The sequence below is a fragment of the Pseudonocardia sediminis genome (assembly GCF_004217185.1).
GTDB lineage: Bacteria > Actinomycetota > Actinomycetes > Mycobacteriales > Pseudonocardiaceae > Pseudonocardia > Pseudonocardia sediminis.
This window is the reverse complement of sequence record NZ_SHKL01000001.1, coordinates 2,482,207-2,535,000: the sequence shown is the minus strand read 5'-3', so window position 1 is coordinate 2,535,000 and position 52,794 is coordinate 2,482,207. Positions and strand designations below refer to the sequence as shown.

The 52,794-nt window shown below is 73.4% G+C and carries 52 protein-coding genes (2 of these 52 cut by a window edge); 20 read left to right on the top strand and 32 right to left on the bottom strand.

The annotated features are described in order from the left end of the window. The 12 genes from tyrS to argC form a co-directional block, all read right to left on the bottom strand. Positions 1–676, bottom strand: the 5' portion of a protein-coding gene (gene tyrS, locus EV383_RS11820) for a tyrosine--tRNA ligase (protein ID WP_130289961.1). The gene continues 602 nt to the left of window position 1, outside the view; the window shows 676 of its 1,278 coding nt (coding positions 1–676); the start codon lies at positions 674–676; the stop codon falls past the left edge of the window. A 68-nt stretch (positions 677–744) separates the two neighbouring features. Further along, complete coding sequence (locus tag EV383_RS11815) at positions 745–1,770, bottom strand: iron-siderophore ABC transporter substrate-binding protein (protein ID WP_130289960.1); 1,026 nt, start codon at positions 1,768–1,770, stop codon at positions 745–747. A gap of 26 nt (positions 1,771–1,796) precedes the next feature. After that, the gene (locus EV383_RS11810) at positions 1,797–2,429 is read right to left on the bottom strand and encodes a DNA-3-methyladenine glycosylase (protein WP_242623037.1); all 633 of its coding nucleotides are present in this window, start codon (positions 2,427–2,429) and stop codon (positions 1,797–1,799) included. 75 nt (positions 2,430–2,504) lie between these two features. Then, complete coding sequence (locus EV383_RS11805; RefSeq protein WP_130289959.1) at positions 2,505–3,728, bottom strand: aspartate aminotransferase type Ic; 1,224 nt, start codon at positions 3,726–3,728, stop codon at positions 2,505–2,507. Then, a complete protein-coding gene (gene argH, locus EV383_RS11800) occupies positions 3,725–5,137 on the bottom strand; it encodes an argininosuccinate lyase (protein WP_130289958.1) in 1,413 nt (470 codons plus the stop codon). The genes EV383_RS11805 and argH overlap by 4 nt, the downstream gene beginning before the upstream one ends. Then, a complete protein-coding gene (argG, locus tag EV383_RS11795; RefSeq protein WP_130289957.1) occupies positions 5,137–6,579 on the bottom strand; it encodes an argininosuccinate synthase in 1,443 nt (480 codons plus the stop codon). The genes argH and argG overlap by 1 nt, the downstream gene beginning before the upstream one ends. A 21-nt stretch (positions 6,580–6,600) precedes the next feature. Continuing rightward, on the bottom strand, positions 6,601–7,170 hold the full coding sequence (locus EV383_RS11790; RefSeq protein WP_130289956.1) for an arginine repressor: 570 nt from the start codon (positions 7,168–7,170) through the stop codon (positions 6,601–6,603). A gap of 30 nt (positions 7,171–7,200) precedes the next feature. After that, a complete protein-coding gene (argF, locus tag EV383_RS11785; RefSeq protein ID WP_130289955.1) occupies positions 7,201–8,121 on the bottom strand; it encodes an ornithine carbamoyltransferase in 921 nt (306 codons plus the stop codon). After that, a complete protein-coding gene (locus tag EV383_RS11780; protein ID WP_130289954.1) occupies positions 8,121–9,347 on the bottom strand; it encodes an acetylornithine transaminase in 1,227 nt (408 codons plus the stop codon). The genes argF and EV383_RS11780 overlap by 1 nt, the downstream gene beginning before the upstream one ends. Further along, positions 9,344–10,270, bottom strand: coding sequence for an acetylglutamate kinase (gene argB / locus EV383_RS11775; protein WP_423213642.1), 927 nt, complete (start codon positions 10,268–10,270; stop codon positions 9,344–9,346). The genes EV383_RS11780 and argB overlap by 4 nt, the downstream gene beginning before the upstream one ends. Then, positions 10,254–11,441, bottom strand: a complete 1,188-nt coding sequence (gene argJ, locus EV383_RS11770; RefSeq protein WP_130289953.1) for a bifunctional glutamate N-acetyltransferase/amino-acid acetyltransferase ArgJ — start codon at positions 11,439–11,441, stop codon at positions 10,254–10,256. Before argJ ends, argB begins: the two co-directional genes overlap by 17 nt. Then, complete coding sequence (argC, locus tag EV383_RS11765) at positions 11,438–12,472, bottom strand: N-acetyl-gamma-glutamyl-phosphate reductase (protein WP_165438579.1); 1,035 nt, start codon at positions 12,470–12,472, stop codon at positions 11,438–11,440. The genes argJ and argC overlap by 4 nt, the downstream gene beginning before the upstream one ends. Before the next feature lie 107 nt (positions 12,473–12,579). Here argC and EV383_RS11760 point away from each other — a divergent pair, with 107 nt between their 5' ends. Continuing rightward, positions 12,580–13,653 carry a hypothetical protein gene (locus tag EV383_RS11760; RefSeq protein ID WP_130289951.1) on the top strand — a complete coding sequence of 358 codons (1,074 nt, stop codon included), beginning with the start codon at positions 12,580–12,582 and terminating at the stop codon, positions 13,651–13,653. A gap of 72 nt (positions 13,654–13,725) precedes the next feature. Here the strand turns inward: EV383_RS11760 and pheT are convergent, their stop codons facing one another. From pheT to infC, 6 genes are all read right to left on the bottom strand, one after another. Further along, positions 13,726–16,227 carry a phenylalanine--tRNA ligase subunit beta gene (pheT, locus tag EV383_RS11755; RefSeq protein ID WP_130289950.1) on the bottom strand — a complete coding sequence of 834 codons (2,502 nt, stop codon included), beginning with the start codon at positions 16,225–16,227 and terminating at the stop codon, positions 13,726–13,728. Positions 16,228–16,270: 43 nt separating this feature from the next. Then, positions 16,271–17,332: a phenylalanine--tRNA ligase subunit alpha gene (pheS, locus tag EV383_RS11750; protein WP_130289949.1), complete on the bottom strand. Its 1,062-nt coding sequence runs from the start codon at positions 17,330–17,332 to the stop codon at positions 16,271–16,273. A gap of 68 nt (positions 17,333–17,400) precedes the next feature. Continuing rightward, a complete protein-coding gene (locus EV383_RS11745) occupies positions 17,401–18,228 on the bottom strand; it encodes a TrmH family RNA methyltransferase (protein ID WP_130289948.1) in 828 nt (275 codons plus the stop codon). Positions 18,229–18,266: 38 nt separating this feature from the next. Then, positions 18,267–18,653 carry a 50S ribosomal protein L20 gene (gene rplT, locus EV383_RS11740; protein WP_130289947.1) on the bottom strand — a complete coding sequence of 129 codons (387 nt, stop codon included), beginning with the start codon at positions 18,651–18,653 and terminating at the stop codon, positions 18,267–18,269. Positions 18,654–18,755: 102 nt separating this feature from the next. Then, the gene (gene rpmI / locus EV383_RS11735; protein WP_130289946.1) at positions 18,756–18,950 is read right to left on the bottom strand and encodes a 50S ribosomal protein L35; all 195 of its coding nucleotides are present in this window, start codon (positions 18,948–18,950) and stop codon (positions 18,756–18,758) included. An 88-nt stretch (positions 18,951–19,038) separates the two neighbouring features. Further along, positions 19,039–19,659, bottom strand: coding sequence for a translation initiation factor IF-3 (infC, locus tag EV383_RS11730; RefSeq protein WP_130289945.1), 621 nt, complete (start codon positions 19,657–19,659; stop codon positions 19,039–19,041). A 296-nt stretch (positions 19,660–19,955) separates the two neighbouring features. Here infC and EV383_RS11725 point away from each other — a divergent pair, with 296 nt between their 5' ends. Both EV383_RS11725 and EV383_RS11720 read left to right on the top strand, forming a co-directional pair. Then, on the top strand, positions 19,956–20,186 hold the full coding sequence (locus tag EV383_RS11725) for a hypothetical protein (RefSeq protein WP_130289944.1): 231 nt from the start codon (positions 19,956–19,958) through the stop codon (positions 20,184–20,186). Next, entirely contained in the window at positions 20,183–21,160 is a 978-nt protein-coding gene (locus EV383_RS11720) for a glycosyltransferase family 2 protein (protein WP_130289943.1), read from the top strand. Before EV383_RS11725 ends, EV383_RS11720 begins: the two co-directional genes overlap by 4 nt. On the opposite strand, the gene uvrA is transcribed toward EV383_RS11720, so the two are convergent. Continuing rightward, positions 21,096–24,017 carry an excinuclease ABC subunit UvrA gene (gene uvrA, locus EV383_RS11715; protein WP_130294285.1) on the bottom strand — a complete coding sequence of 974 codons (2,922 nt, stop codon included), beginning with the start codon at positions 24,015–24,017 and terminating at the stop codon, positions 21,096–21,098. The genes EV383_RS11720 and uvrA overlap by 65 nt on opposite strands. 426 nt (positions 24,018–24,443) lie before the next feature. On the opposite strand from uvrA, the gene EV383_RS11710 reads away from it, so the two are divergent. Continuing rightward, positions 24,444–25,118, top strand: coding sequence for an MBL fold metallo-hydrolase (locus EV383_RS11710; RefSeq protein ID WP_130289942.1), 675 nt, complete (start codon positions 24,444–24,446; stop codon positions 25,116–25,118). A 148-nt stretch (positions 25,119–25,266) separates the two neighbouring features. Here the strand turns inward: EV383_RS11710 and EV383_RS11705 are convergent, their stop codons facing one another. The 4 genes from EV383_RS11705 to EV383_RS11690 all read right to left on the bottom strand — a co-directional run bounded on the left by EV383_RS11705 (position 25,267) and on the right by EV383_RS11690 (position 28,423). Further along, positions 25,267–25,584, bottom strand: a complete 318-nt coding sequence (locus EV383_RS11705; protein WP_130289941.1) for a hypothetical protein — start codon at positions 25,582–25,584, stop codon at positions 25,267–25,269. A gap of 162 nt (positions 25,585–25,746) precedes the next feature. Next, positions 25,747–26,400 (bottom strand): response regulator transcription factor, encoded by a 654-nt coding sequence (locus tag EV383_RS11700; RefSeq protein WP_207223494.1) that lies wholly within the window; start codon positions 26,398–26,400, stop codon positions 25,747–25,749. Beyond that, positions 26,397–27,971, bottom strand: a complete 1,575-nt coding sequence (locus tag EV383_RS11695; protein WP_130289940.1) for a sensor histidine kinase — start codon at positions 27,969–27,971, stop codon at positions 26,397–26,399. The genes EV383_RS11700 and EV383_RS11695 overlap by 4 nt, the downstream gene beginning before the upstream one ends. Beyond that, positions 27,920–28,423 carry a hypothetical protein gene (locus tag EV383_RS11690; protein WP_130289939.1) on the bottom strand — a complete coding sequence of 168 codons (504 nt, stop codon included), beginning with the start codon at positions 28,421–28,423 and terminating at the stop codon, positions 27,920–27,922. The genes EV383_RS11695 and EV383_RS11690 overlap by 52 nt, the downstream gene beginning before the upstream one ends. Before the next feature lie 139 nt (positions 28,424–28,562). Here EV383_RS11690 and EV383_RS11685 point away from each other — a divergent pair, with 139 nt between their 5' ends. Further along, complete coding sequence (locus EV383_RS11685; protein WP_130289938.1) at positions 28,563–28,979, top strand: hypothetical protein; 417 nt, start codon at positions 28,563–28,565, stop codon at positions 28,977–28,979. Positions 28,980–29,178: 199 nt separating this feature from the next. Here EV383_RS11685 and EV383_RS32625 read toward each other — a convergent pair whose 3' ends face one another. The 3 genes from EV383_RS32625 to EV383_RS11665 all read right to left on the bottom strand — a co-directional run bounded on the left by EV383_RS32625 (position 29,179) and on the right by EV383_RS11665 (position 30,495). Beyond that, the gene (locus tag EV383_RS32625) at positions 29,179–29,301 is read right to left on the bottom strand and encodes a hypothetical protein (protein ID WP_278044828.1); all 123 of its coding nucleotides are present in this window, start codon (positions 29,299–29,301) and stop codon (positions 29,179–29,181) included. A 101-nt stretch (positions 29,302–29,402) separates the two neighbouring features. After that, positions 29,403–29,786 (bottom strand): PASTA domain-containing protein, encoded by a 384-nt coding sequence (locus EV383_RS11670; protein WP_130289937.1) that lies wholly within the window; start codon positions 29,784–29,786, stop codon positions 29,403–29,405. A 115-nt stretch (positions 29,787–29,901) separates the two neighbouring features. Then, on the bottom strand, positions 29,902–30,495 hold the full coding sequence (locus tag EV383_RS11665; protein WP_130289936.1) for a TIGR03086 family metal-binding protein: 594 nt from the start codon (positions 30,493–30,495) through the stop codon (positions 29,902–29,904). A gap of 86 nt (positions 30,496–30,581) precedes the next feature. Between EV383_RS11665 and EV383_RS11660 the strand changes: the two genes are divergently transcribed. The 4 genes from EV383_RS11660 (at position 30,582) to EV383_RS11645 (ending at position 34,772) form a co-directional block, all read left to right on the top strand. After that, a complete protein-coding gene (locus tag EV383_RS11660; protein WP_130289935.1) occupies positions 30,582–31,349 on the top strand; it encodes an AraC family transcriptional regulator in 768 nt (255 codons plus the stop codon). A 47-nt stretch (positions 31,350–31,396) separates the two neighbouring features. After that, positions 31,397–31,867 (top strand): ribonuclease HI, encoded by a 471-nt coding sequence (rnhA, locus tag EV383_RS11655; protein ID WP_242623036.1) that lies wholly within the window; start codon positions 31,397–31,399, stop codon positions 31,865–31,867. Positions 31,868–32,241: 374 nt separating this feature from the next. Continuing rightward, entirely contained in the window at positions 32,242–33,129 is an 888-nt protein-coding gene (locus EV383_RS11650; protein WP_130289934.1) for a DUF6636 domain-containing protein, read from the top strand. A gap of 92 nt (positions 33,130–33,221) precedes the next feature. After that, the gene (locus tag EV383_RS11645; protein ID WP_130289933.1) at positions 33,222–34,772 is read left to right on the top strand and encodes a serine/threonine-protein kinase; all 1,551 of its coding nucleotides are present in this window, start codon (positions 33,222–33,224) and stop codon (positions 34,770–34,772) included. Between the two features lie 9 nt (positions 34,773–34,781). Here EV383_RS11645 and EV383_RS11640 read toward each other — a convergent pair whose 3' ends face one another. From EV383_RS11640 to EV383_RS11625, 4 genes are all read right to left on the bottom strand, one after another. Beyond that, positions 34,782–36,707: a serine/threonine-protein kinase gene (locus tag EV383_RS11640; protein WP_130289932.1), complete on the bottom strand. Its 1,926-nt coding sequence runs from the start codon at positions 36,705–36,707 to the stop codon at positions 34,782–34,784. A gap of 7 nt (positions 36,708–36,714) precedes the next feature. Then, positions 36,715–37,368 carry an SMI1/KNR4 family protein gene (locus EV383_RS11635; protein WP_130289931.1) on the bottom strand — a complete coding sequence of 218 codons (654 nt, stop codon included), beginning with the start codon at positions 37,366–37,368 and terminating at the stop codon, positions 36,715–36,717. Between the two features lie 83 nt (positions 37,369–37,451). Further along, positions 37,452–38,210 carry an enoyl-CoA hydratase/isomerase family protein gene (locus tag EV383_RS11630; RefSeq protein ID WP_130289930.1) on the bottom strand — a complete coding sequence of 253 codons (759 nt, stop codon included), beginning with the start codon at positions 38,208–38,210 and terminating at the stop codon, positions 37,452–37,454. Beyond that, positions 38,203–39,756, bottom strand: a complete 1,554-nt coding sequence (locus EV383_RS11625; RefSeq protein WP_130289929.1) for an AMP-binding protein — start codon at positions 39,754–39,756, stop codon at positions 38,203–38,205. The genes EV383_RS11630 and EV383_RS11625 overlap by 8 nt, the downstream gene beginning before the upstream one ends. Positions 39,757–39,850: 94 nt before the next feature. On the opposite strand from EV383_RS11625, the gene EV383_RS11620 reads away from it, so the two are divergent. The 10 genes from EV383_RS11620 to pqqE all read left to right on the top strand — a co-directional run bounded on the left by EV383_RS11620 (position 39,851) and on the right by pqqE (position 49,329). Continuing rightward, the gene (locus EV383_RS11620; RefSeq protein ID WP_242623035.1) at positions 39,851–41,989 is read left to right on the top strand and encodes a S9 family peptidase; all 2,139 of its coding nucleotides are present in this window, start codon (positions 39,851–39,853) and stop codon (positions 41,987–41,989) included. Between the two features lie 208 nt (positions 41,990–42,197). Further along, entirely contained in the window at positions 42,198–42,410 is a 213-nt protein-coding gene (rd, locus tag EV383_RS11615) for a rubredoxin (protein ID WP_130289928.1), read from the top strand. A 26-nt stretch (positions 42,411–42,436) separates the two neighbouring features. After that, positions 42,437–43,216, top strand: a complete 780-nt coding sequence (locus EV383_RS11610) for a ribonucleotide-diphosphate reductase subunit beta (protein WP_130289927.1) — start codon at positions 42,437–42,439, stop codon at positions 43,214–43,216. A gap of 576 nt (positions 43,217–43,792) precedes the next feature. Continuing rightward, the gene (locus tag EV383_RS11605; RefSeq protein ID WP_130289926.1) at positions 43,793–44,257 is read left to right on the top strand and encodes an MSMEG_3727 family PQQ-associated protein; all 465 of its coding nucleotides are present in this window, start codon (positions 43,793–43,795) and stop codon (positions 44,255–44,257) included. Between the two features lie 28 nt (positions 44,258–44,285). Beyond that, positions 44,286–45,974 carry a pyrroloquinoline quinone-dependent dehydrogenase gene (locus EV383_RS11600; protein WP_130289925.1) on the top strand — a complete coding sequence of 563 codons (1,689 nt, stop codon included), beginning with the start codon at positions 44,286–44,288 and terminating at the stop codon, positions 45,972–45,974. Positions 45,975–46,025: 51 nt separating this feature from the next. Then, positions 46,026–46,118, top strand: coding sequence for a pyrroloquinoline quinone precursor peptide PqqA (gene pqqA / locus EV383_RS11595; protein ID WP_130289924.1), 93 nt, complete (start codon positions 46,026–46,028; stop codon positions 46,116–46,118). 135 nt (positions 46,119–46,253) lie between these two features. After that, entirely contained in the window at positions 46,254–47,144 is an 891-nt protein-coding gene (gene pqqB, locus EV383_RS11590) for a pyrroloquinoline quinone biosynthesis protein PqqB (RefSeq protein WP_130289923.1), read from the top strand. A 5-nt stretch (positions 47,145–47,149) separates the two neighbouring features. Next, complete coding sequence (gene pqqC / locus EV383_RS11585) at positions 47,150–47,890, top strand: pyrroloquinoline-quinone synthase PqqC (RefSeq protein WP_130289922.1); 741 nt, start codon at positions 47,150–47,152, stop codon at positions 47,888–47,890. After that, positions 47,880–48,233: a pyrroloquinoline quinone biosynthesis peptide chaperone PqqD gene (gene pqqD / locus EV383_RS11580; protein WP_341273719.1), complete on the top strand. Its 354-nt coding sequence runs from the start codon at positions 47,880–47,882 to the stop codon at positions 48,231–48,233. Before pqqC ends, pqqD begins: the two co-directional genes overlap by 11 nt. Further along, positions 48,223–49,329, top strand: a complete 1,107-nt coding sequence (gene pqqE, locus EV383_RS11575; RefSeq protein WP_130289921.1) for a pyrroloquinoline quinone biosynthesis protein PqqE — start codon at positions 48,223–48,225, stop codon at positions 49,327–49,329. Before pqqD ends, pqqE begins: the two co-directional genes overlap by 11 nt. 49 nt (positions 49,330–49,378) lie before the next feature. Here the strand turns inward: pqqE and EV383_RS11570 are convergent, their stop codons facing one another. Further along, positions 49,379–50,599, bottom strand: coding sequence for a sodium:calcium antiporter (locus EV383_RS11570; protein WP_130289920.1), 1,221 nt, complete (start codon positions 50,597–50,599; stop codon positions 49,379–49,381). A 252-nt stretch (positions 50,600–50,851) separates the two neighbouring features. Further along, positions 50,852–52,258, bottom strand: a complete 1,407-nt coding sequence (locus tag EV383_RS11565) for an MFS transporter (protein ID WP_130294270.1) — start codon at positions 52,256–52,258, stop codon at positions 50,852–50,854. A gap of 343 nt (positions 52,259–52,601) precedes the next feature. Here EV383_RS11565 and EV383_RS11560 point away from each other — a divergent pair, with 343 nt between their 5' ends. Next, a protein-coding gene (locus tag EV383_RS11560) for an FKBP-type peptidyl-prolyl cis-trans isomerase (protein WP_130289919.1) crosses the window boundary here: on the top strand, positions 52,602–52,794 show its 5' portion. 182 nt of this gene lie beyond the right edge of the window; only the first 193 of its 375 coding nucleotides appear in the window; it begins with the start codon at positions 52,602–52,604; the stop codon falls past the right edge of the window.

The following is a 52,794-nucleotide window of genomic DNA, read 5'->3' as shown; positions in this document are numbered from 1 at the left end:
TGACCAGGGGCGTCGTCAGCGCGTGGACGTGTCCGGACTCCACACGCCGGACAAGCTCCACTCCCCCGACGATGTTGCCCCACTGGTCCGAGCCACCGATCTGGAGCCGGCAACCGTGGCGCCGGTAGAGCTGCAGGTAGTCCTGCGACTGCAGCAGCAGGTAGCTGAACTCGGTGTAGGACATCCCGTCGGCGGCGAGCCGTCGCTTGACCGTCTCCCGCGCGAGCATCGTGTTGACCGGGAAGTGCTTGCCCAGGTCGCGCAGGAACTCGAGCACCGTCTGCTGCCCGGTCCAGTCCAGGTTGTTGACGGTCAGTGCGCCGGTCGGTGAGTCGTCGAACTCGACGAAGCGCTCCAGCTGCCCCCTGATGAGGCCCGTCCACTGCTCGACGGTCTGCTGGTCGTGCAGGTTGCGCTCCCCCACGTCACGCGGGTCACCGATCAGCCCGGTCGCGCCGCCGGCCAGCACGATCGGCCGGTGCCCGGCCTCCTGGAAACGGCGCAGCGTCAGCATCTGCACCAGGTGCCCGGCGTGCAGGCTCGGCGCCGTCGGGTCGAACCCGGCGTACAACGTGACCGGGTCCGGCCCGGCCAGCTCGCGGGCCAGCGCGTCGCGGTCGGTGCTCTGCGCGATCAGGCCGCGCCACTCCAGCTCGTCCAGGATGTCCGTACTCACGAGGCCAATCATGGTCCCCGGTGCGTCCCCGACGCGCGCGGGTTCCGACCTGTCAGCACGGCGCGTCCCTACTGCACGGCGGTGGCGAGCTTCTGCGGCACCGTGTCGAGCACCGACGGCAGGCTGAGCACGCTGGAGAACGTCAGCGCGGCGGCCTCTTTCTCGTCGAAGGTCACGACGCGGTTCTCGCGCACCGCCTGCAGCGCCGCGTAACCGGGCTGGGCCTGGAACGTCGTCCGCTGCTCGTCGGTGTTCGTGATCAGCGCGACGACGTCGGCCTCGTCGAGCCGGCCCAGCTGCTCGGAGCTGAAGGTGCCGTAGAACTTGTCGCCGGCGTTCTGGTCGAACGCGGGCACCCCCCGCATCCCGAGCCCGGCGAAGAACCGGGCGCGCAGGTCCTGCGGCCCCCACACGAAGAACTCGGCCTGGCTGGCCGTGCTCGGCAGCACCCCGGCGACGGTCTTGCCGTTCAGCTGCGGGAACTGCGCCTTCGTCGCGGCGATGCGCGTCTCCAGGTCCGTCACCAGCGTGTCGGCCTCGGCCGCCTTGCCCACGGCCTGACCGGTGAGACGCGTGGCGTCCTGCCACGGCGTCCCGTAGTCGACGAAACCGTTCGGGGCGGCGACGGTGGGCGCGATCCGGGAGTAGGTGTCGTACTGCGCCTGGGTGAGGCCGGCCGAGATCCCGACGATCAGGTCCGGGCGCAGCGCGGCGAGCTGCTCGACGCTGACCTCCCCCACCGGGAGCACCTGCGGCTGCGCGCCGCCGAGACGGTTCTGCGCCCACGGCCAGGTCGCCGACGGCTGCTCGCCGGTGAACTCGCGGATCGCCACCGGCACCACGCCGAGCGCGAGGAGCGCGTCCTGGTCGGTGTAGCCCAGGGACACCACCCGCTGCGGGGCGGCCGGGACCTGCGTCTGCCCGTACTTGTGGGCGACGGTGACCGGCGCCCCACCGGCGGCGCCCCCTCCGGCGGCCGGGTCGGAGCCGCTCCCGCACGCCGCGAGCACACCGCCGCCCAGGACGAGGACGGCGAGAGCGAGGACGAGCCGGACGGGGAGCGAGCGGGTCCGGTTTGCGTAGTTGTCGTGCACGGGCTGAGGCTAGGCTGCCCTGTCCGTCACGTCGAGGGTCTGCGCTCCCGGACCTTGCCCGGCCGGTACCGGCTCACCGCGGGCGAGCCGTCGACCCAGTACCGCCACGGCAGTTCCCGTGCGGCGGCGACGCCCACGCGGGGCCCGGTGCGGATCGACGACGACGCCAGCGCGGGCTCGGCGTACAGCCGGACGCGGGAGGCCGGGTCCGTCACGTCCACGCCGTCGTCCTCGCGGGTGAGGCCGAGCAGCGAGGCCATCCGGGCCGGTCCGCTCGCCAGGTCGGCGTCCTTGCGCGCGGTCGGCCGCCGGGCGCGGGCCAGGGCCGGGTCGGACAGCACCTCACCGGCGCGCAGCAACACGGCCCCGGCCACCCCGTCGACCAGGCAGGTGACGTTCGCGCAGAAGTGCATGCCGTAGACGAAGTAGACGTACAGGTGCCCGGCCGGGCCGAACATCACGGCGTTGCGCGGGGTCTTCCCGCGGTAGCAGTGCGACGCCGGGTCGTCGGCGCCGCGGTAGGCCTCGACCTCGACCAGGCGCACCGCGACCGGCCCCTCCTCGGTGTCGGCCTCGAGCGTGCACCCGAGCAGCCGCTCCGCGGCCGGGAGGACGTCCGTCGCCAGCTCAGAACGGTCCAGCAGCGGTGCCCCGCTCACGGGCGAGCCCGGCCGGTGCGACGACCGGCCGGGCTCCCCCGCCACGGGATCATGGCCCGGGTTCGTGCGTGCCACCTAGCGGCGCGCCAGCGCCAGCTTCAGGCAGACGACGACGCCGGCCATCGCGTTCTCGATCTCGTCGAGCGGCGGCAGGGTCGGGGCCAGACGGATGATCGCGTCCTGCGGGTCCTTGCCGTAGGGGTGCGTCGCGCCGGCCGGGGTCAGCGCGATCCCGGCCTCCTTGGCCAGGCGCACGACCTCGGAGGCGAGCCCGTCGGGCACCACCAGGTTGACGAAGTAGCCGCCCTTGGGATGCGTCCAGGTCACCCCCGGGGTGTCGGAGAACGACTCGGCAAGCAGACGCTCGACCATCGCGAACTTCGGCGCGATCAGCTCCCTGTGCGCGGCCATGTGCGCGCGCAGCCCCTCGCCGTCCTCGAGGAACAGCGCGTGCCGCAGCTGGTTGACCTTGTCCGGGCCGATCGTCCGCTTGGACGCCAGCTTCAGCCACCAGTCGACGTTGGCCTGCGACGCCCCGAAGAACGCCACCCCCGCGCCGGCGAGCGTGATCTTCGACGTGGAGCCGAAGACGAACGGGCGGTCCGGGTTACCGGCCTCGGCGGCCAGCGCCAGGACGTCCGCGACCTCGATCTCGTCGGTGGTCAGGTGGTGCACCGCGTAGGCGTTGTCCCACATGATCCGGAAGTCCGGGGCGGCGGTCGGCATGGCGGCGAGCCGACGGACGGTCTCGTCGGAGTAGACGGCGCCGTCCGGGTTCGAGTACTTCGGCACGCACCAGATGCCCTTGATCGACGGGTCGTCGGCGACGAGCCGCTCGACCTCGTCCATGTCCGGGCCGTCGGCCGTCATCGGCACGGTGACCAGGTCGATGCCGAGGCGCTCGCAGACGCCGTAGTGGCGGTCGTAGCCGGGCACCGGGGCCAGGAACGCGACGCGGCCGGCGTCCACCCAGCGCGTGGGGGCGCCGGGCAGCGCGTTGAGCAGCGCGTTGACGAGCGTGTCGTGCATCAGCTCGAGGCTGCCGTTGTTCCCGGCGATCAGCTGCCCGGCCGGGACCTGCAGGAACGGCGCGAAGATCTCGCGCAGCTCGGGAAGCCCCTGCCCGCCGCCGTAGTTGCGGGTGTCCGTGCCGTCGGCGGCCTTGTGGTTCCCGGCGCCGGGAAGGTCCAGCAGCGGCGCGGCCAGGTCGAGCTGCTCGGCCGAGGGCTTGCCGCGGGTCAGGTCGAGCTTGAGACCCTGCGCCTTCAGCTCCTCGTAAGCGGCTGCGGCGTCGGTCATACGGTTCCTCCGATGAACTCTCGGGCCCCTGCGGCGGTGCGGCGCAGGGTGTCCAGCTGCTCGGCGACGCGGTCGCCCGCGGTGCCGCCGCGCGCGTTCCGCGACGCGATGGAGCCTTCCACGGTCAGTACGTCGCGCACACTCGGGTTCAGGGCCGGGTGCACGCCGGCGAGCTCGTCGTCGGTCAGGTCGGCCAGACCCACGCCGCGCGCCTCGGCGGCGCGGACGCATCCGCCGGCGGCCTCGTGCGCGACCCGGAACGGGACGCCCTGGCGGACGAGCCACTCCGCGACGTCGGTGGCCAGGGTGAACCCGGCCGGGGCCAGCTCGGCGAGCCGCTCGGTGTGGAACTGCAGCGTCGCGACCATCCCGGCGACGGCGGGCAGGAGGAGGTCGAGCTGCTCGACGGAGTCGAACAGCGGCTCCTTGTCCTCCTGCAGGTCCCGGTTGTAGGCCAGCGGCAGACCCTTGAGCGTGGCCATCAGACCGGTCAGGTTCCCGATCAGGCGCCCGGACTTGCCGCGCGCGAGCTCGGCGACGTCCGGGTTCTTCTTCTGCGGCATGATCGAGCTGCCGGTGGAGAACGCGTCGTCGAGCGTGACGTAGGAGAACTCCGCGGTCGCCCAGACGATGACCTCCTCGGCCAGCCGCGACAGGTCCACGCCGATCATGGCCAGCACGAACGCGGCCTCGGCGGCGAAGTCCCGCGACGCCGTCCCGTCGATCGAGTTCTCCGACGAGGAGTCGAAGCCCAGCTCGGCGGCGACCGCCTCCGGGTCCAGCCCGAGCGAGGACCCGGCCAGCGCGCCGGACCCGTACGGCGACACCGCGGCCCGGGAGTCCCAGTCACGCAGGCGGTCCACATCGCGCAGCAGCGCCTGCGCGTGCGCGCCGAGGTGATGGCCCAGCAGGACCGGCTGGGCGTGCTGCAGGTGCGTCCGGCCGGGCATCGCCGCGCCGGGGTGCGCCTGCGCCTGCGCGACGAGCGCGTCGACGACGTCGAGGACCCCGGCCGCGACCCGGCGGGTGGCGTCGCGCAGCCACATCCGGAACTGGGTGGCGACCTGGTCGTTGCGCGAGCGCCCGGCGCGGAGCTTGCCGCCCAGGTCCGGCCCGGCCCGCTCGATCAGCCCGCGCTCGAGGGCGGAGTGCACGTCCTCGTCGTCCGGCGCGGGCCCGAAGGCCCCGCTCTCGACGTCGGCGCCCAGCTCGGCCAGTGCGTCGAGCATGCCGGTCAGCTCGTCGTCGCTGAGCAGCCCGGCCTTCGCCAGCACCCGGGCGTGCGCCTGCGAGCCGCGGACGTCGTACGGGGCCAGGCGCCAGTCGAAGTGCGTGGACTTGCTCAGTGCGGCCAGCGCGTCGGCCGGGCCGGACGCGAACCGCCCGCCCCAGAGCTGGGAGCCCGCCATCAGTCGGTACCCGACTCGAGCGCGGCGTCGTCGAGGGACGTCCCGTGCTCGCGCGCGTCGGTCCCGGCGCCGTCGCGGGCGGCCGCGATCCGGTCGAAGCCGCCCGAGGGCAGCTCGCCGAACAGGGTGCCGTTCTCGACGAGGACCGTCCCCTGGTCCTGCGGCTGCCCGGCGTAGGCCTCCAGCTTGGCGCGGGAGTCGGCGATGTCGAGGTTGCGCATGGTCAGCTGGCCGATCCGGTCCGTCGGGCCGAACGCGGGGTTCTCGACGCGCTCCATCGACAGCCGGTCCGGGTGGTAGGAGAAGCCGGTGCCCTGCGTGTCGAGGATCGAGTAGTCGTCACCGCGGCGCAGGCGGAGCGTGACCGTGCCGGTCACCAGCGAGGCGATCCAGCGCTGCGTCGCCTCGCGCACCATCAGTGCCTGCGGGTCGAGCCAGCGTCCCTCGTAGAGCAGACGGCCGAGCTTGCGGCCCTCGTTGTGGTAGTTGGCGACGGTGTCCTCGTTGTGGATCGCGTTGAGCAGCCGCTCGTAGGCGATGAACAGCAGCGCCATCCCGGGCGCCTCGTAGATGCCGCGCGACTTCGCCTCGATGATCCGGTTCTCGATCTGGTCGGACATGCCCAGACCGTGCCGCCCGCCGACGGCGTTGGCCTCCAGCACCAGGGCGACCTGGTCGTCGAAGCGCTTCCCGTTGATCGCCACCGGGTAACCGGCCTCGAACGTGACGGTGACGTCCTCGGTCTCGATCGCGACCGAGGGGTCCCAGAACTTCACGCCCATGATCGGCTCGACGGTCTCCAGGGACACGTCGAGGTGCTCGAGGGTCTTGGCCTCGTGCGTGGCGCCCCAGATGTTGGCGTCGGTGGAGTACGCCTTCTCCGCCGAGTCGCGGTAGGGCAGGTCGTGCGCGGTGAGCCACCGGCTCATCTCGTCGCGCCCGCCCAGCTCGGAGACGAAGTCGGCGTCGAGCCACGGCTTGTAGATGCGCAGCTCGGGGTTGGCCAGCAGGCCGTAGCGGTAGAACCGCTCGATGTCGTTGCCCTTGAACGTCGACCCGTCGCCCCAGATGTTGACGCCGTCGGCCTGCATCGCGCGCACCAGCAGCGTCCCGGTGACGGCGCGGCCCAGCGGCGTGGTGTTGAAGTACGTGCGGCCCCCGGAGCGCAGGTGGAACGCGCCGCACGCGAGCGCGGCCAGTCCCTCCTCGACCAGCTGCGGGCGGATGTCGACCGCGCGGGCGATCTCCGCCCCGTACTCCTCGGCCCGCGTGGGCACCCCGGAGATGTCCGACTCGTCGTACTGGCCGAGGTCGGCGGTGTAGGTGCACGGGATCCCGCCCTTGTCGCGCATCCAGGCGACCGCCACGGAGGTGTCGAGACCTCCGGAGAAGGCGATGCCGATGCGCTCGCCCTTGGGCAGGGAGCTCAGGACCTTGCTCACGGGATGGATGCTCCTTCTTCTCTACAGCTCGCGCAGGAGCGCGACGAGTTGGTCACCGGTGAGGGGCTCGCGGGCCACCACCATGAGGGTGTCGTCGCCGGCGATGGTGCCGACGACGTCGTGCAGGGCCGCCCGGTCGAGCGCGCTGGCCAGGTAGTGCGCGGCACCGGGCGGGGTGCGCAGTACGGCAAGGTTCCCACTCGCGTCCGCGGAGACGAGCAGCTCCCCCAGCAACCGGGACAACCGGGTGGTGCCGCCCTGGGGCGGGTGGGCGACACCGAAGCCGGGGTTGCCGTCCTCCGGGATCCGGTAGACCGGTGTGCCCCCGTCGGCGCCGCGCAGCTTGACCGCACCCAGCTCGTCCAGGTCCCGCGACAGCGTGGCCTGGGTGGTCTCGATGCCGTGGTGCTCGAGCAGGACGAGCAGCTCGCCCTGGCTGTGCACCGCCCGCTGCCAGATCAGGTCGACGATCGCGGCCTGCCGCGCGACGCGGGTCGCGGCACCGGGGCGGGCCGCCGCCCGTCCGGGCCGGTCGTCGCCGCCCCGCTCGGGTTCCTCGGGGTCGGCCTGGTTCCGCGGGGCCGCCGTCATCGCCGGACCGCCGTCATCGCCGGACCGCCGTCATCGCCGGAGCAGCCACGTCAGCAGCGCCTTCTGCGCGTGCAACCGGTTCTCCGCCTCGTCCCACACCACGCTGGCCGGGCCGTCGAGCACCTCGTCGGTGATCTCGTGGCCGCGGTGCGCGGGCAGGCAGTGCAGCACGATCGCCCCGGGAGCGGCACGCCCGAGCAGCTCGGCGTTGACCTGGTAGGGCCGGAACGGCGCGGTCCGGTCCATGCCGTCGTCCTCCTGGCCCATCGAGACCCAGGTGTCGGCGACGAGCACGTCCGCCCCGGCCACCGCGGCGTGCGGGTCAGCGATCAGCGTGACCGAGCCGCCGGTGGCCTCGGCGCGGGCCTTCGCGTCGCGCAGCACGTCGGAGTCGGGGGTGAACCCGACCGGGGCGGCGATCCGCACGTGCAGGCCCGCCGTGACCCCGCCCAGCAGCAACGAGTGCGCCATGTTGTTGGCACCGTCGCCGAGGTAGGTCAGCGTCAGCCCGGCCAGGCGGCCGAAGCGCTCGCGGATCGTCTGCAGGTCGGCCAGCACCTGGCACGGGTGGAACATGTCCGTGAGCGCGTTGACGACCGGGACCCGCGACACCGATGCCATGGCCTCGATCCGCTCCTGACCGGACGTGCGCCACACGATCGCGTCCACGTAGCGCGACAGGACCCGCGAGGTGTCCTCGATCGACTCGCCGCGGCCGAGCTGGCTCGTCGTGCCGTCGAGGATCACCGGCGTCCCGCCGAGCTCGGCGATGCCGACCTCGAACGAGACCCGGGTGCGGGTCGAGGACTTGTCGAACACGACCGCGACCGACCGCGGGCCCGCCAGCGGGCGGTGCTCGAACCGGTCGGCCTTCATCGTGACGGCCAGGTCCAGCACCTCGAGCTGCTCCTGCGGCGACAGGTCGTCGTCGCGCAGGAAGTGCCGGACCATCACGCCCGCCCGTCGTCCGATGGCCGCGACCGGTCCAGGATCCCGGGCAGCGCACCCAGGAACTCAGCGGCCTCCTCGTCGGAGAACGTCAGGGCCGGGGCCAGGCGGATGCGGTCCGGGACCGCGTTGTTCACCAGGTAGCCGGCCTCCCGCGCGGACGCCGCGACCTGGGCCGACACCGGCTCGGCCAGGCCGACGCCGATGTGCAGCCCGGCGCCGCTGACGTCGGTGACCAGCGGGTGCCCGAGGGCCTCGATGCCGGTGGCGATCTCCTTGCCGAGCCGGTCGACGTGCGCGAGCAGGCCGTCGTCGGCGATCGTCTCCAGGACGGCGAGCGCCGCGGCGCACGCCACCGGGTTCCCGCCGAACGTGGTGCCGTGCTGGCCGGGCTCGAGCAGCGCGGCGGCGTCGCCGATCCCGACGCAGGCGCCGATCGGCAGGCCCCCGCCCAGGCCCTTGGCCAGCGTGATCACGTCCGGGACGATGCCCAGCGGCTGGTGGGCGAACCAGGCCCCGGTGCGCCCGATCCCGGTCTGCACCTCGTCGAGCACCAGCAGCGCGCCGCGCTCGGCGGTGATCCGCCGCGCCTCGGCGAGATAGCCCTCGGGCGGGACGATGACGCCGGCCTCGCCGAGGATCGGCTCCAGGAACACCGCGGCGGTGTCGGAGGTGACGGCGGCGTCGAGCGCGTCGACGTCACCGAACGGGATGTGCGAGACCCCGCCCGGCATCGGCTCGAACGGCGCCCGCTTGGCCGGCTGCCCGGTGAGCGCCAGCGCGCCCATCGTGCGTCCGTGGAACGCGCCCTCGCAGGCGATGATCTCCGGGCGGCCGGTGCGCCGCGCGATCTTGAACGCGGCCTCGTTGGCCTCGGCGCCGGAGTTGCCGAACAGCACGCGCGCGTCGCTGCGGCCGAGCAGACCGAGCAGGCGCTCTGCGAGCTGCAGCGGCGGCTCGGTGATGAAGAAGTTCGACGTGTGGCCCAGCGTGGAGATCTGGTGGGTCACCGCCTCGACGATCGCCGGATGGGCGTGGCCCAGGGCGTTCACCGCGATGCCGGAGTAGAGGTCGAGGTAGCGGCGGCCCTCGGCGTCCCACACCTCGGACCCGGAGCCGCGGACCAGCGTCAGCGGCGGGGTGCCGTAGTTGTTCATCAGCGCGGACTGCCAGCGCTGTGCGTTCGTGGCCGGGGCATCGGTCGGCTGTGTGTCCGTGGGCTGGGTCATGACGGGACCACCATGGTTCCGACTCCTTCGGTGGTGAAGACCTCGAGCAGGACCGAGTGCGGCACCCGCCCGTCGATCACGTGGGCTTGTGCGACCCCGCCGCGCACCGCGCGCAGGCAGGCCTCCATCTTCGGCGCCATCCCGCTCTCCAGCCGGGGCAGCATCGGCTCCAGCTCGTCCGCGGTCAGCGACGCGATGATCGACTCGGGGTCGGGGTAGTTGCGGTAGAGGCCCTGGACGTCGGTGAGCACGACGAGCTTCGCCGCGCCCAGAGCGCTCGCCAGTGCCGCGGCGGCGCTGTCGGCGTTGATGTTGTGCACCTGGCCGTCGACGTCCGGGGCGACGCCGGCGACGACCGGGATCCGCCCGGCGGCGACAATGTCGAGCACCGCGTCCGGGTTCACCGTCGTCACGTCGCCGACCAGGCCGATGTCGACCGGCTCGCCGCCGACCAGCGCGGTGCGCTTCTCCGCGGTGAACAGGTTCGCGTCCTCGCCGGACATGCCGACCGCCAGCGGACCGTGCTGGTTGATCAGGCCGACGAGCTCGCGCCCGACCTGCCCGACCATGACCATCCGGACCACGTCCATCGTCTCCGGCGTGGTGACCCGCAGCCCGCCGCGGAACTCCCCGGACAGGCCCAGGCGCGCGAGCATCGCGGTGATCTGCGGGCCGCCGCCGTGCACGACGACCGGGTGGATCCCCGCCAGGCGCAGGAACACCATGTCCCGGGCGAAGGCCTGCTTGAGCTCCTCGTCGATCATCGCGTTGCCGCCGTACTTCACGACGACGACGCGGCCGTGGAAGCGTTGCAGCCAGGGCATCGCCTCGGCCAGGACGCCCGCCTTCTCCTGCGCCCGCTTGATCCGGGTCGGAGTCTCGGGAGCGGGCGTCCCGGGCGTGGGGTCAGGAGGAGTAGGCACTGTTCTCCTCCACGTAGGCGTGCGACAGGTCGGTGGTGCGGATCTCCGCGGTCCCGTCTCCCAGCCCGAGTGCGACCTCGACGAGGACGTCTTTGCCGGACAGGTCGCAGTCGTTGCGGTCCCCCGCCACGACGGCGCCGCGGCAGAGCAGCACGCCGTTGATCGTCACGTCGAGGGTCTCCGGCTCGACCGCCGCGTCGGCGTACCCGGCGGCGGCCGCGACCCGGCCCCAGTTCGGGTCCGATCCGAACATCGCGGTCTTGACCAGCGCGTCCCGGGCGACGGTGCGGGCGACGATCACGGCGTCGTCCTCGGTGGCGGCGCCGGTGACGCGGACGGTGATGCGCTTGGTGACGCCCTCGGCGTCGGCCTGCATCTGCGCGGCGAGGTCCTTGCACACCACCGTCAGCGCCGCGGTGAACGCCGCCGGGTCGGCCTCGACGCCGGACGCACCGGAGGCCAGGAGCAGCACCGTGTCGTTGGTCGACATGGACCCGTCGACGTCGAGGCGGTCGAAGCTGAGCCGGACGGCCTCGTGCAGTGCCGCGTCGAGCTGCGGCTGGTCCAGCGCGGCGTCGGTGGTGATCACCGACAGCATGGTGGCCATCGACGGGGCGATCATCCCGGCGCCCTTGGTGGTGCCACCGATGCTCCAGCCCGCCGGGTCGGTGGCGCCGGCCTGCTTCGGCACGGTGTCGGTGGTCATGATCGCCGCGGCGACGCCGGAGCCGCCCTCGGCCGCGTCGGTCAGCTCGGCGGCGACCTTGTCCACCCCGGCCAGCACGGTGTCGCGCGGCAGCTGGGCGCCGATCAGGCCGGTGGAGCAGACCGCGACCTCGACCGCGCCGCAGCCGAGCACCTCGCCGACCCGCTCGGCCGTGGCGTGCGCGGTCTGGAAACCCTCCGGGCCGGTGCAGGCGTTGGCGCCGCCGGAGTTCAGGACGACCGCGCGCAGCGCGCCGGTGGTGAGGACCTGCTGGGTCCAGAGCACCGGGGCGGCCTTGACCTTGTTGCGGGTGACGACACCCGCGGCGTCGAACCGTGGCCCGTCGTTGACGACGAGGGCCAGGTCGGCGCGGCCGGAGGCCTTGATCCCGGCGGCGATGCCCGCCGCGCGGAAGCCCTTCGGCGACGTGACACCGGTGGGGGCCCCGTCGGTGTTCTCGCTCATGGCGCCACTCCCGTCGTCGGCAGGCCGGAGGTCTCGGGCAGGCCCAGGGCCAGGTTCATGCACTGGATCGCGCCGCCCGCGGTGCCCTTGGTGAGGTTGTCGATCGCGGCGACGACGATCAGCCGGCGCGCGTCCGGGTCGACCGTGACCTGCAGCGCCGCGACGTTGGAGCCCAGCGTCGACGACGTCGCCGGCCAGCTGCCCTCCGGCAGCAGCCGCACGAACGGCTCGTCGGCGTAGGCCTTCTCGTAGGCCTCCCGCGCGGCGGCCGCGTCGGCACCGGAGGCCGTCAGCGGAGCCGAGCAGGACGCGAGGATGCCGCGCGGCAGCGGCGCGAGGACCGGGGTGAAGCTCACCGACACCGTCCGCCCGTAGGCGCCGGAGAGGTTCTGCACGATCTCCGGGGTGTGCCGGTGCGCGCCGCCGACGCCGTAGGCCGACAGCGAGCCCATCACCTCGGCACCGAGCAGGTGCGGCTTGAGCGCCTTGCCGGCGCCGGACGTCCCGGTCACGGCCGTGATCACCACGTCCGGCTCGACGAGCCCGGCGACCAGCGCCGGGAACAGCGCGAGGCTGATCGCCGTCGGGTAGCAGCCGGGGACGGCGACCCGGCTCGCGCCACGCAGCGCGTCACGGGCACCGGGCAGCTCGGGCAGGCCGTAGGGCCAGTGACCGGCGTGCTCGCCGCCGTACCAGCGGTCCCAGGCTGCGGCGTCGGACAGGCGGTGGTCGGCACCGCAGTCGATCACCAGGGTGTCCTCGCCCAGCTGCGCCGCCAGCTCGGCCGAGCGGCCGTGCGGCAGTGCGAGGAAGACGACGTCGTGCCCGGCCAGGTTCTCGGCGGTGCTCTCGGCGAGCACGCGGTCGGCCAGCGGCAGCAGGTGCGGCTGGTGCTCGCCCAGTGCCGTCCCCGCGTTCCCGCCGGCCGTCAGCGTGCCGATCTCGACGTCCGGGTGCGTGAGGAGCAGCCGGAGCAGCTCACCTCCGGCGTACCCGCTGGCTCCCGCCACTGCGATGCGTACCACGTGGATGATTATGCAGACCCGTGAAATCTGATGCAACGCGGGGTCGGTCACGATCGTGACCGGGTCGGCGGATCGCCCACGGGGTGCGGGGCGGCGACCCTAGCGTGCCGCGCGTGCGTGGGACGTGGGTGCGGGTGCGCGGCGGGATCGCCGCCGTGGTGTGCGGAACGGTGCTGGCCGGGACGGCGGCGGGCTGCGCCCAGACCGTGCCCGGCACTCCCTACGCGGAGGGCGAGAGCCCCCCTGCGGCGTCGGCCGGGGCCGGTGACGAGCCCGCCTCGGGCGCCGAGCCGGGCACGCCGGAACCGACCTCGTCCCCGCCGACCAGCTTCTCCGTCCCGGGTGCGCTGCCGTCGGGCCGCCCGACCGTCACGGTGCAGCCGATGCCGGGCACGCCCACCACCCGCTACCCGATGCCGCTCGACGACCCACCGTCCGGGCAGCAGGCCCCGCCCGATCTGCAGGCCCCGCTCGCGCCGACGGCGGTCATCGACCCGCCGGACGTCGCCGGGCAGCTGCGGCGCACCGTCGTCCCGCAGCGGCCCCGCACCGCGACGCCCGAGCAGGGCTCCCGCGCGGCGGCGGCTCCCGCACCCCCGGCAGCCGCACCCCGCCCGAATGCCGCCGGCCCCAGTGCCCCCGGCCCCAGCGCCCCCGGCCCGAACGCACCCCGCCCGGCCACACCCCGCCCGGCGTCACCGGGGCCCGGGGTGCCGAACGCCGCCGCACCCGGATCCGGGGGATCCGGACCGACGCCGGGGGCGGCCGGGCCTCTGACCTCGGACGTCGTCCCGGACGAATGTCTGCTCGACGCGCGGGGTTTCGGCGCGCTGCTGGGCGCGTCGGTGCCTGCCCCGGCCAACCACGTCGTCACGCGCCCCGGCGGCGCCACCACGCGGAGCTGCTTCGCGGTCGCGACGTCCGGGTCCCCCGCACCGACGGCCTCGGTCAACGTCTACCGGGTCAACACCGGCACGCCGGTCGCGTTCCTGCGGACCGCCACCGGGTCCCGGCCGTTGACCGGCGTCGGAGACGGCGCCGTGCTCGTCGACACCGTCGGCGGTCCGACGCTGCAGATCGCCACCCCGACGCTCCTGGTCACGATCGCCGCCGCGGGCCGCACCCCCACCGACGACGCGTGGCGGACGGCCGGGCGGGCGGCCGTCGCCTCGCTGCCACGACGCTGACCATGGTCAACGGGGCGTCACGGCTGTTCGATCATGGGTCGGCAGCACTGATGTCCCGTTGACCATGAAGCGTCAGCGCAGCGTGACCCCGTGGCGGCGGGTGGCCTCGGCGACGGCGGCGTCGCGCGCGGCGTTCGCCTCCTCGTTCGTCAGCGTCCGGTCCGGGGCACGCATGCGAAGCTTGAACGCCAGCGAGTGCTTGCCCTCGCCGACCTGTTCGCCGGTATAGACGTCGAAGAGCCGCACGGCCTCGAGCAGGTCTCCCCCGCCGTCGGTCAGCGCGTCGGCCACCTCGGCGGCCGGGACGTCGTCGGCGGTCACGAGCGCCACGTCGACCGCGACCGGTGGGAACCCGGAAACGGTCGGGACCGGCAGGTTCTCGGTCAGCGGGATCGCGTCGAGGTCGAGTTCCATCGCCGCGGTCCGGGCCGGGAGCCCGAGGGCCTCGACGACCTTGGGGTGCAGCTCGCCCGCGTAGCCGACGATCCAGTCCCCCACCCGCAGCGCCGCGCAGCGTCCCGGGTGCCAGGGCAGGTGGTCGGCCTTGGTCACCCGCAGCTCGACACCGGACGCGGCGCCGACCAGGCGGGCCGACTCGATCGCGTCCGACCAGGCGGCGGCGCGGCCACGGCCCCACCACCCACGCGGGTCGCGGTCCCCGGCCAGCACGACGGCGACGTGCGTGGGCTGGGCCGGGAGCGCGGCACGGATCGCGGCGTACTCGGCGTCGGTGGGGCGGCGTGACACCGGCGGGTCCGGCATCGGCGCCGGGTCGGCGTGCGGCAGCACGACCTGACCGAGCGTGTACAGCGCCAGGTCCTCGGTGCCGCGGGACCGGTTGCGCACCAGCATGTCCAGCAGGCCGGGCAGCAGCGTCGTGGTGAGCCGGGCGCGCTCGGCGTCGAGCGGGTTGCTGACGGCGACAGTGCGGCGCCGGACGTCGTCGGCGGGCAGGCCGAACGCGTCCCAGACGGTCTCGGCGACGAACGGGAACGGCAGTACCTCGACGTGCCCGGCCTCGGCCAGCGCACGGGAGACCGCGCGACGGCGCAGCTGAGAGCCGGTGAGCCCGTGTCCGGGCGGAGCGGCGGGCAGCGTCGAGGGGATCGTGTCGTAGCCCTCGAGGCGCAGCACCTCCTCGACCAGGTCGGCGGGCTGGCGCAGGTCAGGGCGCCAGGTGGGCGGGGTCGCGACGACCTGTCCCTGCCCGTCGGCGCCGGTGTCGAGCTCGATCCGGCAACCGACCTGGCCCAGCCGGCGCGCGGTCGCCCCGCGCGGGTAGGCCACGCCGGCCGTGCGGTCGGGCAGCGACAGCGGCATCCGCACCGCGTCGACGGCGGGGACGCCGCCCTCGTCGGTGCGTCCGTCGGCGAGCGTGCCGCCGCCGAGCTCGACGAGCAGCTGCGCCGCGCGCTCGGCCGCGACCGGCGGCAGAGCCGGGTCGACGACCCGCTCGAAGCGCCGCGACGCCTCGCTGGGCAGCTTGTGCCGCCGCGCGGAGCGGGCGATGCCGGCCGGGTCGAAGTGCGCGGCCTCCAGCAGAACGTCCACACGGGCGTCGGCACCCAGGTCGGCGAGCGCGGGAATCTCCGTGCTCGCCCCGCCCATGACGCCGGCCAGGCCGATCGGGCCCGAGTCGTCGGTGATCAGCAGGTCGTCGACGTCGAGCGTGCGGGTCGCGTCGTCGAGCGTCCGCAGGGTCTCCCCCGCGCTCGCCCGGCGGACGGCGATCGTGCCGGTGACGCGGGAGGCGTCGTAGGCGTGCAGCGGCTGGCCGAGGTCGAGCATCACGTAGTTGGTGACGTCGACGATCAGCGAGATCGGGCGCATACCGGCCGCGAGCAGGCGTCGCTGCATCCACCACGGCGACGGAGCGGCCGGGTCGACGCCGTCGACGCGGCGGACGACGAACCGCGGGCACCGGCCGGTGTCATCGATCCGGACCGGCCAGGCGTCGCCGTCGGTCTGCGGTACCCGGACCCGGGTGACCGGGTCGGTGAAGTCGGCGTCGGTGGACACGGCCAGCTCGCGGGCCAGGCCGCGGACGGCGAAGCAGTAGCCGCGGTCCGGGGTGACGGCCAGCTCGACGACGGCCTCGTCGAGACCGAGCAGGGGCATCGCGTCGTCGCCGGGCTCGGCGGTGCCCGGGGGCAGCACGAGGATGCCGGCGTGGTCGGCGCCGAGGCCGAGCTCCTTGGCCGAGGCGATCATGCCGTCGGAGACGTGGCCGTAGGTCTCGCGGGAGGTGATCGCGAACCCGCCGGGCAGCACGGCACCCGGTTCGGAGACGACCACGAGGTCGCCGACGGAGAAGTTCCGTGCGCCGCAGACGATCCCGCGGCTGCGGCCGTCCTCGAAGCCGACCTGGCAGTACCGGATCGGCTTCTTGAACTCCGTCAGCTCCTCGATCTCGTCGACGCGCCCGACGGTGAGCGGGCCGGTGATCTCGGGGGCCGGGTGGATCTCCTCGACCTCGAGACCGACCCGGACGAACGCGTCGCCGACCTCGTCGACGGACGCGGGCAGGGCCGCGGCGTCGAGGTGCTCGGAGAGCCAGGACACGGTCACACGCACTTGAGAAACTCCTCGGGAAGAAAGGCAGATCGGGAGGCTGTGATCAGACGCCGAACGCGGTGGAGAACCGCACGTCGCCCTCGACCATGTCCCGCATGTCCGGGATGCCGTTGCGGAACATCAGGGTCCGCTCGATGCCCATGCCGAACGCGAACCCGGTGTGCACGTCCGGGTCGATCCCGCAGGCGCGCAGGACGTTCGGGTTGACCATGCCGGAGCCGCCCCACTCGACCCAGCCGGCGCCGCCCTTCTTCTGCGGGAACCACAGGTCCACCTCGCCGCTGGGCTCGGTGAACGGGAAGTACGACGGGCGCATCCGGGTCCGCGCGTCCGGGCCGAACATGGCGCGCGCGAACGCGTCCAGGGTGCCCTTGAGGTGCGCCATCGTCAGTCCCTCGTCCACGGCCAGGCCCTCGACCTGGTGGAACACCGGGGTGTGCGTGGCGTCGAGCTCGTCGGTCCGGAACGTCCGTCCGGGGCAGACGACGTAGACCGGCAGCTCGCGCTCGAGCAGCGACCGGACCTGCACCGGTGAGGTGTGCGTGCGCAGGACGGTGCCCGAGTCCTGGCCGCCTTCTCCCAGGTAGAACGTGTCCTGCATGGTGCGCGCCGGGTGGTCCTTGCCGAAGTTCAGCGCGTCGAAGTTCAGCCAGGACGCCTCGACCTCGGGGCCCTCGGCGACCTCCCAGCCCATCCCGACGAAGATGTCGGCGATCCGCTCGGAGATCTGCGTGATCGGGTGCCGGGCACCGCGCGGGTGCCGGTCCCAGGGCAGGGTGACGTCGACCGACTCCTCGGCCAGCACCCGGGCGTCACGCTCCTCCACGAGCACGGCACGGCGCTCGTCGAAGGCGGCCTGGGCCTCCTGGCGGGCGGCGTTGACGCGCTTGCCGGCGTCCGCGCGCTCCGGGCCGGGCAGCGAGCCGAGCTCGCGGCGGGCCAGCGGGATCGGGCCCCGGTCGCCGAGGTGGGCGGGCTTGACCGCGGCCAGCGCGTCCAGATCCGTCGCGGCGTCGAACGCGGCACGCGCCGCCTCGACGGCGGCCTTCAGCGCGTCCGGGTCCAGCGGGTTCACGGCGGTCTCGCTCGTGGGCTCGTCACTCATGATGCGACCGATCCTAGAGGGGGCGGGCGAGCCGTTTCCCCGCAGGTCGGATGGCGCTCCGGCCGCGCTCAGGGTGCGATCGGGGCACCGGCGGCGGCCCGCGCGGCGACCGAGGCGTAGAGGCAGATCGCGGCCGCGGTGGCCAGGTTCAGGCTCTCCGCACGGCCGTGGATCGGCACCCGTACCCGGTGGTCGGCCGCCACCAGCACCTCGGCGCCGGGACCGTGCGCCTCGTTGCCGAGGACCCACGCGACCGGGCCGGCGAGCAGCGGCGCGGCTGCCGGGTCGTGCAGGTCGACCTCGCCGCGCCCGTCGGCGACAAGCGTGACCAGCCCGGCGCCGCGGCACGCGTCCAGCACGGCGGGGGCGTCCCGGTCCCGGGCCAGCGGGAGGTGGAACACGCTCCCGGTCGAGGCGCGGACGGCCTTGCCGTTGTGCGGGTCCACGGTGTCCCCGGCGAGCAGGACGGCGTCGCACCCGGCCGCGTCGGCCACGCGGGTCACGGTGCCGACGTTGCCCGGGTCGGAGATCCCGGCGCAGACGGCGACGAACGAGGGGGCGTCCCCGAGTGCGACGGCGACCGGCACGTCGAGCAGGTCGCACACGGCGACCAGACCCTGCGGGGTGACCGTGTCCGACAGCCCGGCCGCCGCCGCGTCGGTCACCGGGACGACCGGGACGCCGCGTTCCCGCGCCCGCTCGACGAGCTCCGGGTTCCGCAGCGACGCGGTGCCGGTGACGAACAGCTCGTGCATCCGGCCGTCCCAGTCCAGCGCTTCGCGGACGGCCTGCGCACCCTCCACGAGGAAACGCCCGGCCCGATCGCGTCCCGCACGGCGCAGCAACTTGCGTGCTGCGACGACGCGCGGTGTGCGCTCGGTGCCGGGCGTCGCCACGGAACCTGGTGCTGCCTTACCCGGGGTGCGGGGCCTGATCAGGCCGCCGACTCCTGCTGGGTGCCCGGCTCGGGCAGGTTCTCCTTGGCGATCTTCACCAGGGCGGCGAAGGCGGCCGGGTCGCTGATCGCGATCTCGGAGAGGTTCTTGCGGTCGACCTCGACACCCGCGGCCTTGAGGCCCTGGATGAAGCGGTTGTAGGTCATGTCGTTCGCGCGGGCCGCGGCGTTGATCCGGGTGATCCACAGCTGCCGGAAGTCGCCCTTGCGCGCGCGACGGTCCCGGTAGGCGTAGTTCATGGAGTGGAGCATCTGCTCCTTGGCCTTGCGGTACAGCCGCGAACGCTGTCCGCGGTAGCCGGCGGCCGACTCCAGCGTGGTGCGACGCTTCTTCTGGGCGTTCGTCGCGCGCTTCACGCGTGCCATGGGTCTGTCCTGTCTCTCGGGGAACCGCGCGGTGCGGGGGTGGTCGTCACCGGCGGCGGGTGTACAGCGGGAAAGCGGATCCTGACGGCGCTGAAGGCGCTGTCAGCGACCGAGCAGCTTCTTGACGCGCTTCACGTCGGCCTTGGCGAGCGGGACGATGCCGGACAGGTCGCGGGTCTCCTTGCTCGACTTGACCTCCATCCGGTGCCGCAGACCGGTCTGCTGGCGCATGAGCTTGCCGCTCCCGGTGGTGCGGATCCGCTTCGCGGTCCCCTTGTGCGTCTTGTTCTTGGGCATGGTTGATCCGTTCGCCGTGACGTCGCCCCAGAGGGGGACGTCGGGTGTACTGCGTCCCGGCCCCGCCGCGTGGCGGGGCCGGAGGTTCTCAGGCTTCGACCTCGGCGGGCGCCTCGGCCGGTGCCTCGGAGGCGTTCGACGACGAGGGCTTCTTGCCGGGCTTCTTCGTCGGAGCCAGCACCATCGTCATGTTCCGGCCGTCCTGTTTCGGACTGGCCTCGACGACGGCGAGGTCACCGATGTCCTCGGCGAGGCGCTGCAGCAGCCGGTATCCCAGCTCCGGGCGCGACTGCTCGCGTCCACGGAACATGATGGTGACCTTGACCTTGTTGCCGCCTTCGAGGAAGCGGATGACGTGCCCGCGCTTCGTCTCGTAGTCGTGCTTGTCGATCTTCGGCCGGAGCTTCTGCTCCTTGATCACCGTCAGCTGCTGGTTGCGCCGGGACTCGCGGGCCTTCTGCGCGCTCTCGTACTTGAACTTGCCGTAGTCCATGAGCTTGCAGACCGGCGGGCGGGCCTGAGCCGCGACCTCGACCAGGTCGAGCTCGGACTCCTGTGCCAGCCGCAGGGCGTCCTCGATACGCACGATGCCGACCTGCTCCCCGTTCGGGCCGACGAGTCGGACCTCCGGAACGCGGATGCGGTCGTTGATGCGTGTCTCTGTGGTGATGGGGTCTCCTCGGTGTCGCTGATGTGTCGGCGACGACAAGAGAGAGACCCGTTGATCAGCCGAGGGACGGCGAATACGCCGAACCGGCCGGACCAGGACCCGTTCACCTCTCGGCTGACGGGTGGGAGCGGGGCTCCTCTTGACGCCCTGACACACGAATCAACGCGCACCAGGGTGGTCGCATTCCGAACAGTAACAGGTGCCGCGTCCGGCGCGGGCCCCACCCCGTGCCCCCGGCCTGCCGGAACGGCGGCCGGGCGGCGAACGGTACTTCTTCCGGGTGACTGTGCGTCGTACCCTCACGCGACGTCGATCAGGAGAGGACGTGAGCGCCGATGTGGAAGCACACCGTCGTGGCGACGGCCGCCCGGGCCTTCTCGGTCAACGATCTCACCCGCTCCGCCCACCGGCGGCCGGGCAACGTGGTCCTCGGCCGGATGCGCGACGCCGACGGCCTGCCCGACCGGTACGTGGAGAGGGCGAAGGACCTGGTCCGCACGTGCGAGACACACCGGATCCTGCGGCCCGGGGACCGCTTCGACGGCTCCGCGTTCACGCTCCGATGACGACGCCGGGGCCGGCACGGCCCGGGGTCCCCGCCGTGTCGGTGTGCATCCCCGTGTACCAGGGTGCAGCTCTGATCAGCCGGGCCGTGCGCAGCGTGCTGGACCAGACGTTCGCCGACTTCGAGCTGGTCGTCCGGGACAACGGGTGCACCGACGGCACCGCGGACGTCGTGGCGTCCTTCGAGGACCCGCGGATCCGGCTGGAGCGCGCGGACCCCACCGTGACGCTGGCCGAGAACTGGAGACTCGCCGTCGAGCTGGCCCGCGCACCGCTGGTCAAGATCGTGTGCGCGGACGACGTCCTGTACCCGGACTGCCTGGCACAGCAGGTCGCCGCGCTGGGCGACGACCGCTTCTCGCTGGCGTCGGGGCGGGTCGACATGCTCGACGAGAACGGCCGGGTCCTGGTCCCCGGTCGCGGGCTGCGCGGCCTGACCGGGACCCGATCGTCGCGGGAGGTCGCCCGCCGGATCGTGCGCCACGGCGGGAACCCGGTCGGGCAACCCGCGGCGGTGACGTTCCGCCGGGCGGCCTACGACGCCGCCGGTGGGTTCGACGGCGACAAGGTGTTCCTGATGGACATCGACCTGTGGGCGCGGCTGCTGCCCCACGGCGCGCTGGCCGGGTCGCGGGAGACCGTGGCCGGGTATCGGATCAGCGCCGCCACCGTCTCCGGCCGGGCGGGACGCCGGGAGTTCCGGGCCCAGCGCGCGTTCACCGCCGCCCTGGCCGCGGACCCGGCCTGGCGCGTGCCCCGCCGCGACGCCGTCGTGGGCGTCCTCGGGGCGTATGCGGCGCTCGCCCGTCGCCACGCCCTCGTCCTTGCGACCCGCCTGCGCAACGCCCGGCCGGCGCCGCGCAGGCAGAGCGCCGGCCCGGCGCGGGTGCCGGGAAGCCGGGCGGACGTGCTCAGCCCGCCGCGGCCACCTTCCGGCGCCGCGCCGGACGGGCGGCGGGCTTCTCCGCCGGCGTGACGAGCGGACGCAGGAACCGGCCGGTGTGGCTGGCCTCGTCCGCCGCGACCTGCTCCGGCGTGCCCTGCGCGACCACGGTGCCACCGCCCTCGCCGCCCTCGGGACCCATGTCGATGACCCAGTCCGAGGTCTTGATGACGTCGAGGTTGTGCTCGATGACGATCACCGAGTTGCCCTTCTCGACCAGGCCCTGGATCACGCCGAGCAGCTTGCGGATGTCCTCGAAGTGCAGGCCGGTGGTCGGCTCGTCGAGGATGTAGACGGTCCGGCCGTTGGTGCGCTTCTGCAGCTCGCTGGCCAGCTTGACGCGCTGTGCCTCGCCGCCGGACAGCGTCGGGGCGGGCTGCCCGAGCCGGACGTAGCCCAGGCCGACGTCGACCAGCGTCGTCAGGTAGCGGCTGATCGAGGTGATCGGCGCGAAGAACTCCGCGGCCTCCTCGATCGGCATGTCCAGCACGTCGGCCACGGTCTTGCCCTTGTAGTGCACCTCGAGGGTCTCCCGGTTGTACCGGGCCCCCTTGCACACCTCACAGGGCACGTAGACGTCCGGCAGGAAGTTCATCTCGATCTTGATCGTGCCGTCGCCGGAGCACGCCTCGCAGCGTCCGCCCTTGACGTTGAACGAGAACCGGCCCGCCTGGTAGCCGCGCACCTTCGCCTCGGTGGTGGAGGCGAACAGGTTGCGGACCTTGTCCCACACCCCGGTGTAGGTGGCGGGGTTCGACCGCGGGGTCCGCCCGATCGGCGACTGGTCCACCCGCACCAGCTTGTCCAGCTGGTCCACCCCGTTGATCCGGGTGTGCCGGCCGGGCACCTGGCGGGCGCCGTTGAGCCGGTTCGCCAGGACCGTGGCCAGGATGTCGTTGACCAGCGTCGACTTGCCGGAGCCGGACACGCCGGTGACCGAGACGAGCCCGCCGAGCGGGATGTCGACGTCGATGCCGTGCAGGTTGTGCTCGCGGGCCCCGACGACGGTGAGCTTGCGCTTCGGGTCGAGCTTGCGTCGCCTCTCCGGCACGGCGATCGAGCGCCGGCCGGAGAGGTAGGCACCGGTCAGCGACGTGTCGTGCGACTCCAGCCCCTCGACGCTGCCGCTGTGCACGATGTAGCCGCCGTGCTCGCCGGCGCCCGGCCCGATGTCCACCGCCCAGTCCGAGGACCGGATCGTGTCCTCGTCGTGCTCGACGACGATCAGCGTGTTCCCGAGGTCCCGCAGCCGGGTCAGCGTGTCGATCAGTCGCCGGTTGTCGCGCTGGTGCAGGCCGATCGACGGCTCGTCGAGGACGTAGAGCACCCCGACCAGGCCGGACCCGATCTGGGTGGCCAGCCGGATCCGCTGCGCCTCGCCACCGGAGAGCGTGCCCGCGGCCCGGTCCAGCGAGAGGTACTCCAGCCCGACGTCGAGCAGGAACCTCAGACGGGCCTGGATCTCCTTGAGCACCGCACCGGCGATCATCGCGCCGCGCTCGTCGAGCACCATGTGATTGAGGAAGTCCGCGCAGCGCGCGACCGACATCGCCGACACGTCGGCGATCGAGCGCTCCCCGAGGGTGACCGAGAGGACCTCGGGCCGCAGTCGCGCTCCCCCGCAGGCCGGGCACGGGACGTCGCGCATGTAGCCCTCGTAGCGCTCGCGCTGCGAGTCCGACTCCGTCTGGTCCAGGCGCCGGTCGAGGAACGGGATGACGCCCTCGAAGTTGGCGTAGTACGAGCGCTCGCGGCCGTAGCGGTTGCGGTAGCGCACGTGCACCTGGTCGTCGCTGCCGTGCAGGACGGCCTTCTGGGCGGCCGCGCCGAGCTTGCTCCACGGCGTGTCCATCCGGAAGCCGATCGCCTTCGACAGCCCCGACAGCAGCCGTCCGAAGTACTCGGCGTTGTGCCCGCCGGCCCACGGCGCGATGGCACCGCCCTCGAGCGTCTGGTCCGGGTCGGGGACGACCAGCTCCGGGTCGACCTCCTTCTTGATCCCGATACCGCTGCACTCCGGGCAGGCGCCGTAGGGCGAGTTGAACGAGAACGTGCGGGGCTCGAGGTCGTCGAGGCTCAGCGGGTGCCCGTTCGGGCAGGCCATCCGCTCGGAGAACCGGCGCTCGCGGTTCGTGTCGTCCTCCTCGAGGTCGACGAAGTCCAGCACGACGAGGCCGTCGGCCAGGCGCAGCGCGGTCTCCACCGAGTCGGTGAGGCGCTGCTTGGCGCTCGCCTTGACCGAGAGCCGGTCCACGACGACCGCGATGTCGTGCTTCTCCTGCTTCTTGAGCTTCGGCGGCTCCGAGAGCGGGTGCACCGTGCCGTCGACGAGCACGCGGGAGTAGCCCTGGCTCTGCAGCGAGGAGAACAGGTCGACGAACTCGCCCTTGCGGGTCCGGACGACGGGGGCGAGCACCTGGAAACGGCTGCCCTCGTCCATCTCCAGGACCTGGTCGACGATCTGCTGCGGCGTCTGCTTCTCGATCACGTGCCCGCAGGTGGGGCAGTGCGGGATGCCGGCGCGGGCGTAGAGCAGGCGCAGGTAGTCGTAGACCTCGGTGATCGTGCCGACCGTGGACCGCGGGTTCCGGTTGGTCGACTTCTGGTCGATCGACACCGCCGGGGACAGCCCCTCGATGAAGTCGACGTCGGGCTTGTCCATCTGGCCGAGGAACTGCCGGGCGTAGGCCGAGAGCGACTCGACGTAGCGGCGCTGGCCCTCGGCGAAGATCGTGTCGAACGCCAGGCTGGACTTGCCGGACCCGGACAGGCCGGTGAACACGATCATCGCGTCGCGCGGCAGGTCGAGGTCGACCCCGCGCAGGTTGTGCTCGCGTGCGCCACGCACGACCAGCCGTGGGCCGTCCGGGGCGTCCTCGGCCCGGCGCAGGACGGCGGAACGACCGTCGGTGCTGTGGTCGGTCACGATGCGCGCCTCCTGGAGCGGACGGATGTGTCGTCGGCACGGTGTGCGGGCGGTGGCCGCGCGGAGCGGCGGACGCACCCTGCCGCGCCCTCGATCGATGCTAAGCGGGGCCCCCGACAAGAACCTGCCGAGTGGGACTCCTGGGGATCCCGCTCGGTGGGCGACCGTCCGGACGCGACGAGCGCGCGCCCTCGGTGGCGGCGCCACCGGGCCGACGATCCGTTCAACACCGGACGGACCGCTCGTCTTCCCCACCGGACCCGGCCGGTCTCCGTGGTCGGCAGACCGGAACCGGAGGATCCGGATGCAGGGTCGCACACATGTTCGACGTGGATCGTGCGGGGGTCTGCACCCCGGCACGGACCGGCCCCGGCTCGATAGGGTGCCCGGGTGGACGTCCTGGAGAACTACAGCGGGCACACCGACCCCGGCGGAGCGGCGATCCGCCGCGATCTCGACGCACTGACGATCACCAAGGTGTCGGTCGGCGAGATGGACAACAACGCTTATCTGCTCGTCTGCAAGGCCACCAACGAGGCCCTGCTGATCGACGCGGCGGCCGAGCCGGAGCGCCTGACCGAGCTCGTCGGCACCGGCGACGACCGTGCCGACCTGCGCCATCTCGTCACGACGCATCGTCACCACGACCACTGGCAGGCCCTCGGCGCCGTGGCCGGGATGTTCGAGCCGCGGCTGATCGCGCACCCGGTCGACGCCCCCGAGCTGCCGATCCCGATGGACGAGTTCGTCGAGCACGGCGGCCGGATCCACTTCGGGAACATCGAGCTCGAGGTGATCCACCTGCGCGGGCACACGCCCGGCTCGGTGGCCCTGCTCTACCGCGACCCGGTCTCGCCGCACCTGTTCACCGGTGACTCCCTGTTCCCGGGCGGGCCGGGCAAGACCTGGTCGGCGGAGGACTTCGAGTCGCTGGTCTCCGACCTGGAGAACCGGGTCTTCGGCGAGCTGCCGGACGACACCTGGGTCTACCCGGGCCACGGCGACGACACGACCCTGGGCACCGAGCGCCCGGCCCTGCCGGAATGGCGTTCGCGGGGCTGGTGAACCGATCTCACCGTCCGGGGGCGTCTGCGCGATGCAGGCGGCCCCGGCTCTGCGGGACCAGCAGATCCGCCTCAGAGCGTGATCAGCATCCGGGCAGCGTTTCGCGTCAGGTCTGACGCGTTTCGCTGCCCGTCTGGCGATCTTGCGGTCAGCCGAGGGGAAGGGCGTTCTCGTCCGGCGTCAGATCCGGGTAGAGGTCATAGGGAATGTCCTCCTGGTCCGTGAGCGGAGCCGTGTCCTCGGTCACGCAGTGCCACTGGATGGTCGACTGCTGCGGCGGACCGAAGATGCGGAAGTCGACCCGCCCCTCGCCGAACTGAGTGTCGGCACCGCACGGCAGACCGCGCAGGTCCTCGAGCTTGGTGATCGAGGTCAGGCCTGCGGAGTCTCCACCTTTCGGCGAAGCGAGTGCCGTTCCTGCGCCGAGGAGAAGAGCCCCCGCGAGGATGGACACCGCGACCGCCACTGCGCGTCTCTGCATGATCCGGATAACGACAGGTGGCCATGCGGGTGATCTTGGTTCACCCGTTCGAGCGCGGCCGGCGATCGAGGCCTTCGAACGCAGCTGGACGAGGAAGCCGGGCAGGCCGACGCGGGCGGCCGGCTGAGCGGACGCGCGGCCGGGGTCTCAGAGCGGCCCGACGCCGAGGCCCGCGTCCCGTGCCTTCGCCACCGCCGCGGACCGGGTCGCGACGCCCAGCTTCGCGAAGACGTTGCTGACGTTGTTGCGGACGGTCTTCTCCGACAGCGAGAGCCGGCGGGCGATGGCCGCGTTCGTCAGGCCGTGGGCGGCGAGTCCGAGGACCTCGCGTTCGCGACCGGTCAGGGACGGGAACGGCATCGCGGGCGAGGCGTCGCTCCCGGCGCTGAACCACTGCCGGACGCGGGCGGCGATGCCGTCCCCGACGACCATCCCGCCCTCCGCGACACCGACGATCGCGCGTTCGATCTCGGCTCGCCCCGCGCCCTTGAGCAGGTAGCCGGACGCTCCCGCCCGCAGCGCGGCCGAGATGGCCTGGTCGTCGTCGAGCATGGTCAGCGCCAGCACGGCGGTACGCGGGTCGGCCGCGCGGAGGGCGCGGGTGGCGTCCACCCCGTTGGTCCCGGGCATGTGCAGGTCCATCAGGACGACGTCCGGGGCCAGGTCGCGGGCCTGCCGGACGGCGTCGTCGCCGTCGACGGCCTCCCCCACCACCTCGATGCCGGTCATCGCGCGGACCGCGCTGCGGATCCCCTCCCGGTAGAGCGGATGGTCGTCGACGACGAGCACACGCACGGTCATCGGGACTCCAGGGGCAGCCGGACCTCGAGGGTGGTGCCGGGGCCGTCGTGGTGGACCATCCGCCCGCCGACCTCGTCGACGCGCCGTCGCACCGACGCCAGGCCGACGCCGGGTTCGGCGCCGGGCCCGATCCCGCACCCGTCGTCGGTGACCCGCACCCGCAGCTCACCGTCGCGGCGAACGGACACCGCGATCCGGGACGCGCCGGAGTGCCGGCAGGCGTTGGTCACCAGCTCGGCCGCGACCAGGTAGGCGGCCACCTCCACCGCGGCCGGGACCTCGCCGAGCTCCCCGACGTCGACCTCGACGGCCCGCCCGGCCGAGGCGGAGCGGGCCCCGAGCTCGCGCAGCGCGCCGGCCAGACCGAGCTCGTCGAGCGTCGCGGGGCGCAGCTTGCGGGTGACCGCCCGGACGTCGTGGACCGCGTCGCGCAACGCGACGGTGAGCCGGTCGAGAAGGGCCAGCCCCTCGCGCGGGTGCTCGGTCATCAGGTCCCGCGCCGACTCGGCCTGCAGGCGCGCGGCGGCGAGCGCGGTCCCGACCCCGTCGTGCAGCTCGCGACGCAGACGGCGGCGTTCCTCCTCGCGGGCGACGACGACCCGTTCACGCTCACGCTGCAGCTCCCCCATCAGCAGGACACCGTGGGCGGCGACGGCGGCGTGCGCGGCGACGTCGTCGACGGCCCGGCGCTCGGCCCGCGTCAGCCCGCCGCGGGCGGGGACGACCCGGAGGGTGCCGACCGGACGTCCCGCGTGACGCAGCGGCAGCTCGAGCGGATCCGCCCCGGCCACCCCGCTGGAGAACGTCGCGCCGTCGGTCATCACCAGGGACAGGTGCCGCAGCCGCAGCGCCCGCACCACGCCGTCGAGGATCTCGGGTAGGACGACGGTGGTGAGCTGGTCGGGGGTGACCGCCGAGCCCAGGCGTCGGCCGAGCGCGGTGGTCGTCACCAGCGGGTCCTCGGCCTGGCCGTGGATCACCCGGTTGACCGTCCGGCGCAGGACGTGGTGCAGCGGCAGGACGAGCATCGCCACCACCGCCGTCGCGACGATCGGCGCCCCGGTGCTCGCGCCCACCGCCCCGCCGAGGAGCCCGACGATCCCGGCGTAGGCGGCGGCCACGATCGCGGTGAGCCCGCCGTAGACCAGCGACCGGCGGACCACGATCTGGAGGTCCCACAACCGGTGTCGGGTGACCGCGACCAGGAAGCACACCGGGAGCGCCGCCATCGAGACCGCGGAGAGCGCCGTGGCGTCGAGCAGGATCGCGAGTCCCGTCCAGACGACGCTCACCCCGACGCCGTAGAGCACCCAGGCCAGGGCTCGGCGGCGGTCGGGGTCGGCGCGGCGCCACCGCAGGACCAGTGACGCGACGGCGAGCGCGACGCCCGCGAGCAGCACCGGGCCGCTCGCGAGGTCGACCAGCCTCGACGTCGCCACCGGGACCGCCACCGGGTTCGGCCCGATCGTCGCGTCGAGGACCGGGCCGTCCAGCCGGTCGTAGGGCGTGATCGCCCAGCTCAGCGTGCGACCGTGACGGCGACGACGCTGACGGCGAGCGCCGGACGCCACCGGCCCGACGCGAGAGCACCGTCCGGGACGCCGTGCGGCACGACGGTCAGCAGCGACAACAGGCCCGGCACCCACACCCAGGCCGCCACCCAGAACGCCCAGCGGTCCCCCGGCAGCCCGTCGACGACCTGCAGCCCGTGGACGCCGTACGCCCGGGTCGTCAGCGCGGCCGCCAGGCTCAGGGCGACACCCAGGAACACCGGTCCCAGCAGTCCGGCGGTGCGGCGGGCGACCAGCCAGGCCCCGACGACGGCATACGAGACGGCTCCGACGAGCAGTATCGGCCAGAAGACGGGCCCGTCCTCGGCGGGTGCGCCGGCCGCGACGTTGGCCGCGACCAGCGCACATCCGCCCGCGCAAATCCCGAGGACGGCCGCGCCGGAACCCACCCCGATGACCGCGCGCGACGGCCACGGCCGGTGCCGGGCGGCGCGGCTGACGAGGGCGGTCACCGGTGAAGAGTCGCCGAACACGGCCCGTTCGTCACGGGACGAGATGTCCCGACATGGACGGGACCCTCGTCTCGGGCGCCCGAGACGGGGTGACGAGCACCCTGACGCACCCGTCCAGCCCGGACCTCCGGAGGCCGTCATGACCCGTCCCGCCACTACGCCCCCGACCGTCGCCCGGCGGCGTCCCCCGGTCCCGGTGGTCGTCGTCGCCGTGATCGTCGTGGTGCTGACCGGGTTCGGATGCTTCGGGCTGGTCTACTTCGGCCTGTTCGTCTCCCCCGACGTCAACCCCGCGGTCGGCAGCCCGGCCGCCGTGGCCTTCGCCGCCGTCGGACTGGTCCTGACCATCACGGCGGCGGCGAGCCTGCCGGGGCTGTGGCGCGGGCGCCGCGGCGCCTGGCACGTGCTGACCTGCCTGGTCACGGCGCAGCTCTACTTCGGCTCGTACAAGCTGCTCGTGGAGGGCGAGACCGACTCGGCGATCTTCATGGTCGCCAACCTCGTCGTGGGGGTGCTCCTGCTGCTCCCGGCCACCCGGCGCCACGTCTCGGCGTAGGCGGTCACAGGCGTATCGCGGTCCGGACGAGGCCGGCGACGGCCCCGGAACGACGGTGCGGCGGCCACGCGACGACCGTCGAGACGGCCGGCGCAACCCCGGAGCAGGGCCCGGCGATCGCGCTGCGGCTCGCGGCCCTGCCCGAGGACGGGCCGACCGGCGGGTTCGACGACGCCGGGGTGATGCCGTGGTGAAGGGACTACGCGGCGTCGCGCGCCGGGGTGTGGACGTCGATCGGGGCCCACGGGCCGTTCGCGCGGGCCGCCTCGCTCGGCTCGTGCGGCCAACCCGGGTCGGCGTACTCGGTGCTGCTCTCGCTCATACGGCCAGAGTCCCGGCCCGGCTGAGACGGCAGGTGGAGACGGGACGACTGTTGTGTGACGACCGCGTGACTCCCCGCAGATCGCGGCGGAGTCCGGGCGATCAGCCCTTCTTCGTCATGGTGACCACGACCGTCGAGTCCGACTTCACCGTCTCCCCCGGGCCGGGCTCGATCTCCACGGCGGTCCAGTTCGCAGGGTTCACCACGAACTTGTCCTCCTCGTCCCGGGACGCCATCTCGAAGTTCGTCAGGCCGAGCTCGGTCAGCTGCTCGAACACGATGCGGCCGTTCTTCCCCTCGACGTCCGGGAGCGTCACGTCCTTCACCGGGGCCGTGGACGGTGAGGCGGCCGGGTCCGACGTCGGCGCGGCGGCCGGAACGGTCTGGGTGACGGTGGCGGGCGCCGATGCGGGCCCGCCTCCACCACAGCCGGCCAGGAAGCAGGCGGCGACGAACAGGATGGGGAGCAGGACGGATTTGCGCATGAGGAGCCCCTCGCGGTGGACGACGTTTGCGTGCGGATATCGCACGGTGGTCCAACGGCGACGAGGGTCTACGCGATACGCCCGTCCCGGACGAATTCGCCCCGCGGAGGAGCGCTCAGGCCGTCCACCGCGGGTCCCGGCCGGAGAGGGCGACGACCCGGTCCAGCGTCGGGGCGTCGTCCGGAACGGGAACGGCGTCGGCGAAGACGCCCATCCCCCTCCCCTGCTCGGCCATCGCACCGACGGCGGTGAGCGCACCGTCGAGCACCTCGTCCGGCCAGCTGATCTCCACCCCGGCGCTGCGGGCCAGGTCCCAGCCGTGCAGGACGAGCTCGCCGAGGACCATCCCGCCGATCATCGAGGCGGGCAGCTCCTCCGGCCCGCCCATGGAGATCGTGCCGGTCCAGGCGTCCGGGTCGCCCCACGCGGCGACGAGATCGACACGCGACGCGGCGAGGGCGGCCGGCCAGCCGTCGCCGACCACGACCGCGGACTCGTCGGGCGCCGGCGGCGCCGGGACCGCGCGGCGGCCGGTCGCGGCCAGGACCGGGGTCCAGTAGAGGAGGTGCCGGACCAGTGCTCGGACGTCCCACTCCGCACACGGGGTCGGGGCGTCGAGTGGACGGTCCGCGAGGGCGTCGGCGATCGCGTCGTGCGGGGCAGCGGCGGCGGAGATCAGGTGGGCGGTGACCGGGGCGGCGGAGATCATGCGGGGACGGTAGGACGCACGGCCGAGATCCGTCTTGGACGAACGCGACACCGGCGCCGGAACCCCGGTGGCCGATACTGCTCCGCGTGGCGCGTGACCCCCGGGAGCTGGACGGCGCGTGGACGCGGTTCCAGCGCCACGAGTTCCCGGATCCCGCGCCGGACCTGGCGCCGTTCGTCGCCGGGTACTGGGCCGTCTCCTGGGACTACGACACCCCGTACCGCCAGAAGATCGCCCCGTACCCGCAGGTGCACCTGACGGTCCGGCCGGGCGCGGAACCGGAGGTCCACGGCGTCTCCCGGCGGCACGTCGTCAGGGTGCTGGAGGGGACCGGGCGCGTCGTCGGTGCGGCGTTCCGGCCGGGTGCGTTCCGCGCGTTCCTCGACGGCCCGGTCTCGGCGCTCACCGACCGGACGGTGCCGGCGGGGTCGGTCCCCGGTCTGCGGGGGCGTCCGGACGAGCCGGTCGACGCCTCCTCGCTCGAGAGCTGGCTGCGCTCGCTGCTGCCGGGGACCGAACCGCCGGAGGGTGGGCGGGAGGCCGGGGACGCGGTCGCACTGGCCGCGGCCGACCGGTCGATCGGGCGGGTGGACCAGCTCGCCGACGCGACCGGCAGCAGCGTCCGGCGCCTGCAGCGGCTCTTCGCCGAGCACGTCGGCGTCGGGCCGAAGTGGGTGATCCGCCGGTACCGCCTGCACGAGGTGACCGAGCGGATGGCCGCCGGCGACGCGATCGACTGGGCGGGACTGGCCGCGGACCTCGGCTACACCGACCAGCCGCACCTGGTCCGCGACGTCACCGGCCTGTTCGGCGAGCCACCCACGCACTACGCCCGCCGCTACCCCGGACGGTGAGCCGAGCCCGGGCGGTGAACCGTGCCCGGCCCGGTACGTTCGCCGGCGTGGCCGATACCCCGTCGTCGATCGTCGAGATCTTCACCGACGGCGCATGTGTGCCCAACCCCGGCCCGGGCGGGTGGGGCGCGGTGCTGCGCTACGGCGCGCACGAGCGGGAGCTGTACGGCGGCGAGGCCGGCGTGACCACGAACAACCGGATGGAGCTGACCGCGACCATCCGCGCTCTGGGCTGTCTGACCCGCCGCTCGACGGTGCACCTGCACACCGACAGCACCTACGTCCGCAACGGGATCACCCAGTGGATCCCGCGCTGGAAGTCCCGCGGGTGGCGGACCAGCAACAACGAACCGGTGAAGAACGCCGACCTGTGGCGCGAGCTCGACGCCGCCGTGGCCGGGCACGACGTGGAGTGGTTCTGGGTCAAGGGCCATGCCGGGCATCCGGAGAACGAGCGCGCCGACCGTCTGGCGGCGCGGGGGGTTCAGGAGGCCACCGGAGCGCCCGTCGCCGGGTGACCGCTCGTCCACCGATCGCCGACCCACCCACGCCGTCGGCCGGGTCCGTCCGGCGGTGGTCACGCCGGGTCATGGAGCGGCCAGGCCGTTCGCCCGGGCGGGTACACCGGTGGGCTCGACTACGCCGAACGGCCGCTGTCCCGGCCGGTACAGATCATTAGCGTGCCCGCCTGATGACTTCTCCGGAACCGGGCGACCGGGACACACGGCCAGGGCAGACGTCACCCCACCTCGGTGACCCGGCGGGGAGGCCGGCGCCGCCGGTGCCCGGTCCGCGGTCGTCCGACGAGCAGTCGCTGCCCGTCAGCGCTCGTGCCGGGAATCCCGCCGCCGGTCCCGTGGGGGGATCGACCCGGCGGTCGCCGGAACCCGGCGTGTCCGGTGGCACGGCGCCGCCCCGCACACCACCGCTGCCGTGGCCGGCGGTGCCGGAGGAGGAGCCCGGCGGATCACACGGCTCGGCGATGCCCGTGCAGGGCGACGCGACCGCGTTCCGGCAGGCTCCGCCCGTCCCCGGCGTCCCGCACCAGGGCCCGTTCCCTCAGCAGGGCCCGATCCCGCACCAGGGTCCGCAGCTGGGCCCGGTGCCGCACCACACCGCCCCCTACCGGCCCCTCGACCAGGGCCCGCTCATGCCGGCACCGGGGTTCGGCAACGGCTGGGAGCCACTCCCGCCGCGGACCGACGCGTTCGCCGAGCCCGGCCACGACCGTCGCCGTCGCACCGTGGTCGCGGCCGCGGCGCTGGCGCTGGTCCTGCTCGCGGGCACGGCGATCGTCGCCGGGGTCCTGCTCGGCGGTGCGTCCACCCAGGACCCGACCGCCACGACGACGGCGCCGGGCCAGGTCGCCGCGACGCCCCCGGCCGGGGAGGACGTGGCCGCCGGAGCCACCGTCGTCGACGGCGCACCGTTCGGTACCGATCCCCTCCGGTTCCGCTCCCCCACCGGCAACATCGGCTGCGTCCTCGATGCCGACGGGGTGCGCTGCGACGTCACCGAACGCCGGTGGCAGCTCCCGCCGGCACCGGCCGACTGCACCGCCGGATGGGGCGCCGGCCTGGCGCTGACCGGGACCTCACCGGCGGGTCCGACCTGCGGCGGCGACACCGTCGCCGACGCGTCGGCCGCCCCGCTGGAGTACGGGCAGGCCCTGCGCAGCGGTGACGTGACGTGCGTGAGCCGCCGGACCGGCGTCGAGTGCCGCAACGCCGCGACCGGGCACGGCTTCGCCGCCTCCCGCGCCTCCTTCGACGCCTACTGATCGATCCGACGTCGGCCGTGGGGCCGTGGCGGAGACGATCGCCCGGCCGGACGCTGTCTCCGGCCGCGCGCTCCGGCTAGCGTCTCCGTCCGATGGAGACCCTCGGCCCGGACGACCCCACGTCGGTGGGGCGCTTCCGGATCCGGGGCGTCCTCGGCGCGGGCGGGATGGGACGAGTCCTGCTCGGGGTGGACCCGTCCGGGACACCGGCGGCGATCAAGCTGGTGCACACCGAGCTCGTCGACGACGACGGGTTCCGCGCCCGTTTCCGGCGCGAGGTCTCGCTGGCCGCGCTCGCTCCGGCCCGCTACACCGCGGCCTTCCTCGACGCCGACCCGGACGCGCCGCGGCCGTGGCTCGCGACCGCCCACCTCGACGCGCCGTCGCTGCACGACGAGCTCGCCGCCCACGGGCCCCTGCCCCCGGACCGGGCGGCCGCGCTCGGCACCGGGCTGGCCGAGGGTCTCGCCGCCCTGCACGCCGTGGGGCTCGTGCACCGCGACCTCAAGCCGTCGAACGTGCTCCTCGCCGCGGACGGGCCGCGCCTGATCGACTTCGGGATCTCCCGGGCCGTCGACGGCACCAGGCTGACCGCGTCCGGGCAGGTCGTGGGCACGCCGGAGTACATGTCGCCGGAGCAGGTCGCCGGGGCCGGGGAGATCGGGCCGGCCTCGGACGTGTTCTCGCTCGGGTCGCTGCTGTGCGCCGTCACGACCGGGCGCACGCCGTTCGCGGCGGGCACACCGGCCGGGACGCTCTACCGCGTCGTCTACACCGAACCCGAGCTCGGTGCGGGGCTGGGCCCGCTGACCGGCGTCGTCGGGGCGTTCCTGGCCAAGAACCCGGCCGACCGGCCGAGCGCCGCCATCGCGCGCGAGTGGCTGACCGCGGCGCCCGCGACGCCGACACTGCGGGCGACCGCCGTCGCGGACCCCCGCCCGACGCTCGTCGCGGGCCCCCGGCCCGACTCCCCGGCCCCGGCCCCGGGCCCAGGCCCGGGCCCGGCCGCGACCGGCCGCCGCCGGCGGACCCTGCTCGCCGCCGCCGCGGTCGTCACGGCGGCGCTGCTCGGGTCGGCGGTGACGGTCGCGGTCCTCGGCCCGGGCCGCGACGACGCGACGGGCGACCTGACCGCCACGACGGGCCCGACGTCCTCCGCCCCGGTGACCGCGCAGGCCACTCCGAGCTCCACGCCCCCGGCGACCGCGGCGGCGACGGACCCGGGCGACCCCGCCGTCGGGGCGAGCGTCGTCGACACCGCCGCGGACACCCGGTTCGGGACCGACGCGCTGCGCTTCCGCTCCCCCACCGGCAACATCAGCTGCCTGATCGGCAGCGAGAGCGGCGGCGGTGGCGACGGCGTCCGGTGCGACGTCACCGAACGGACCTGGCAGGTGCCGCCGGCGCCCGCGGACTGCCCGCTGGCCTACGGCACCGGGGTCGCGCTGGCGGGGTCCGGTGCCGCGACCCTGACGTGCGTCGGCGACACGGTGGCCGACCCGTCGCTGCCGGTCCTGGACTACGGGCGGGCGATCCGCCGCGGTGACGTCGTCTGCGCCAGCCGGGAGGACGGGGTGGCGTGCCGGAACGGCTCCACCCGGCACGGCTTCACCGTCGCCCGCACCTCCTACCGCCTGTACTGACCCCGCCGGTCATCCGGTCAGCACCCGGAGCGTGCCGCCGGCGACGACGTAGGCGGCGCGCCCGTCGGGGGCGACGGCGACGTCCTCGATCCCGGGGGCCGGGACGGTCGCGACCACCCGCCGCGTCGACGTCGCGACGACGACCAGCTCCCCGGCGTCCGGCCGCGTCACGTAGAGCCACCCCCCGCCCGGCCCGAGGCGCAGCCGGTCCGGCGCGTCCAGCGCGAGCCGGGAGGGGGCGGGTCCGAGGAACTGCACCCCGCTCAGCCCGGGGTCAGCCCCGGGCCGGGAGTTCGCCAGGTAGAGCGCGCGGCCGTCGTCGGCGAACCCGGCGGGGTCCGCGCCGGACGCCGAGGTCCCGGTCGGCTCGAGTGTGGAGCCGTCGAGGACGGTCACCGTGCCGGTCGCGAACCCGTCACCGGCGGCGACGGCGATGCGGCTGCCGTCCGGGGACGACGTCAGCGACGCCGGTTCTCCGGGCAGCACGCGGGTCGCTCGCACGCGCAGGGTGTCCGAGTCGAGCGCGAGGACCCGGCGGCTGCGCGGGTCCAGCACGATCACCGATCCGCCGTCCGGGGCGACCCGGATCTCGGCGGCCCGCAGGATCGACGCGTCGGCCGCCTCCGGTGCGACGTCCGCGCGGGCCGTCACCCGCAGCGTGGCGGTGTCGACGGCGAGGACCCGGGTCGGCGAGGTGGACAGCGTGACGAACAGCCGGGTGCCGTCCGGGGACAGCGCGAGAGCCGACGGGAAGCGCCCGACGTCGACGCGGCCGACCGCCGCCCCCGACGGGTCGCGGACGTCCACGGCACCGGACTCCGGATCGGCGACGTAGACCCGGCCGACGCCGGCCACCACCGGTCCTCCCCGGTGGCCGAGGCCGACCTCGGCGGACACGGTGGCAGCGGGGCGGCCCGGCGCCGTGGTGACCGCCGGCCCGGCCCCGGGCACCCGCGGGTCGACGGCGGGCCCGGAGGCCGTCACCGGAGCGGGGGTCGGGGCGGGTGTCGGGGCGGCACCGGACCCGGACGGGAGCCCCGGCCACAGCAGGGCACCGCCCACGACCCCCGCGGCCACGAGCCCGCCCGCGACGACCGCCGCACGGCGCCGGGCCGGGCGGCGCAGCTCGGCGCGCAACGTCTCCGGCGACGGCCGATCGGCCGGGTCTCGGGCCAGGCAGCGGGCCGCCCACCCGCGCACCGGTTCCGGTGTCCCGCCCAGGTCCGGCTCCCCGTGCAGAACCCGGAACAGCACCGCCGCCGCCGACGGGGCCGCGAACGGCGCACGACCGGTCGCGGCGAACACCAGCACCGACCCGAGCGCGTGCACGTCCCCGGCCGGGCCGACCGGGCCGTCGCCGAGGGCCTGCTCGGGCGACATGTAGGCCGGGGTGCCGACGAGACGCCCGGTCGTGGTGATCCGGGTCCGGTCGGCGGCGCGGGCGATGCCGAAGTCGATGATCCGCGGGCCGCGACGGGTGAGCAGGACGTTCGACGGCTTGAGGTCGCGGTGGACGAGCCCCGCGCCGTGCACCGCGACCAGCCCGTCGAGAAGGCCCGCGGCCACCCGGCGCAGCGCGCGCCCGGACAGCGGGCCGTGCGCCCGCACCTGCCGGTCCAGCGACGGCCCCGGCAGGTACCGCGTCGCCACCCAGGGCCGGTCGGCCTCGGCGTCGGCGTCGAGCACCTGCGCGGTGACGCGGGCCGGGACCCGCCGCGCCGCCTCCACCTCGCCGCGGAACCGGACCCGGAAGGCCGGGTCGGTCGCCAGCTCGGGACGGATGACCTTGACCGCGGCCGGCCGGCCGCGGCCGTCGCGGCCCAGGTAGACCCGGCCCATCCCGCCGGCACCGAGCACGCCGACGACGGCATAGGGCCCGACCCGCTCCGGGTCGTCGTCGCGGCGGGGCGCGACGGCGCTCCCGGACGTGGTCACCGCGGCGTCACCGCAGCTCGTCGACGTCCCACCAGAGCACGGCGGCGGCCGGGTCGTCCGGGTCCTCGTCCGGGAACTCCGCCGCCGGGACGTCGGAGGCGGTCAGCCGCCGCAGGTAGTCGGCGACGCCGGTGCCCAGCACCCGGCGCTCGTCCTCGTCCGGCCCGGCGACGATCACCTGCCCGATCGCGCCGCCGGGCGCCGGGTCCGTGTCGACGGCGAGGAAGTTCCCGCCGCCGTCCATGGCCAGCGGCCACCAGCCGAGGTTCCAGTACTCCCGGCGCACCGGGTCGTCACCGCGCACGGTGATGTTCCGGTCGAAGTCGGCGATGCCGGACGGGCCGTACTCGGCGTGCAGGTCCTTCCAGCCGCCCCAGTGCACGAGCGCGTCGGCGACGGTGAGGAAGTCCGAGGTCGGGAACAGGTTCGTCGACGGCGGGTGCGGGCCGGGGCCGCGGGGGAAGCCGGGGAACTGACCGTCGGCCAGGGCGTAGAGCCCGCGCAGCTCGTCGGGGAACCGGATACGGGCCTGGATCTGGGCGTCGGCCAGCTCCTCCGGGTCGGCGGGCGGACGGGGCATCGCATGCGCCGGGTAGCCGGCCACGGTGAGGATGTCGAGCCAGTCCGACCAGGCGGCGGCGACGGGGTGATCGGGAGTCACCGGCGCAGCCTGCCCGGGTCCGGGCCCGGGGTCCAGCGTGGATCTACGCAGACGCCGATCTCGTCGGCGGGGACGGGTGGGGCTCAGCCGCGGCCCCGCGCGGCACGGAACGCCGCGACGGCGTCGCGGTGCTCGGCGGTGGTGAACAGCAGCGCGGTGGCCTCGATCGACTCGGCGAACCCGGCGTCGGTGTCGCGGTTGACGAACGCCTTCCCCACCTGCACGGCCAGCGGCGGCAGCGCGGCCGTCTCGGAGGCGAGGTCCAGCGCCCGGCCGAGCAGCTCGTCGTCGCGCACCACCTCCTGCACCAGCCCGGCCCGCTCGGCGGTCGCCGCGTCGATCACCCGCCCGGTCAACGCCAGCAGGCGGGTCCAACCCCGGCCCATCACCTGCGGACCGCGCACGATCCCCCAGCCCGGGGTCAGGCCGACCGTCGGCTCCCGGAACGCGAACGTCGCCGACTCCCCCGCCAGCGCCATGTCGCAGGCCAGGGTCAGCTCGGTGCCGCCGCCGTGCGCGATCCCGTTCACCGCCCCGATCACCGGGACCGCGCAGCGCTCGACGGCGCAGAACGCGTCGTAGACCCGGCGCAGGTGGGCCCGCACCCGGACGGTGTCGCCGTCGAGGTCGTGGAAGGAGTCGATGTCGCCGCCGGCGGAGAACGCGCGGCCGGCGCCGGTGAGCACGGCCGCGCGCACGCCGTCGTCGTGGCCGAGGTCCGCACAGATCCCGGTGAGCTCCCGGAAGAACGTCGGGTCCATCGCGTTCAGCTTGGCCGGGCGGTCCATGGTCACCAGGGCCACGCCCTCGCGCGGGGTGGTGACGGTGAAGCGTTCAGGCACGGGCGGCCTCCCGGTCCCAGGTGTCGGTGGTGACCCCGTCGGCGCGGAGCCGGTACTTCTCGGTGCGCTGGCTGGGCGTCATGGGAAGCGCCGCCATGACCCGGACGTAGCGGGGCAGCGCGAACTCGGTCACCTGCCCGCGGCAGTACTCGACGACCTCGGCCGGGTCCAGCTCCGCGCCCTCGACCGGCACGACGGCGACCATGACGTCGTCCTCGGACAGCGCCGACGGCACGCCGTAGGCCGCGACGGCGTCCACCCGCGGGTGCGTCGCCAGCACCCGCTCGATCTCCCAGGACGAGACGTTCTCCCCGCGGCGGCGGATCGAGTCCGAGAGTCGGTCGCGGAAGTAGAGGTACCCGTCGGCGTCGAGCCGGCCGCGGTCGCCGGTGTGGAACCACAGGTCGCGCCACGCGTGCACGGTCTCGGCGGGCATGTCCTGGTAGCCGGTGAACATCAGTCCGGGGCGCTTCGGACGGGCCACGATCTCCCCGTCGGTACCGGGCGGGACCGGCTCGCCGCGCTCGTCGACGACGCGCAGGTGGTAGAGCGGCGAGGCCCGCCCGGCCGAGCCGGGACGGCGTTCCTCCGGGCGGCTCTGGGCGACGATCGAGACCTCGGTGCTGCCGTAGATCTCGGTCAGCGCGACGCCGAAGCGGCGCTCGAAGTCCGCGGTGATCTCCGGCGGGCACGGTGCGCCGAACCCCACCCGGACCGGGTTGTCCGCGTCGGTGGGCAGCGCCGGCCGGTTGTGCAGCAGCGTGAGCATGGCGCCCTGGAAGTTGAACGCGGTGACCGCGTGCTCGCGGCAGGTGTCCCAGAACCCGCCGGCGGAGAAACGGGTGTGCATCACCAGGCCCGCGCCCGCCTGCAGGGCCGGCAGGACGGAGGTGAAGCGGGCGTTGGAGTGGAACAGAGGGAACACCGAGTAGAGCCGGTCGTCGGCGGTGTAGCCCATCAGATCCGTGGTGTGCTCGGCCAGCGCCAGGTTCGCCCGGTGGGTCAGGACCACGCCCTTGGGCGGGCCGGTGGTGCCGGAGGTGTGGAGCACGACCGTCGGGTCGTCGGGGTCGACGGCGGGCAGGTCGCGCAGCGGGTCGGCCGCGGCGAGGTCGTCCCAGGACGACACCGTCGGCGGGGCCTGCGCGGGCCGGGGCCCGTGCACGACGACGTGCGTGACGCCGTCCGGCAGCGCGGCGAGCACCAGCGGCAGGAACTCGGCGTCGACGACCACCACCCGCGCCCGGGACCGCCCCAGGAGGTGCTCGAGCAGGGGCCCGCGCGTCGCGGTGTTCAGCGGGACCTCGACCAGACCGGCCCGGGCCAGCCCGAACCAGGTCCCCAGGGCCGCGACCGACGCCCGCATCATCAGGCACACGTGCTCGCCCGGGGACAGTCCGAGCGCCGCGAACCCGCCGGCCGTCCGGGACGCGAGCGCGTCCAGCTCCGCCGACGACGTCGCCGCTCCCGCGACGGACCACGGTGCCGGTGACGCCCGCGCCGCGAGCCGTCCGCCGATCGTCGCCTCCGACTGCGCCGAACCCATGGCGGCGACTTTAACGACCAACCGTTTGACAGGGAACAGGTCGAGCGCTCCGGCACGGTCGGCCCGCACGGGCGCGCGTCGATAGGGTCGGGTCGTGGCCGACCCGAGCAAGTCCGTGACCGCCCCGACCGACCAGGACAGCTTCCCCCGCCTGCACGCCCGCACCCGACGGTTCAGCCTCGGCACACCGCGCGGGTTCACCGTCGCCCCGGACGGCTCGCGAGCGGTGTTCCTGCGCAGCCGCGGCGGCGACGACCCGGTGACCTGCCTGTGGAGCATCGACGCCGCCACCGGCTCCGAGCGGCTGCTGCTCGACCCCGCGCAGCTGCCCGGCCTGCCCGGCGAGGAGGACCTGCCGGCCGCGGAGAGGGCGCGCCGCGAGCGCGTCCGCGAGCAGGCCGGTGGCGTCGTGGGCTACGACACCGACGCGGCCGTCACGACCGCGGTGTTCGCCCTGTCCGGCCGCCCCTACCTCGCGTCGCTGACCGGCGACCCGGACCCGCGCCCGCTCGACGTCGGCGACGTCACCGCCGTCGTCGACCCCCGCCTGGACCCCAGCGGCTCGCGGGTCGCGTTCGTGGCCGACCGCGCGCTGCACGTCCACGAGATCGCGACCGGCGAGACGCGCGTGCTGGCCGCCCCGGACGGCGACGACGTGACCCACGGCCTGGCCGACTTCGCCGCGGCCGAGGAGATGAACCGGACCCGCGGCCACTGGTGGGCCCCCGGCGGCGACGCGCTGCTGGTCGCCCGCGTCGACGAGTCGACGGTCGAGCGCTGGCACATCGCGGACCCGGCGAACCCCGGACGCACCCCGACCGTCGTCGCCTACCCCGCCGCCGGGACCCCGAACGCGCTGGTCACGCTCGACGTGATCGCCCTCGACGGCACCCGCACCCCCGTCGTCTGGGACACCGGCGCGAACGAGTACCTGGTCACCGCGCGCTGGGACCCGACCGGGCCGTTGATCGTCGTGCAGCCGCGGGACCAGACGGCCCTGCACGTCCTGACGGTCGACCCGGCCACCGGCACGACGACACCGCTGCACACCGACACCGACCCGGTGTGGGTCGAGATCGTCCCCGGCGTCCCCGCGCGCACGGCGACCGGCGAGCTGCTGCGCGTCGCCGACGACGACGGGGCGCGGCGTCTGTTCGCCGGGGACACCCCGCTGACCGACGGCTCGATGCAGGTCCGCGACGTGGCCGGGGTCGACGGCGACACGGTGCTGTTCCGGGCCTCGACCGAGCCGACGTCGATCCGGCTGTTCTCCGTCGTCCCCGGGCAGGCGCCGGTACCGCGGTCGCCGGAGACCGGCGTGCACTCCGGCACCCTGGCCGGGGGCACGCTGGTGCGCGGCTCGCAGGACCTCGACACCGCCCCGCACACCGTCCTGACCACGGCCGACGGCACCGAGCACACGGTGACCAGCCACGCGGCCGACCCCGGGATCGTCCCCCGCGTGGCGATGCACGCGCTCGGTGAGCGGGGACTGCGCACCGCGGTGCTGCTGCCCACCGGTCACGTCGAGGGCACGTCGCTGCCGGTGCTGCTCGACCCCTACGGCGGGCCGCACTCGCAGCGTGTGTTGTCCGCGCGCAACGCGTTCCTGTCCAGCCAGTGGTTCGCCGACCGCGGTTTCGCCGTGGTCGTCACCGACGGCCGCGGGTCGCCGGGACGCGGGCCGGAGTTCGAGCGCGCGATCCACCACGACCTGGCCTCCCCCGTGCTCGACGACCAGGTCGACGCGCTGCACGAGGCCGCGAAGCTCTACCCGGACCTCGACCTGGGCCGGGTCGGCATCCGCGGCTGGTCGTTCGGCGGGTACCTGGCCGCCCTGGCCGTGCTGCGCCGCCCGGACGTCTTCCACGCCGCCGTCGCCGGCGCCCCGGTCACCGACTGGACGCTCTACGACACCCACTACACCGAGCGCTACCTCGGCACCCCCGCGGCGAAGCCGGAGGCCTACCGGCGCTCGTCGGTGATCGAGGACGCGTCCACCCCGCCCACCGGGGACCGCCCGAACCGGCCGCTGATGATCGTCCACGGTCTCGCCGACGACAACGTGGTCGCCGCGCACACCCTGCGGCTGTCCTCGGCACTGCTCGCGGCGGGCCGTGCGCACCAGGTGCTGCCGCTGTCCGGGGTGACCCACATGACGCCGCAGGAGGTCGTCGCGGAGAACCTGCTGCTCCTGCAGGTGGAATTCCTGCGCGCCGCGCTCGGCGCCTGACCAGCACCGATCACGTGCCCGGCGGGGCGGACCCCCCGCCGGGCACGTGGTACACCGCTTGCGCTCCGGAACACGGTGTGGCCTCCTGAGGACGGCGACGTGAACCGGACCACACCCGGTCCGCGAGGGCGATGGCGCCGCCGGGGAGACTCATGACGACGTTCGACGAACCGACCGCACCCGCTCAGCACGGCGCGGCGGACGGGACATGAGCGCCGGCGGCACGACCACGACCGACACCGCGGCCGTGCAGTGGCTGTGCGTCGCGTGCGGCTGGCTCTACGACCCGGACGAGGGCGATCCGGACAGCGGCATCGAGCCGGGGACTCCGTTCGAGGAGATCCCCGAGGACTGGATGTGTCCGATCTGCGGCGCCACCAAGTCGGACTTCCGGGCGCTCGAACCGGGCGAAGAGGTCTGACAGAACATGCGAGAGGTAGCTCAACGATGATCTCCGGGTACGACCACTTCGTCCAGCTCGCCGAGTCCTTGCAGTGGGACGAGACGACACTCGACCTCTCGGCCGACCGCGAGGCCTGGCCGAAGCTCGGCGAGACCGAACGCGACCAGGTCCTCGGGCTGCTCGCCGGCTTCGTCATCGCCGAGACGGCGGTGGCGGGCAACCTGGGCAACTACCAGGTGGCCGCGGCCGGCCGGGACGAGAAGTCCATGGAGGAGGCCTTCCGCTCCCAGGCCCGCGACGAGGCCCGCCACGCGCGGTTCTTCGACCTCGTCACGGCCGAGGTCGCCGGGATCCCGGGGGCCACCGCGGCCCAGCGCCGGGACCACCTGCGCACCTTCGTCGCCGACGACCTCGTCGACCTGTTCGAGGGGCGACTCCCCGCGACCGCCGAGCGGCTCGTGGAGGACCACGGGGGCCTGACCGACGCGGTGGGCCTTTATCACATGGTGATCGAGGGTGTGGTCCTCCTGGCCGGCCAGCACGCGATGCTCGAGGCGCTGGAAGGCTTGTCCCACAAGCTCCCCGGCGTACACAAGGGGATGGAGCTGGTCCTGCGCGACGAGCGCTGGCACATCGGTTTCGGGTCCCGCGTCATCCAGAACGCGGACATCGGCGCGGACAAGGCCAACGAGCTCCTCGAGTGGGGCGAGTCCGCGACCAAGTCGTGGGGGAACCTGATCACCGTCGAGGCGATCGAGATCGCCATGCGGCAGCACCGGCGCCGTCTCAAGGCCACCGGTATCAAGTTCTGGTCGGACGCCTGAGCGAAACACGTGTTGCGTCCGATCCGGACGCAGGACGGTGGTCACCGCACGTGACGGCGCCCGCACCCGTCGTGGACCGCGGTTGCGGAATCCTGCCCCCACCCCGGTCGCGAATGCCGCGACGAATGGTCTCGAGGAATGCGGCATCGTGATCGGATCGGTGGCCGGCAATGGTGCGGTCGAATGCGATCCGCGCGGCCGGTGGACACCGAGGACCGCGCCGTGATCATTTCTTTCGCCGGCGTCGATCGATCGTCGCCCGCGCCCCTGCGCGCCGGACGACCGGTCCGTCCGGACGGTCCGGGACCGCGCCCCGGCCGGCCCGGTCCGCGCCGAGATCCCCAGGCAGCGGCCGTCCATACCGTTCGCAGGCCCGGTACGGGGCGCCCTGTCCGGTCGGTCAGGACCGCGGAGAAGTGCGACGAGCCCCCTTGACAACCGTCATTGGGTGCGGGTGTCGAGATCTCTGATCCACTTCTCGAATTGACACACCGGACGGGGTTGACGATCGCCCCGGGACGGTGTGAAGGTCATCACGCACTCCGGCCGCAACACATGTTTCGGGAGGACGGGTCAATGACGACTACTTCAGGCGATCGGGCGGCCGAGCTGGCCGACGCCGGCCTGGACGGGCAGAACAAGATCGCGCTCGGCCGACTGCTCGGTACGGGCAACGTCGGCTACGCCGAGGAGGGATCCGACGGCGTCATGCGCGCCGAGATCCGGATTCCCGAGGACGAGCTGCGCTACGAGCCGGGGATCATCATCTTCCCCCACGGCGGCGACATCGAGCTGACGTTCTACAACGACGACAAGAACACCCACTGCGCAGTGATCCCCAGCAACGGTGACTCGAAGTTCATCTGGCTGGTCAACCACTCGAAGGGCACGGCGAAGATCCACCTGGACGGCCCGGGCACGTACTACTACAGCTCGGCCAGTGGCAACGACGAGGGCCGCGGCCTGACCGGAGCGCTGGTGATGGGCGGGGAGGTCCCCGACCACGCCAAGCAGGACCGTCCGCCGCAACCCCGTCCGTGATCGACCCGTACAGCCAAGGAGACGCAGAATGACCGACTACGTCGATGCGGGCGAAGCGATCCCGCACGCACAGCTCAGCGCCGTCAAGGGAAGCGCCCCCGCCACCGGGAACGTAGACTACGAGCGCATCCAGAACGCCCGCTCGGAGCCCGCGAACTGGCTCACCTACTACGGCACCTACGACGGGCAGCGTCACAGCGAGCTGACCCAGATCAACAAGGACACCGTCCGCCGGCTGTCCCCCGCGTGGGTCTTCCAAGCCGGTGCGGTGGGCATGCAGTCCGGTGCGTCGACCTACTCGTTCGAGGCGTCGCCGCTGGTCGTCGAGGGCGTCATGTACGTCTCCGGCCCGGACGGCCGTGCCTGGGCGATCGACGCCAAGACCGGCGAGGAGCTCTGGCGCTACAAGCACGCCTCCCCCTACGACGTCTCGCTGTGCTGCGGCAACGTCAACCGGGGCCTGGCCGTGGGCCACGGCAAGGTCTACATGTACACGCTCAACGCCCACCTCATCGCGCTCGACGCGACGACCGGCGAGAAGGTGTGGGACACCGTCAACGGTGACGTGCGCGCCGGGGAGAGCGGCTCGGTCGCTCCGCTGGTCGTGAAGGACATGGTCATCTGCGGCAGCGCGGGTGGCGAGTTCGGTCTCCGCGGGCACATCGACGCGTTCGACGCGCAGACCGGTGAGCGCCGCTGGCGCCGCTACACGGTCCCGAAGCCCGGCGAGCCCGGCTCGGAGACCTGGGGCGACGACGCCCAGGAGGCCTGGCAGCGCGGCGGGGCGAACTGCTGGGTCACCCCGACCTACGACCCGGAGCTCGAGCTGCTGTTCCAAGGCACCGGCAACCCGGCGCCCGACTTCGACGGCGACGTCCGCCCGGGCGACAACCTCTACACCGACAGCGTCGTCGCGATCGACGTGAACACCGGTGAGATCCGGTGGCACTACCAGTTCACGCCGCACGACCTGTGGGACTACGACTCGACGATGGAGAACATCGTCTTCGAGAAGGACGGCCGCAAGTACGTCTCGCACGCGGACAAGAACGGCTACTTCTTCACCCTCGACGCGGCCACCGGCGAGCTCGTCAAGGTCTTCCCGTTCGTCGACCGGATCACCTGGGGTGAGATCACGCCCGAGGGTAAGGTCACGCCCAAGGTCTACCCCGACGAGGAGGGCGTCCCGGTGCACTTCTGGCCGGGTCCGGCCGGGGGCAAGGAGTGGACCCACATGGCCTACTCCCGCAAGACCGGCCTGATGTACATCCCGGTCCAGGAGGTCGGGGCCACGGCCACCCGTCGTCGTCGCGAGTTCAAGGAGTCCATCCCCTACTGGGGCGCGGGCGTCGCCGTGGACATCGAGGACTTCTACGGCTTCGTGGCCGCGGTCGACCCGCTGACCGGCGAGGAGAAGTGGCGCTGGCGCAACGAGTACCCGATGTGCGCCTCGACGCTGTCCACCGCCGGCGGGCTCGTGTTCCAGGGCACGCCGACCGGTGAGTTCGTCGCACTCGACGAGGAGACCGGCGAGAAGCTCTGGTCCTTCCAGTGCGGCAGCGGACACCACTCGAGCCCCAGCACCTACGAGGTCGACGGCCGGCAGTACATCGCCGTCCCGACCGGGTGGGGTGGCTGGATCGAGGGATTCCTCCCGGGGCTCCTCGGAGCAGCGGCGGGCGACGCACTGTTCGCCTTCGCGCTGCCCGAGGACTAGCCCTGGGGCACAATCCAATAAGGCACGACGCACGGAAGGAGGTGGCAGCACATGGAGACTCTCGTCGTATGGGAGACCCCGGACTTCGAAGAGGTCGGGTGTGCACCCGAGGTGACGATGTACATCGCTCGCTCGGAGGCCTGAGGCCTGTGAGGGAAGCGCAGCGGTAGAACCGCCTGCGTCGATGTGAAAGGGAGGGGCGCCGGGACAACGTTCCGGCGCCCCTCCGCACGTCCGGCCCCACCGTCGGGGCCGGGCACGACGAACGGGGAACGACGTATGTGGCTGCGGGTACTGGGTTCGGCGGCCGGAGGTGGGTACCCGCAGTGGAACTGCAGTTGCCCGACGTGCCGTGCGGTCCGTGAGGGCACGCGGCCGGCGCGGGCACGCACACAGTCCTCCATCGCGGTGAGCCCGGACCACGAGAAGTGGTTCCTGTTCAACGCCTCACCCGACATCCGGGCGCAGTTCGAGGCCTTCCCGGGCCTGCATCCCGGCGACGACCGGGTCACGCCGCTGCAGGCGGTGCTGCTCTCCGACGCCGAGATCGACCACACGCTGGGGCTGCTCCTGCTCCGCGAGGGTCGCGGGATCTCGTTGCACGCCACCGAGGCCACGCACGCGACCATGCGCTCGGGCACCGGCGTGCTGACCACGCTGGAGCGCTACTGCCCCGTCGAGTGGACGCCCGTCGTCCCGGGGCGGGACGCCTCGCTGGGCGGGATCACCTACCGGGCCTTCGACGTCCCGACGGCGAAGCACGACCGGTTCGGCACCGGGACCGACACGGGACGGGTGGTGGGCTACCGGCTCACCGACGAGACCACCGGCACCGTGGCGGTCTACCTGCCCGGCGTCCAGGAGCTCACGCCGGCCGTGCTCGACGAGCTCGAGGGCATCGACTGCCTGTTCATCGACGGCACGTGCTGGCGCGACGACGAGATGATCCGCCTCGGCCTGGCCCAGAAGACCGCCCACGACATGGGGCACCTCTCGCTCGGCGGTCCCGGCGGCAGCCTGGAGCAGCTGTCCCGGCTGCCGATCGCACGCAAGATCTACATCCACATCAACAACACCAACCCGATCCTGCTCGAGGACTCGCCGGAACGGCGCGAGGTCGAGGAGAGTGGGATGGACGTGGCTCACGACGGTCTCGAAGTGGAGGTCTGAAAACGATGACGACGACGGTGAATCCCGCTACGCAGACCGGACCGGCGGACACGGCCGAGCTCGAGGGCCTGATCGAGCGGCTGCGCGCGCACTCGCAGAGCTACCACAGCGCACACCCGTTCCACGTGCGGATGAACGAGGGCGTGCTGAGCCCGGACCAGATCCGCGGCTGGGTGGCGAACCGGTACTACTACCAGGAGATGATCCCGCGCAAGGACGGGGCGATCCTGGCCAACTGTCCCGACCCGGTGGTGCGCCGGCGCTGGATCCGCCGCATCACCGACCACGACGGCGACGCCCCCGGCGAGGGCGGCATCGAGGCGTGGCTGCGTCTGGGTGAGGCCTGCGGGCTCAGCCGGGAGGAGATCGAGGACCACCGGCACCTCGCTCCGGGCGTGCGCTTCGCCGTCGACGCCTACGTGACGTTCGCGAAGACCCGGCCCTGGGTGGAGGCGGTCGCGTCCTCGCTGACCGAGCTGTTCGCCCCCGACCTGATGGCCGAGCGGCTCTCGGCGTTCGAGCGGTACTACACCTGGATCGATTCGGACGGGCTGACCTACTTCCGCAACCGCCTCTTCCAGGCGCCGCGGGACTCCGAGCACGCGCTCGAGGTCGTCATGCAGTACTACCGGACCCCGCAGGACGGCGACGCCGCGGTCAACGCGCTGTCGTTCAAGTGCGACGTGCTGTGGTCGATGATGGACGCGATCGAGAAGGCCTACCCGGACGAGCCCCGTGCCGAGTGACGCGGCCTCCCCCGCACCGGCTCCGTCACCCGCCCCGGCTCCGGCCCCGTCCACGGCGGGGCTGCCGGCCGTCCCGCCGGCCGGGCGCCCGTCGCTGTCGCGGCACGTCCGGATGAGGTTCGACCGGACCCGGGAGCGACACGTGCTGCTCGGGCCCGAGTCGGTGATCGTGCTCAACCCGACCGGTGCGGACATCCTCGGGCTCTGCGACGGCGTCCGGACGGTGTCCGACGTCGCCGCGAAGCTGCAGGCGCGCTACGACCGCGTGGTCGACGACGAGGTGACGGCCTTCTTGGCGCGTCTCGTCGTCCGCCACTGTGTGGAGATCGATCATGGACAGTGACAGCAAGAACAGGGTCGACCAGCCCTTCGGGTTGCTCGCCGAGCTCACCTACCGGTGCCCGCTGGCGTGCGCCTACTGCTCCAACCCGCTGGAGCTCGCGGCCTACGACGACGAGATGACCACCGCGGAGTGGCAGCGCGTGTTCACCGAGGCCGCCGAGATGGGCGTCCTGCAGTGCCACCTCTCCGGCGGTGAGCCGCTGCTGCGCCGCGACCTCACCGACCTCGTGCGCACCGCCGCCGACCTGGGGATGTACACGAACCTGGTGACGAGCGCGATCGGCTTCTCGCCCAGCCGCGCGGAGCTCCTGCGCGAGGCCGGGCTCGACCACGTCCAGGTCAGCGTGCAGGCCGACGAGCCGTCGACGTCGGACCGGATCGCCGGCATCCCGTCGTTCGAGCGCAAGCTCAAGGCGGCCGCCGTGGTGAAGGACCTGGGCTGGCCGCTGACGGTCAACGTGGTGCTGCACCGGCAGAACATCGACCGCGTCGCCGAGATCATCGCGCTGGTCGAGGAGCTCGACGCGGACCGGGTCGAGCTGGCCAACACCCAGTACTACGGCTGGGCGTGGCGCAACCGCGCCGCGCTGCTGCCGAGCCGCGAGCAGCTCGCCGGGGCCGAGGACGTCGTCCGCGCCGCGCGGGAGCGGCTGAAGGGCCGGATGGAGATCCTGCACGTCCTGCCCGACTACTACAGCGACTACCCCAAGCCCTGCATGGGCGGGTGGGCCGCGCGCCAGCTCACCGTCGCCCCCAACGGCGACGCACTGCCCTGTCCCGCGGCGCAGACCCTGCCGCTGCCGCGGGCGAGCGTGCGGGAGGACTCGCTGGAGACGATCTGGCAGTCCTCGCCGATGTTCACCGCGTTCCGCGGCACGGACTGGATGCAGGACCCCTGCCGCAGCTGCGACCGCCGCGAGATCGACTTCGGCGGCTGCCGCTGCCAGGCGTTCCAGCTCACCGGGGACCCGGCGCGGACCGACCCGGTCTGCCACCTCTCGCCCGACCACGAGCTGGTGACCGACGCCGTCCGCGGGGCCAACGAGACGGGCCGGCCGGCGGACGAGCTGCTCGTCCCCCGGCCGCACCGCTCCTGACACGCTTCTCCGGGCCCGGTCGGAGCGGGCCCGGAGAAGTGCCTCGGGTCTAGTCGTCGTCGGCCGGTGCTCCCGGTGCGGCGGGGACGGCCGGGGTGCCGGCGGCGGGGGCGTCGTCGTCGGCGGCGGGGGCACCCGGGACGGCCGGGGCCTCGATGCCGGTCTCCGACCCGCTCTCCTCGCCCTCCGGTGCGTCGTCGATCGGCACGAGGCCGAACACCGAGAAGCTGATCACCCAGTAGGCGATGTAACCCACCAGCAGCGTGGCACCGTGCCAGCGCCGCAGGTGTCCGGTGAACAACGCGTAGGCGGCGAACCCGTTGATCACCACCAGGGCCGGCAGGTGCCAGGTGAAGACGTCCGAGGTGATCAGGATCGAGCCACCGACCAGGGCGATGACACCGAGCTTCGCGGTCACCGAGAACACGACGCTGCCGATGACGTTGCCGACACCGATCGCGGGTGCGCCCTTACGGAACGGCTCCACGGTCAGGAAGATGTCCTCCAGCGAGAGGACCACCGTCGCGATCGTCGCGCCGAACACGGTGCCGCTGATGGCGAAGTTCTCCAGGATGCCCTCGGTGCCCTCGGACATCGCGTAGGCGCCGACGACGAGGCCGACCAGGGCGAGCACCGCGAGCCCCATCAGCACCGAGCCGCTGCGCTGGTTCGACTTCGACACGGCCAGGCTGCCGGTCTCGTAGAGCTCACCGGCGCCGCCGCCCGACCCGCCTCCGGTTCCGCCGCCGCCGCCACCGGTGACCGAGGCCAGCTCACGGCTGTCCATGTTCTCGAGCACCTCGGAGCTGCGGAAGGTCGGCACCGCGCGCCGCGACTCGCGATAACCGATGTAGCCGACGAACGCCACGAACAACAGAACCAGCACGATTCCGGAGACCACTCCCAGTTCCCCGGTCAGCGCGAGCGCGACCAGGATGAGCGGGGCGAGCGCGAAAATCGCGATGTAGTCCTTCGGGATCTCCACCCGGCAGGGCGCGAACAGCGCGGCCAGCGCCAGGACGAGGCCGGTCATGGAGATGACGGTGCCGAAGATGACGCCCAGCGCGACGTCCTCGAGACCCTCCAGGTTCAGCACCACGCCGAACACCAGGTCGTCGAACTCGATCCCGGTGAACAGGATCGCGAGCAGGAACAACGAGATGGCCAGGCCGCGCGCGGCACCCACCAGGTACGTGATCAGCTTCTCGGCGCTGTAGATCAGCACCGCCGCTCCCGCGGCGAAGACGATGATGGAGATGATGGGCGTCATCGACGGTGATTCCCCCTCGAACCGGCCGTCGGTCGCCCTGACCCCGGCCCGTGCATCGGTGTGTGTACGGAACTGGCACCCCGGAGCCGAACTGTTTCCGGCGGCTGCGGATGAGGGATCCTTGCAAAAACGCGAGCGGCCGGGCGACCGCCATTCGTGGTCATCTGCTCCCGTTATGGGGCAGCCGGTTCCGGTTGTACTGCAACAGGTGTTTCACCATTCCTGAATGGGCGGGGAATGGTGCGCGACGTCTCAGTCGTAGTGCAGGTGATGGTGCTCGAAGGTCTCGCCGGAACCGGAGACCGGAACCGGCCGTGAACGGCCCGCGCGCAGGTCGGCCAGGGCGATGACCAGCACCACCAGCAGGACGACGAGTGTCGCCACCAGGGTCAGCGAGATCGCGGCCTGGTAGTCCCCGCCTCCGGAGGCCAGGACGGCGTAGAAGACACCGGGCAGTGCCGCTGTCCCGATCGTCGCGCCGATCCGCTGCCCGGTCTGCAATGCGCCACCGGCCGACCCCGCCATTCGGACAGGTACCTCCCGCAGCGTCATCGTCAGGTTCGGCGAGATGACGAATCCACCGCCGATCCCGCCGACGAGCATCGCCGGCGCGATCGCCCAGCCGACGACCGACGGGTCGAGCGTGCCGAGCAGCAGCGCCGCCGTCCCGAACCCGGCGATGACCACGACGAGACCGAACACGGTCAGGCGCCGCCCGTGGCGCTGGACCAGGCGCCCGCCCCACGCCGCGGAGAACGCGGACCCCAGCGCGAACGGCGCCACGGCGAGCCCGGACTGCAGCGGCGTGTAGCCCAGCCCGGACTGGAAGAACTGAGCGAGCACGATCCAGACCCCGGAGAAGCCGATGAAGTACACCGCGCCGAGCGCCGCACCCCAGGCGTAGCCGGGTGTCGCGGTGACCAGGCGGACGTCGAGCAGCGGCTCGGTCTCGCGCCGCAGCACCCGCCGCTCCCACAGCACGAACGCTCCCCCGAGCGCGGTGCCGACGACGAACAGCCACCACAGCCGTCCGAGTCCCCCGCTCTCGGCCTGCACCAGCGGCAGCAGCACGGCCAGGACGGCGCCGCCGAGGAGTCCGACGCCGACCCAGTCGATGCTGCGATGGCCCTCCCCCGCCCCGGGCACCGGCGGGATCAGCCGGGCCGCGAGCACCAGCGCCACGATGCCGATCGGCAGGTTCACGAAGAAGATCCACCGCCAGCCCTCGGCCTCGCCGAACAGGGCCAGGATGACGCCGCCGACGATCGGGCCGACCGCCGTCGAGATGCCGACGGTGGCACCGAACAGGCCGAACGCCCGCCCGCGCTCGTCGCCGGAGAACAGGTTCTGGATCAGCCCGGAGTTCTGCGGGGCGAGCATCCCGGCCGCGAGGCCCTGTGCGAGCCGGGCCGCGGCCAGCCACCCGATCGACGGTGCCGCCCCGGCCGCGACGCTGAACAGCACGAACAGGGCAAGGGCGATGAGGAACATCCGCCGGCGGCCGAAGGCGTCGCCGAGCCGCCCGGCCGGCACCAGCGCGAGCCCGAACGTCAGGGCGTAGCCGGAGACGACCCACTGCACCCCGCCCGGCGTGGTGTCCAGGCCGCGCTGCATCGACGGCAGCGCGACCGCGACGATGCTGACGTCGAGCAGCGACATGAACCCGGCGACGAGGGTGACCCAGAGCGCCTTCCAGCGGCGCGGGTCCGGCTCACCCGGGGCGGACGGGACCGCGGTGGTGGACGCGCCGCTGCTCACGACACGGGCCCCGCTGTGCTCACCGGCCGATCGTCGCACGCGGGGCCGGGTCCGGCTCGATGCCGATGATCATCTTCTCTCCGGTCGCCCGGCCGGTCGTCCGGCCGGGTCCGGGAGCGGGACCGGCGACGACGACGACGCCCGCGCGGGAGGGTCACCGCGTGGCCCGGGGGTGGCGGGCGGAGGCCGGGACCCTCTGGCACGCTCGGACCCGCCACTCTCACGACCCGCGAGGAGACCTCCCGTGCCCGCAGCCAAGCCCGTCGTCGACCCGGTCGACGGCCCCGTCCCCACCGATCTCGACGCCACCGACATCAGCCTCGGTGACGGCACCGAGGCCAAGCCCGGCGACCGCGTCGCCGTGCACTACGTCGGGGTCGCCCACTCGACCGGCGAGGAGTTCGACGCCTCCTACAACCGCGGCCAGCCGCTGCAGT

Bases quoted from the DNA above. Each gene is read 5' to 3' on its own strand.
- pqqC (WP_130289922.1), top strand. From the start codon at position 47,150: ATGACGACGACGGTGAATCCCGCTACGCAGACCGGACCGGCGGACACG.
- EV383_RS11625 (WP_130289929.1), bottom strand. From the start codon at position 39,756: ATGGGTTCGGCGCAGTCGGAGGCGACGATCGGCGGACGGCTCGCGGCG.
- EV383_RS11670 (WP_130289937.1), bottom strand. From the start codon at position 29,786: ATGCGCAAATCCGTCCTGCTCCCCATCCTGTTCGTCGCCGCCTGCTTC.
- EV383_RS11700 (WP_207223494.1), bottom strand. From the start codon at position 26,400: ATGACCGTGCGTGTGCTCGTCGTCGACGACCATCCGCTCTACCGGGAG.
- EV383_RS32625 (WP_278044828.1), bottom strand. From the start codon at position 29,301: ATGAGCGAGAGCAGCACCGAGTACGCCGACCCGGGTTGGCCGCACGAG.
- EV383_RS11645 (WP_130289933.1), top strand. From the start codon at position 33,222: ATGGAGACCCTCGGCCCGGACGACCCCACGTCGGTGGGGCGCTTCCGG.
- EV383_RS11780 (WP_130289954.1), bottom strand. From the start codon at position 9,347: ATGACCCAGCCCACGGACACACAGCCGACCGATGCCCCGGCCACGAAC.
- pheS (WP_130289949.1), bottom strand. From the start codon at position 17,332: ATGAGTGACGAGCCCACGAGCGAGACCGCCGTGAACCCGCTGGACCCG.
- EV383_RS11570 (WP_130289920.1), bottom strand. From the start codon at position 50,599: ATGACGCCCATCATCTCCATCATCGTCTTCGCCGCGGGAGCGGCGGTG.
- argF (WP_130289955.1), bottom strand. From the start codon at position 8,121: ATGGTCCGGCACTTCCTGCGCGACGACGACCTGTCGCCGCAGGAGCAG.
- EV383_RS11725 (WP_130289944.1), top strand. From the start codon at position 19,956: ATGTGGAAGCACACCGTCGTGGCGACGGCCGCCCGGGCCTTCTCGGTC.
- EV383_RS11610 (WP_130289927.1), top strand. From the start codon at position 42,437: ATGATCTCCGGGTACGACCACTTCGTCCAGCTCGCCGAGTCCTTGCAG.
- EV383_RS11805 (WP_130289959.1), bottom strand. From the start codon at position 3,728: ATGACCGACGCCGCAGCCGCTTACGAGGAGCTGAAGGCGCAGGGTCTC.
- EV383_RS11600 (WP_130289925.1), top strand. From the start codon at position 44,286: ATGACCGACTACGTCGATGCGGGCGAAGCGATCCCGCACGCACAGCTC.
- argH (WP_130289958.1), bottom strand. From the start codon at position 5,137: ATGGCGGGCTCCCAGCTCTGGGGCGGGCGGTTCGCGTCCGGCCCGGCC.
- pqqE (WP_130289921.1), top strand. From the start codon at position 48,223: ATGGACAGTGACAGCAAGAACAGGGTCGACCAGCCCTTCGGGTTGCTC.
- pqqA (WP_130289924.1), top strand. From the start codon at position 46,026: ATGGAGACTCTCGTCGTATGGGAGACCCCGGACTTCGAAGAGGTCGGG.
- EV383_RS11790 (WP_130289956.1), bottom strand. From the start codon at position 7,170: ATGACGGCGGCCCCGCGGAACCAGGCCGACCCCGAGGAACCCGAGCGG.
- EV383_RS11565 (WP_130294270.1), bottom strand. From the start codon at position 52,258: ATGTCGCTGCTCGACGTCAGCATCGTCGCGGTCGCGCTGCCGTCGATG.
- rd (WP_130289928.1), top strand. From the start codon at position 42,198: ATGAGCGCCGGCGGCACGACCACGACCGACACCGCGGCCGTGCAGTGG.
- EV383_RS11685 (WP_130289938.1), top strand. From the start codon at position 28,563: ATGACCCGTCCCGCCACTACGCCCCCGACCGTCGCCCGGCGGCGTCCC.
- EV383_RS11720 (WP_130289943.1), top strand. From the start codon at position 20,183: ATGACGACGCCGGGGCCGGCACGGCCCGGGGTCCCCGCCGTGTCGGTG.
- argJ (WP_130289953.1), bottom strand. From the start codon at position 11,441: ATGAGCGAGAACACCGACGGGGCCCCCACCGGTGTCACGTCGCCGAAG.
- rplT (WP_130289947.1), bottom strand. From the start codon at position 18,653: ATGGCACGCGTGAAGCGCGCGACGAACGCCCAGAAGAAGCGTCGCACC.
- rpmI (WP_130289946.1), bottom strand. From the start codon at position 18,950: ATGCCCAAGAACAAGACGCACAAGGGGACCGCGAAGCGGATCCGCACC.
- EV383_RS11665 (WP_130289936.1), bottom strand. From the start codon at position 30,495: ATGATCTCCGCCGCCCCGGTCACCGCCCACCTGATCTCCGCCGCCGCT.
- EV383_RS11605 (WP_130289926.1), top strand. From the start codon at position 43,793: ATGACGACTACTTCAGGCGATCGGGCGGCCGAGCTGGCCGACGCCGGC.
- pqqB (WP_130289923.1), top strand. From the start codon at position 46,254: ATGTGGCTGCGGGTACTGGGTTCGGCGGCCGGAGGTGGGTACCCGCAG.